Origin of the sequence: Bacillus cereus group sp. N24 (assembly GCF_016483345.1) — a bacterium.
In the GTDB taxonomy this organism is placed as follows: Bacteria; Bacillota; Bacilli; order Bacillales; family Bacillaceae_G; genus Bacillus_A; species Bacillus_A toyonensis.
On the sequence record NZ_JAEHCA010000002.1, the window covers coordinates 57672 to 115342 of the forward strand.

Sequence of the window (57671 nt, forward strand, 5' to 3'; positions counted from 1 at the left end):
CTTTCGTTCATTGCTGTATTTAGTTCCATTTCAATGTTTCCAAAATCGCTTTCTTCACTGATTAAATCAGAACAACTCTGCAGTAGCTTCGGAATATGTTCAGTAAGATCATTCGTAATTTCTGTTTTCATTGTACGATACGATTGTGTAATGATATGAATTTTTTCCCTCTCAAAAGCAGTAAGGTTATTAATACTACCATTTAATTTAACTAACATATCTTCATTCCAATTCATAGCATCCACTAGATTGTTTTCCTTCTCAACGCGTTTATCTAAAAGGTATGTAATTGTTTTTCGAATGAAAAACAATAGCTTTTTAGTACGATCTGCATCGATATTTTTATAGTTAAAGTTAAAACGAATAAACTCAGTTAAATCATTTAGTTGTTGATTACTTGTATATAACGAAGAGTAAGGGAAAAGTCTCGCTTGCGGGAAATACGCGTTTATTCTCGCTTGCGTATCATGTAAAACTCTTTTTACTTCTGCTTCACTGTAAATGTTATCGATTTTATTTAATAAGAAATGAATTTGTAGATTTGGTGTATGTTCTTGAATACTTAATAGAATGTCACGTTCTTTGTCAGTAAAAGGTGAATCCGCATTCAATACGAACAATAATTCGTCTACAGAATTCAGATATTCAAATATCTCATCTCTAGTATCGTTATTTCTATTAAAGCCAGGTGTAACTACAAATGTAAGTTTATTTTCACTTAAAAATTTGCATGGTAGTTTAAATTCAACACACGCTCTATCTCTATACGTTTGGTGGTGTAAAGACATCATATCATGGTAATCAGAGAAATTCTCAGTTGTTGTAATTGCTGAGTCTGTTATAGCGTTAATTTCTGTATGAGCATCATTTTTTAAAACCACTACATTTGAAATTGAGTTTTCTAATATATTTTCTCCTACTATAGAGTTAATAAATGCAGTTTTTCCATTTCCTGAAGTGCCCGTTACTAAAATACGATTTGTTCTTAAATCTGCAAGTTCGCTAACTAACCATCTAAATCGGTGACCCATTTCTATATCATGCTTTTGTGCCCACTGTGTAATAGATTCAAAAAGATGTAAACTATACTCTAAGCCATCCACATGATTAATAGAATACAACAGTAGGTTTTCTGCATTTTTTATATTTGCTGCATCTATTTTGGAAGGGAAAATCTCATCCCATGCCAATACAGCTGCTGATGGAAATACAGCATAAGAAGAATTGACTACCTTTAACCAATTTATTAACAGATTTGGAATGATATCATGTAATTGTCTAAGCGTATATTGGCCTTGAATTAATTCAAAATACGTTTCTTCGTAAAGAGAAGAAATTTTGTCCCATATATCGGACGAATGTATTTCGATATGTAAGAAAAACTCATTTATTGTGTTAAGCCATAATAAGTAATTTTGTTCATTTTTATAACTCTTCCAAAGTGATGATACAATTTGTGTAAATTGCACTTGATCTACATGATTTAATGTAACTAATACTTCATGAAAATAGTCTGGTGAAATATTTTTAGTAAATCCTTTATCGATATACCCTTTTAGCACCTCAAACCAAGGATAAGATTCTGTTCGAACCAGCTCATTCACAGCAAGCTCTACTGCACTATCAAAATCTTGCTGTTCTTCATAAAAAGAACGGGCAATTTTTGTGACATTCGGATAATCGGGATTTAAAGAAGCTGCTTCTTTAATAACAGCGAAAGCTGAGTCAAAATTATTTTGCTCGATGTAAAGAGAAAGTAATTGCAGTCCAATTTCAGTCATCAATATTTTGTTATCAGTAGTAATGGAAGTATAAACCTCTTCAGCAACTGATAGTCGGTTTAGTTCAAAGTAAGCATCCGCAATGTTTTTTTGTGCCCATGGTGCTAGTTCGTTGCCGACTTTCTCCCATTTGAAAATAGCTGATTCAAAATCTTGATGGTGATAATAAAATTCACCTTGTGCAAAACGAATATAAGACCCATCGGAAATTTCATGTTTTTCTTCGTTTACATAAACTTCCCCAAGTACGTCAAGAGGTGGTTTTGTTTCATTCTCCATTAGGAATGTTTCATAATACATCTTTTTTATTAATTGTTTTTCTATTCTCATCTTTTCCCCCACTATATCTTGAAAACACACTTTTAAGATATGTCAATACTTTTTTTATGTATGCTTTTTATCTTAACAAAGAATTTCTTTTGGAAAATTTCATTTTCCTTTCATTTTTCAAGTAAGATTGAATTTTTATGAGAAAAGTTTCAGTTCTTTTTCAATTCGCTTTCAGTTGTGAAACAACATTAAGTGTTCCTAATAACCTAATAACACTATAATATTCCGCATTATATTATCAGGAAAACTATATATATATTACATTATAAAAACAATCTATAACGAATATATATGCATTGTTTGTTTCACCGATAAATAAAAAAACTCACCACATAATGGTTATTAGATAGACCAATATGCTACGTCCTTTCAGAATTTCAAACACACCACGATAACTTAAACAACAATAATAGTGAACGGCTATCATTACAATACCTCTCTCAAATTGTTTTCCTTTAAAATATTTCAGTAGTTATGTAATTAAATTGTTCTAACCTATATAAATAACTAGTCCAAAAAAACTCTATATGCATATCATGTTATAGTAAAGAATTCAGGAAATCCTAAAAAGGAGGCATTTTCATGTTTGAAGATAAATCTAAAATAAATTACCCATATGAATTTACTGAAACTACAACAGTCCCTCTAAAGAACCCCATTGATAAAAAATTCAAGAACGGCACAGGTACACATAACTTCCCAATTAAAAAGCATTATAAAGAGCAGGTTTTATATACTGAAAAAATTAATAATAATAATAAAAACAAATAATCCTATAGATCCATATAACAATTAACCAAATAAGAATCAATATTTGGCCATGCATAGTTATATGTTTAATAATGTAGAAATCTTTATTATACAATTTACGTACCTTTAAAAAGTGCTGATATACGGCGCTTTTTTATACATAGATAAATTAAAGCTTCCTTAGTCTAGAAATAAACTGTAAAATCAATCCACCTTATTTTCGTTTAACAATTAACTCTACATATTAAAAGGGAGCAACATTTACTGTTGCTCCCTTTTAATATCTAATTTTAGTATCCCTACATAACCCTCTTAAACATCTTCTCCAACTCATAAGTAGAATGATGTACAAGAATAGGTCTCCCGTGCGGGCATGTGTATGGATTTGTTGTTGTACGAAGCTCTTCAAGTAAAGCAAATATTTGATCGTTCGTTAAATATTGATTTGCCTTGATAGATGCTTTACAGCTCATCATAATAGCTGCTTCTTCACGCAACTTTTTAATATCAACTTTTTTTAGTTTAACAACTTGCTCCATCATCTCATCAATGATTTCTGTTTCTTGTCCTTTCGGGAACCACGTTGGATGCGAGCGAACAATAAAGGACTGATGGCCGAATTGTTCCAAAAATAGGCCGACTTTTTTAAGTTCTTCTAGTTGCTCTTCGACACGTAAAAATTCAGTAAGAGATAGGTCAATACGGTACGGTACAAGTAGTTCTTGTACTTCTTGCGCTACTCGTCCTACTTTATCACGGAAGTACTCATAATTAATACGTTCCTGCGCGGCATGTTGATCAATCATATATAACCCATTATCATTTTGAGCGAAAATATATGTTCCATGCATTTGTCCAATTGGATAAAGCGGTGGTAAATCATTACCGTTCATTTCAATCTCTTTTATTTCTCGAACTTCTTCTTCCAATTCCTCTAATTCAAAGTCCTCCTCGTTATTATTCCAAGATTTTTCTTCTCGAATCGGTTCTTCGATTATCGGCTTAGAGGATGGCTGCCAACTTTGCTCTTCTCTTATTAGCGACTGTGGTTGTTGCCATTCTTGCTTCGGCGGTTGCCACAGTTGTGCTGGCTGTTTCACAGTCGTTCGTTCTTCTTGTTTTTCATCCATGTCAGTCGGTAAAACGATGTTTGGCATCTGTGGTTCTTTCGGCTTTGTATGCTCAAACTGGAACTGTTCTTGCACACTTTCATCTTTTTCTTTTTTCTTCGTTGTTACACCTGCATCTGGAATGAGCTGTATTTTTTTAAATGCAGCTTGCAATGTTTCTTCGATAAGCTTTAGCAATTCTTGTTCTTTACTAAAACGAACTTCTAATTTCGCTGGATGTACGTTAACATCAACAAGCATTGGGTCCATTTCAATCGATAAGAAGCCGATTGGGTATCGTCCAACTGGCAGTAATGTATGGTATCCTTGCTGAACTGCTTTCATTAATACGAAATTTCGCACGTAACGGCCATTTACAATCGTTGACATATAGTTACGAGACGCTCGCGTTACTTCTGGTAATGTTACATACCCTTTAATTGTAAAATCTAAAGATTCAGCTTCAATTGGAATAAGCTTCTTCGCAACTTGAATGCTATAAATTGATGCAAGTACTTGCCTTACATCACCATTTCCGGATGTATGAAGCAATTTCTTTTCATTATGAAACAGTTTTAACGATACTTCTGGATGTGACATTGCAATACGATACACGATATCTGTAATATTCCCAAGCTCTGTATGAATTGTTTTCATATATTTAAGACGCGCTGGTGTATTAAAGAATAAGTTTTGTACTGTAATATCCGTTCCTTTTCGGCTCGCTGTTTTTTCTTGTTTTATAACGTCTCCACCTTTAATGATAAGGTGGGTACCCGGCGCATCACCTGTGCTAGTAATTAATTCCAATTCACTAACTGAGGCAATACTTGGCAATGCCTCTCCGCGGAATCCGAGCGTTCTTATACGGAACAGATCGTTTTCATCTTTAATTTTGCTCGTTGCGTGGCGTTCAAATGCAACGATACAATCTTCTTCGGCAATGCCATCTCCATTATCAATGATGCGAATTTTTGATAAACCAGCTTCTTCTAAGTGGATTTCAATAGATGTACTATTCGCATCGATAGAATTTTCCACAAGTTCTTTTACGACTGAGGCAGGGCGCTCTACTACTTCCCCTGCCGCAATTAAGTTAGAGAGTTGGTCATCGAGTTTGCGAATTTTCCCCATCTACTTACTCATCCTTTCTTTAACTTTTTCTGTAAGCGATACAGTTCGTTCATCGCTTCTAAAGGCGTCATATCTAGTAAATCAATTTTTTTAATTTGCGCAAGTACTGCGCTTTCTTTTTGATCAAGCACAGGCTTGTCTTGTTTTTTTGAAGATTGGTCTCCTCCAAAGAAAGATAGTTGTGACTCTTCTTCAGTCTCTTCTTTCTTTTCTTGTATTTCTGCCAGTTCTTCTTTTACAACTACAGGTTCTGGAACAACTTCTTGTACCTTTACTTCTACACGCTTTGGAATAATAATTTCTTCTTGTCCTTCTAGTTGTGCTAACACTTCTTTCGCACGAGCGATTAAGCTATCTGGAAGCTCAGCAAGTTGCGCAACGTGAATTCCGTAACTTTTATCGGCTGCTCCATCTTGAATTTTATGAAGGAAGACTACTTTTCCATTCTCTTCAATAGCTGAAACATGTACATTTTTCAGTTGGTCTAAACTTTCTTCTAGCACCGTTAATTCATGATAATGCGTAGAGAATAATGTTTTTGCACCAATTTGGTCATGAATATGTTCAATGATTGCTTGTGCAAGCGCCATACCATCATACGTTGATGTACCGCGTCCAATTTCATCAAATAAAATTAAACTTCTTTCTGACGCATTTGCAATCGCATTTTTCGCTTCTAACATTTCAACCATAAATGTACTTTGACCTGAAATTAAATCATCCGCTGCACCAATTCTCGTAAAGATTTGATCGAATACAGGTAATACCGCTTCTGTCGCTGGTACGAAACAACCAATTTGTGACATAACCGTTACAAGTGCTAATTGTCTCATATACGTACTTTTACCAGACATGTTCGGTCCTGTAATTAAAAAGACATCCATCTTCTCCGGCATAATACAATCATTCGGTACATACAATTTCCCGTTCAATACTTTTTCAACGACAGGATGACGACCATCTTTAATAAAGATTTCACGCTTCGTTGTTAGCACAGGTTTTACAAACTGCTCTTCTTCACTTACAGTCGCAAAGCTTTGTAGTACATCTAATTCACTAATTACTTTCGCTAAATGTTGTAATTTCGGAATGAATACTTTTACTTCTTCACGAAGTGCTGTAAATAAATCATATTCCAGTTGTACAATTTTCTCTTCTGCTTCTAAAATTAACGTTTCTTTTTCTTTCAGTTCATCTGTAATGAAACGCTCAGCATTAGCAAGCGTCTGTTTTCGCTCATAGCGCCCTTCTGGAAGCGCTGCAAGATTCGCCTTCGTCACTTCAATGTAGTAGCCGAAAATACGGTTGTATCCAATTTTTAATGATTTAACCCCTGTAATATCACGCTCTCGTTTTTCAAGCTCCGCAATCCACGTTTTCCCGTTTTTGCTCACGTAACGATATTGATCAAGCTTGTCATTATAACCGTCTTTAATAATATCTCCATCTTTAATAGAAAGTGGTGGGTTTTCCTGAATACTTCTTCCTAGTAATTCAGTTAAGCTCTCACATGGATCCGCACCTTGAATTAACCTTGCTGCATAAGCATTATCTAAAAGACTAATAGCTTCTAAAATAGCTGGTACTTGAAGTAAAGAACGTCTTAACTGTAATAAGTCCCGTGCATTTACATTACCAAATGCAACTTTCCCTGCTAAACGCTCTAAATCATATACTTCTTTTAGCTTTTCTTTTAAATCTTCACGTAAGAAGTAATCATTTACAAATGTTTCTACCATTTCTAAACGTTCTTCCACTTTCTCTTTCTGGATAAGCGGACGTTCCATCCACTGTTTTAACATACGGCCACCCATAGCTGTTTTCGTTTTATCTAATAGCCATAATAGTGAGCCTGTTTTTTCTTTCGTACGAAGAGTCTCAGTTAACTCTAAATTACGTTTTGAGTGCACATCAATTTTCATAAATTGATTTGTATAATAAATTTCTACTGGTTGCAAATGATCTAACGAACGTTTTTGTGTTCTTATCACATAGTTAAATAAGCGTCCAATTGCTTTAATTAACTTTGCTTGTGAAACATTTTTCACAAGATGTTCTAACCCTTCCGGAATCGTTGTTGCATCTTCATACGAAATCGTCATTTTTAATGTTTCAGTTAATTTATTTAATTCATCTTTTGAAAATGTAGAATCTACAACAATTTCTTTCGAACCAGTTGCATACACTTCTAATAAAATATCTTCTACTGAACCTGTTAACAACGTCACTGTATTTTGTCCAGTCGTTAAGTCATTACAAGCTAGCGCATAAGATCCATCTTCGAAATGTGTTAATGCTGCTAAGAAGTTATTCTCTTTCTCGTCTATTGTACGCCCTTCCATCATCGTTCCTGGCGTAATTAGTTGTACTACTTCACGACGTACTACACCTTTAGCTGTTTTTGGATCTTCCACTTGCTCACAAACAGCTACTTTATATCCTTTTTCAACAAGTTGTTCAATATAATTTTTAGCTGCATGATGCGGTACACCGCACATCGGTATACGATCACTACTACCACCATCTCGGCTCGTTAATGTAATTTCAAGTTCATGAGCTGCTTTAACCGCATCTTCAAAGAACATTTCATAAAAATCACCTAATCGGAAAAATAAAAAGGCATCTTGATAGTCTGCCTTAACCTTTAAGTATTGCTGTATCATAGGCGTATATTGCGTCATGTCTTTCCTCCATAATTTTTACATAATAATCTATATTCATCCCGCATTAACGGGCAGTAAGATTCCCACCTCAAAAATCGGCTGGAACAAAGAAGTTAGGTGGGAGATCAACTGCCCGTAAAATCCCGATTGGTTCAACTAATAATCAGTGGGGATGCCCCCCACTGATTAAAGTTTCACTTTATATATGTCACACTTCACGGACATCCATCTCTCCTATTTCAGGAGTCTTTCTTCATTATAACATATTTCATAAAGATTCATGTTCATTCAGCACCACTTATGTAAAGTAAAAAGCTAGGAAGAACTTCTCCCTAGCTTTCTATTACTCTTCTTCTGCGTCAACGATAAAGTTCGGATCTAATTCTTCAAACTCATCATCATCGACTTGGAAATCCTCATCTGATTCTACACAACCTTCAGGATTTACACTTACACAAATTTTTGTTTCTCCAACTACTTCTGTTACAAATTCACGTTCTACAGTTACAACAATTTTATTCCCATTTGGCGATACAAGAGCTTCTAAACAATTTGGCGGTTGAATGACACGAGCAATAATTTCTAAATCGTCACCAGAGAAGTTCTTATCACGATAACCAATGCTTACTTCGTCAGTGTAGTTCACACGTTCTGTTACAACTTCAGTCTTTGTATTGCCATCAAACGAATACCAAGTGTTCACATCATAGAAACCTTCAATTTCTACATGTTTTCCATTCTTTCTCGCTTCGTACGAGTGGTTAATTACCCAGCACCCTAAAATACTTGTTGGCTCATTATTCGATTCACATGTATGCGTTGACTTTGTATACTTACGTCCTTTTCCAACCACTGCTTTTGTAATAATCTCTCTAAATTCGGACATTCGTAACCCTCCTCAATCACTATTCACTTAATCATATGCGTGACAATAGCGGAATGTGTCATTCTTTTTTTGGGAAGAACTTACGTTTAATCCACTAAAAAAAAGAGATGTCAATATGACATCTCTTTAACAACCACAATTTCCTTTTTTACTTTCTACCGCCGCACCAGTTTCCCCCTTAAGTACATCGCCGCCAGTTGAAACTAATATTTCATCTGTAACATTATTAGAAATGGTACTCGCAACTAACTGTAGTAAGTCATTTACATATGTTTGTGAAGATTTAAACTCCTGCACAACTGGAATATTGTCTAACTTATCTTGAAGTGCGTCAATTTCAGCTTCTACTTTTTTCAAAGCTTCCCACTTCCCGTAATGTTGCAAGTTAACTGCTTGTTTTTGCAATGCTTTAATTTCATCAATTGCGTGCTTTACATTTTCATTTTTATGAATTTGCGCCTCTGCTTTCTTAAAAAAATCAACTTCTTCTGTTTCAGAAATCATTTTCGCTAATTCTTTCGCTTGCTCTACAATTTCGTCTTTCGTATATACTTTCATCTATTATTTCACCTCAATCGGTTCCTCAACTAATTCCCCGTTAAGAGACCAAGTTTTTGCTTCCGTTATTTTTACTTTCACAAGCTGACCAATTAAAGATTTTGAAGCGACGAAGTTTACAAGTTTATTCGTACGAGTATAACCTGCAAGTACTTCCGGATTATTTTTACTTTCCCCATCAACTAACACTTCTACAACTTGACCTTTATAACGATTATTTTTTTCAACTGCCAACCCATTTACGAGTGTGTTTAATCGTTGTAGTCGTTCTTTCTTTACTTCCATAGGCACATTATCTTTCATTTTTGCAGCTGGTGTACCTTCTCGCGGGGAATAAATAAATGTAAATGCAGTATCAAATCCTACTTCACGATATAACGACATCGTTTCTTCAAATTGCTCATCTGTTTCATTTGGGAAACCGACGATAATATCAGTTGTTAATACTGCGCTCGGAATTGTTTCTTTAATTTTTCTTACAAGTTCTAAATAATGTTCACGTGAATATTTACGTGCCATAATTTTCAACATATCTGTGCTTCCAGATTGAACTGGTAAGTGAATATGTTCCACTAGATTTCCACCTTTTCCAAGCACTTCAATTAAGTGGTCATCGAAATCACGTGGATGACTCGTTGTAAAACGAATACGGGCAATATCAACTTTACGAAGTTCGTCCATTAAATCGCCAAGACCGTATTCTAAATCTTCAAAGTCTTTACCATATGCATTTACGTTCTGTCCAAGTAGCGTAATTTCTTTATAACCATTCGCAGCTAAATGACGAATCTCTTGAATAATATCTTCTGGACGCCTGCTTCGCTCTTTTCCGCGTGTATACGGTACAATACAATATGTACAGAATTTATCACAGCCATACATAATATTTACCCAAGCTTTAATATCGCCACGACGTACTTTCGGAAGGTTTTCAATTACGTCTCCTTCTTTTGACCAAACTTCAACTACCGTCTCCTTCGAGAACATTGCATCTTTTAGAATGTACGGTAATCTATGAATATTATGCGTGCCAAATACCATATCTACATGCTGATTTTTTTGCATGATTTTATTTACAACAGATTCCTCTTGAGACATACAACCACATACACCAATTAAAAGGTCCGGATTTCTACGTTTTAATGATTTTAAATGGCCAAGTTCACCAAACACTTTATTTTCAGCGTTTTCACGAATTGCACAAGTGTTTAATAAAACTACATCTGCATCTTCAGTTGAAAATGTCGGTTCATATCCAAGTGTTGTGAAAATACCTGCCATTACTTCCGTATCATGCTCATTCATTTGACACCCATATGTACGAATATAAAACTTTCTTCCTGCACCAAAATTACGAAACTCTTCAGGTAAGCCAAAATCCCGTTCAATTTTAACTTCTTCTTTTCCGCGCTTTTTGGCATCTTTTAAGGAAGGTGGTTGATATACGCTTTCAAAGTATTTGCTATAATCTTTCTCTTCTTTTTTCGTAGAGGAATTTGCTTGTTGACTTGCTAATCGTTGTTGCTCGTTCATCGGTAATCTCCTTTCACCCTTAACTATACACACTCTGTAGTCTATTTTAATGCGCTTAGACCCACCTTAAAAATGGTTAGATAGCTTGATTGAGAGATAACTTGTCCTTTGAAACTTGAGTAATCGATCTAATCATCCGTAAGAATGAAGTCTTCCCCACACAAATAGACATTCCCTTTTTATTATTTCATCTTGTCCTACCCAAAAGCATATTGCTTTATCCCTATACACATTACCATAGTATGAAGCGTTTAGCCAATTTTAACAAGGAAGAGGCCCTGCCTTATCTTACATTTCATAAGCAATGAACTTGCCATTTCCATACAACGATTCTTATATTATTTTACCATTCTGAATTTTCTAAGTAAACAAAGCTATCCTATATTTTTCATTCAGTAAAAAAAGGTTGCCAAATGGCAACCTTCTAATCGTTACATAAATTCAGCAACAAGCTCATCAAACATTTTCTGATCCATATTTAAATCAGCTTGTACTAATGGCTTTTCACTATAGCCTTTTACAAGTTCTTGATATGATGGTTGCGCAGTATTTTGATAAATTAAACCTGTTACTAATCCGTTATTTTCCATTAATGTTTGCATAGCCATCATGCGATTAGATGGATCATATCCCTCTACTGTACTTAGTTTCGTTAAGTTCTCTTTGAACCAATCGTACGTATTTACTTTATTATAAGTAACACATGGACTAAATACATTAATTAATGAGAATCCTTTATGGTTAATACCAGCTTCAATAATTTGCGTTAATTCTTTTAAATCACTTGAAAAGCTTTGCGCCACAAATGTTGCACCAGCTGTTAATGCCATTTCCATAACATTTAGTGATGGTTCAATCGAACCTTGTGGTGTACTTTTCGTTTTAAATCCAGCTTCACTACGTGGTGAAGTTTGGCCTTTGGTTAATCCGTAAATTTGGTTATCCATTACGATATACGTAATGTCAATGTTTCTACGAATAGAATGGATTGTATGTCCCATACCAATCGCAAATCCATCACCGTCACCACCTGATGCGATAACTGTTAAATCACGATTTGCCATTTTCACACCTTGTGCAATCGGAAGGGCACGTCCATGAATACTATGCACACCATATGAATTAATATAGCCTGATATACGACCTGAACAACCAATACCAGAAACAACAGCAAGTTCATCTGGATTTAAGCCCACGTTAGCTGCCGCACGCTGAATTGCAGCTTGCACCGAAAAGTCTCCGCAACCTGGGCACCAGTTTGGTTTTACACTGTTACGAAAGTCCTTAAATGTTGCCATTTAATACAACCCCTTTTTTGCATTCGTTGTAAATCTCTTTTGGCAAGAATGGGTTTCCATCATATTTTAAAAGACTAGAAATTTTCTCACCACTACCAAGATTCATTTTCATAATGTTAGCAAGCTGACCAGTCGCGTTGTTTTCTACAACTACAACACGTTTTGCATTTTTCACAAGTGGATCGATTTCAGCTTTCGGGAACGGGTGAATTAAACGGATTTGAGCATGGTTTACTTTCATACCCTCTTGTTCTAAACGCTCCATTGCCTCTTCGATCGCACCACGAGTTGAGTTAAATCCAACAAGCAATACATCTGCTTCCTCATGCTTAACATTTTTATAAACAGGGGTATTAAACTTCAAGTTCTCCATTTTACGGAAACGTTTGTCCATTTGATCTTTACGGTTTATTGCCGATTCAGATGGTTTACCAGTTTCATCATGTTCTACACCTGTAACATGGTGAATACCATTTTTCATACCAGGTAAAACACGTGGTGAAACGCCATCTTCTGTTACTTCATAACGCTTGAAGTATGCTTTATTTTCACGTTCTGGTAATTCTGCTTCTAAATCCAGCTTACCGCGACGAATTTCCACTTTATCTAACGTAAGCGGTTCTACAGTTTGTTTACCTAAAGAAAGCTGTAAATCTGTTAAGAAAATAACAGGCACTTGATATTCTTCAGCTAAGTTAAACGCTTCTACAATATCATAGAAAGCTTCTTCCACTGTACTTGGCGCCATTACGATTTTTGGAATTTCACCATGCGTACCGTAAATCATCGCCATTAAATCAGACTGCTCTTGTTTCGTTGGTAACCCCGTACTTGGACCACCACGTTGCGTATCAACAATTACTAGCGGTGTTTCTGTAATACCTGCTAACCCAATCGCTTCCATCATTAAAGAAAGACCAGGCCCTGCAGATGCTGTTAATGTACGAACACCAGCATAGTTTGCTCCAATTGCCATTGTACAAGCTGCGATTTCATCCTCAGTTTGAATTACTGTTCCGCCGACTTTAGGCAATTTTTTAATTAAGTATTCCATAATTTCAGATGCAGGTGTGATTGGATATGCTGACATAAAACGAGCGCCACCAGCTACCGCACCAAATGCGATTGCATCGTTTCCAATCATAAACATGCGCTTCTTACCATCAGCTTTTTCAAGCTGCATCATGTTTACTTTCTCACCTAGCAATTCTTTCATATATTGAGAGCCACGTTTAATTGCGTCCATATTCTTTTGAACGACTTGCTCTCCTTTACGACCAAAGATTTCTTCAACAACATCCAAATAAGCTGTTTCGTCTAAACCTAATACCGCACTTGATGCTCCAACAGCAACCATGTTTTTCATTAATGATGTGCCTAATTCTGAAGCAATATCTGTAAACGGTATCACATATAAATTTACATCTGTATTGTCAGGTATTGTTGGATTAAATTTCGCATCCGCAACGACAATTCCGCCTGGACGTAGTTCGTGGAAGTTAAAATCAATTGTTTCTTGATCAAAAGCAATTAAAATATCTAAGTCATCTGAGATCGCACGTACTTCTGTTGTACTTACGCGAATTTTATTATTTGTATGGCCGCCTTTTATACGTGATGAGAAGTGGCGGTAACCGTATAGGTAATATCCTAATCGGTTTAATGCTATACAGAAGATTTCCCCTGTACTTTCAATTCCTTCACCTTGTTGGCCTCCAACTTTCCATGAAAGTTGACTAATCATCTCCTACACCCCTTTTGGCTGCATTCATTGTAGTGTATTTTTTTACAGTATTAGTTTAGCATTTTTTATGCAAATAAACTACAACGGACGCAAATTATGCCTCTTCTGATTTCCCTGAATCTTAAGTATAAAGCTATTTCGTTTTTCATTCTAGTATTAGGTCCTAAAAAAAGCAATAATATCAATTGAATTTATTTTAATTTTTCTGAATCTTTAAAACAAAACACTTAAAAACTTATATGTTCAACAAAGTTATCATACAAAAATCGTTCTACAGTTGATGCAGCATAGTGTTTATATAGTTCATTAATTACATTTTCATAATCTTCATACACCGATACATTTACAACTGTTTCTAAAATCCCATCAAAATCTGAACCAAACCCTATGTTGTTTTCTCCACCTAGCGAACAAATATAATCGATATGTTTTATTATATCTGTAATATTCGCTTGTTTTTCATTTGTAAGAAACTGAGGTACAAAAGTGACACCAATCATGCCATTTCGCTTTATAAGGAATTGAATTTGTTCCTCATTTAAATTACGTGGATGCTCACACAGTTTATAGCAATTTGAGTGAGATGCAATAGGATTATTTGCAATTTCTATCACATCCCAAAAACTTCTCTCATTTAAATGGGACAGATCGGTCCATAAATGTAACGTATTAAGTTCTTGTACAACTTGTCTACCGAAAGTAGTTAAGCCTGCTCCACGTGTCTCTAGCGCCCCATCAGCTAACAAATTCGCATAGTTCCATGTTAATCCAAAGGAACGTAAACCTAATTGATAAAACAAACGTAATTTCATCGCTTCTTTTCCAATTGCTTCGCATCCTTCTAATGTTAAAAGAGCTCCAATCTCGTCCTGTTTTAACATACTTATATCAGCTTTCGTTCGGATCAACTTCACACCTGGTAGCGATAAAATTTCATTATAAAAAATATCTATCATTTGTAATGCCGCTTCAAAACGTTTTTCATATGCTACTGTTTCTGGCACATATATAGCAAAACATTGTATACTTCCTTTTCTTTTCTTTAATTGTTCAAATGTAATATGTAATTGTGAATCATTTTTAAAATTCTTTTTCCCCTTTGCAATCCATAACTGTAAGAGTACATCACAATGAGCATCAAAAATTTTCATTTTCATTCCTCCACTATAAAAATAACCTGTTTGCATACTGCAAACAGGTTGTTTAAACTTAACGAGGTTCTACAATTAATTTTATTGCTGTACGCTCTTCCCCATCAATCATAATATCTGTAAACGCTGGGATACAAATCAGGTCCAAACCACTAGGCGCTACAAACCCTCTTGCAATTGCTACTGCCTTTACCGCTTGGTTCAATGCACCTGCACCAATAGCTTGAATTTCTGCTGTTCCGCGTTCGCGAATAACACCTGCAAGTGCACCAGCTACAGAATTAGGGACCGACGTTGCTTTAACTTTTAATATTTCCATTCCGCGTTTCCTCCTCGTTTCTTTAAAAAGTATTAGCAATTATATCACTTTAACTTATATTCACGAGGAATGGCGCGTATTCCTGCTAAATTTTCGTAATTTTTCTAAAAAATTAAAATATAATAACTTATCTAAATCTTTACGGGGATTTACTCAAAAAATGGTTGATCGTCATTAATTAAAATGCGCTCAATTTTCTTTGCTTTTCCTGTATTCGGATCCACATCAATTAGCACTGCACTTAATTGTGTTCTACCATTCGTCACTTCAAATCTTACCGGTAAGTTTGTTAAAAACTTCTTCAAGACCGCTTCTCTATCCATACCTAAAATTCCGTCATACGGGCCTGTCATACCAACATCTGTAATGTATGCTGTTCCGCTTGGTAAAATACGATTATCTGCTGTAGGTACATGAGTATGTGTACCTACTACCGCTGTAGCACGACCATCTACATACCAACCGAGCGCTTGTTTTTCACTTGTAGTTTCCGCATGAAAATCAACAAAGATAATATTCGTACGTTTTTTCGCAATGTTAATTAATTCATCCACTTTTCGAAATGGACAATCAATCGGAGGAAGGAACGTACGCCCTTGTAAGTTAATAACTGCAACTTCTGTTCCATTACAATTCACAAATATAAGACCTTTTCCCGGTGTTCCTTCTGGGAAGTTAGCTGGTCTTGCAAGATATTTTGCATCATCAATAAATTCAAATACCTCACGATTATCCCAAGCATGGTTTCCAAGTGTAACCGCTTGTGCGCCGCACTCTAAAAAGTTTCGATAAATTTTTTCTGTAATACCACGCCCACCTGCTGCATTTTCTCCATTAATGATTGTTACTGTAGGTGTATATTTTTTCTTTAACGCCGGTACGTATTGTTGAATCATACTTCTACCAGGAGATCCTACTACATCCCCAACAAATAATATTCTCATATGTCTTACCCTTTCTATGTACTACATTTTTTATTACTATAACTTCAAGCAATTTCCTTACAACAAATTTATTATAAGTTTGTTTCACTTGATTTTCTTTATTTTATCCAATTCCAACACAAAAAAATAAAGTGGTGTTTCACCACTTTATTTTGCGTATTCCACTGCACGTGTTTCACGAATAACAGTTACTTTAATATGTCCTGGGTAATCCAGTTCATTTTCAATACGTTTTCGAATATCACGAGCTAAACGATGAGCTTCTAAGTCATCGATTGTATCTGGTTTTACCAGAATACGAACTTCACGTCCTGCTTGAATTGCGAATGATTTTTCAACGCCTTCATAAGACTCTGAAATCTCTTCTAACTTTTCAAGACGACGAATGTAGTTTTCAAGCGTTTCACTACGAGCTCCCGGTCTTGCAGCTGATAATGCATCTGCTGCTGCAACTAAAACTGCAATGATAGAAGTTGGTTCTGTGTCACCATGGTGAGATGCAATACTGTTTATAACTACAGGATGCTCTTTATATTTCGTCGCGAGTTCAACACCAATTTCAACGTGGCTACCTTCTACTTCATGATCAATCGCTTTTCCGATATCATGTAATAGACCTGCACGTCTTGCTAGTTTTTCATCCTCACCAAGCTCTGCTGCCATAAGTCCAGTTAAATATGCAACTTCCATAGAGTGTTTTAAGACGTTTTGTCCGTAACTTGTACGGTATTTCAAACGACCTAAAATCTTAATTAAATCTGGATGTAATCCGTGAACACCCACTTCAAACGTTGTTTGCTCTCCGACTTCGCGAATATACTCGTCCACTTCACGTCTTGATTTTTCGACCATCTCTTCAATACGCGCTGGGTGAATACGTCCGTCCTGTACTAGTTTATCAAGAGCGATACGAGCTGTTTCACGACGAATTGGGTCGAATCCAGAAAGGATTACCGCCTCTGGTGTATCATCGATAATTAAGTCAATACCCGTTAACGTTTCTAACGTACGAATATTACGACCTTCACGCCCGATAATACGTCCCTTCATTTCGTCATTTGGAAGATTTACAACCGAAACGGTTGTTTCAGCAACATGATCAGCTGCACATCTTTGCATTGCAAGAGATAAAATCTCTTTTGCTTTCTTATCCGCTTCTTCTTTCGCGCGAATTTCACTTTCTTTTACCATAACGGCAATTTCATGAGAAACTTCACTTTCCACTTTACCAAGAATAATTGCTTTCGCTTGTTCGCGTGTCAGATTGGAAATGCGCTCTAATTCTGTTTGTTGCTTTTGAACTAACTCTCCCACTTTGCTTTCCAACTCTTCAATCTGTTGTTGTTTCGCTACAAGAGAATCCTCTTTCTTCTCTAACTGTTGCTCGCGCTTATCGAGCGTTTCGTCTTTACGATCAAGGTTCTCTTCTTTTTGCATTAAACGATTTTCTTGTTTTTGTAATTCGCTTCTACGGTCACGAATTTCTAATTCAGCTTCTGTACGAAGTGTATGAATTTCATCCTTTGCTTCTAAAAGCGCTTCTTTCTTAAGTGCTTCAGCATCACGATTTGCTTCGTCTAAAATACGTCTCGCTTCATTAGCTGCACCATTAATCTTCGCTTCAGCAATAGACTTTCGAACAAAAAAGCCAACAACTGCACCGACTGCTGTTGCAAGCAAAATGGAGATGAGTATCCAAAATGTACTCGTCATGATTTCACCTCCCCTTGCTATGAATGAAAAAAGACTGTCGGCATGTACATTGAATTACAACATACAGCAAAGACCGTCGTCCCGCTTTTTTAAGGGACTTTCTTCATTTCACAATTAAAATGTCATATTATTATTTCGGCAAGATTTAAACCTTACTCCGAATATTACTTCTCTTCTTGAGAAGAGTATATCGTATATAAGAAAAAATATACATTCTCATTGTATCTATCGGAATTTTCATTGTCAAGCGTTGTCTACTTTTACTTTCTTTACCTTCAGTCCTGAATGTTATCTGAATTTGAAAAATTGATAGCATATTATCCTGGAAAACCTTAGTAAATACCATTTTATTCCCTTAAAACATATGAATATCCCTCTTTACACATCCCGTTTGAGTCAAAAAAAAATTTTTAACTACTGCGATATACACGATTTTAATAGAAGGTAAAAAAATAAAAGACACGGGACCGTGTCTTTTATTTTTTAATCTTGAAGAGTTGAATCTTCCGTGTCTTCCACACCTGAGTCTTCACCAATTCCGTGATGATCACGAACAAAGAAGGCAATTTCCTCTCTTAAATCCGTATTCTCTTTTAAGAATTGTTTTGAATTTTCACGACCTTGTCCTAAACGTTCTTCATTATACGAGTACCAAGCACCACTCTTTTGAACGATATCAAGTTCAGAAGCCATATCTAAGATTTCACCTTCTCTTGAAATACCTTCTCCGTACATAATATCAACTTCAGCAACACGGAATGGTGGTGCTACTTTATTTTTCACTACTTTTACTTTCGTTTTATTACCAACGATGTCGTTCCCTTGTTTTAATTGCTCAGCACGACGTACTTCAAGACGAACTGTTGAATAGAATTTCAACGCACGACCACCTGGAGTTGTTTCTGGGTTCCCGAACATAACCCCAACTTTTTCACGAATTTGGTTGATAAAGATTGCGATTGTTTTTGATTTATTGATTGCACCTGAAAGCTTACGAAGTGCTTGTGACATTAAACGTGCTTGTAAACCTACGTGTGAGTCACCCATGTCTCCTTCGATCTCTGCTTTCGGTACAAGAGCTGCTACAGAGTCAATTACGATAATGTCAACCGCGCCACTTCGTACAAGTGCTTCTGCGATTTCTAGTCCTTGCTCCCCTGTATCAGGCTGTGATAATAGTAATTCATCTATGTTAACGCCTAATTTTTGTGCATATACAGGATCCATTGCATGCTCCGCATCAATAAACGCTGCTTGTCCACCTTGACGCTGTACTTCAGCGATTGCATGTAATGAAACTGTTGTTTTACCTGAACTTTCAGGTCCGTAAATTTCAATAATACGGCCACGTGGGTATCCGCCTACCCCTAGTGCCACATCAAGTGCTAAAGAACCACTTGAAATTGTAGAAATTCTACGCTCCGCTTGTTCTCCTAATTTCATAATTGATCCTTTACCGAATTGCTTCTCTATTTGTTTTAACGCCATATCTAATGCCGCTTGACGATCACTCATTCAAAATTCCTCCTTAACTGAATTGCTAATCTTATTATACCTATTTTCAATTCAATTTGCCAACAAAAATCGAACATTTATTCGATTTTTTTATTTTCCATTACATAAAACTGCATTTAACCATTAAAAAAAGCTAGAAGAGACTTATATCTCTTCTAGCTTTTTATACAAATGATAAAACCCATATTTTGCTGAGCGTTCCCTAATTTGTTGACGACTTCCGCTTAAATTTAGAGGAAAGACTACAGTTGGTTCGTCTTTAATCGCCAATCCAACAAATACTGTTCCCGGCTCTTTATGTTCTGAAGCATCTGGTCCTGCTACCCCAGTGAAACTAATTCCGATATCCGCTTTTAATAATTCTTTAACATTTTCAGCAAGATAACGAGCACATTCTTTACTAACTGCACCGTCAGTAGACAACACTTCCTCAGGTACATGTAAAACATGTTGCTTCACATCATTATGATAACAAATGACACCGCCTTTAAATACTGAAGACACACCAGCACTTTCTGTTACTTGATTACCGAAGAGACCACCTGTTAAACTTTCTGCACACGCTAAAGTTAATCCTTTTTTCTTCAATAACTTTATCGCCTTATAGTGCAGAAACTCTTGGTCATACCCGTAGAAAAATTCTCCTACTCTTTCTAAAATCAAATCTTCCATATGCTGAATGAGTTTCTCCGCTTCATGAGCATTTTGATGCTTCGCAGTTAAACGTAATGTTACTTCTCCATCATTCGCAAGCGGGGCGATTGTCGGGTTCGTTTGTCCATCAATTAAATCTTGAACTTTCACCTCTAATTGAGATTCCCCAATTCCGAAGAAGCGAAGCACGCGAGAATAAATGTTTTCTCCTGTTGTAAAGTTACGTAAAAAAGGCTCTACATAACTTACATACATTGGCCTCATTTCTTTCGGTGGTCCTGGTAATAAAATATAAACTTTTCCGTTCTTATTTAAACCCATACCAGGTGCCATACCGTGATCATTTGCAAATACAGTTGCTCCATTCAAAACGAGTGCCTGCTTTTTATTATTTTCAGTGAACTCACGACCTGTACGCTTAAAATAATCGCTTATTAATGCTAATGCATTTTCGTCATATACAAGCTCTTCCCCTAAGCTAGACGCAATTGTTTCCTTCGTCAAATCATCTTTTGTCGGGCCTAATCCACCTGTAAAAATAAGCATATCCGCACGTTCTTCTGCAACTTCAATCGCCTGCTGTAATCGTTTGTTATTATCTCCAACTACAGTATGGTAGTACACATTAATGCCAATTGAAGCTAACTTTTCAGATAAAAACTGGGCGTTTGTATTTGCAATTTGTCCAAGTAATAATTCCGTTCCAACCGCAATAATTTCAGCATTCATCCCAATTCCCCCATAAACTTCTATTTTGAGTTTACAAAAGCAGCTCTATTTTTCCAGAAATAATCCCATCCTGAAATAACAGTAAAAATTAATGCAATCCATATAAAGATATCAGCAACTGGAATATGGATTAAATTTAAAGGTACATCGTGTAATAAGTATGCCGCAATCGCGATAATTTGTGTCCATGTTTTAATTTTCCCTAATTGATTCGCTGCAACGACTTCCCCTGTTCCAGCAAGTACAAGTCGTAAACCTGTCACAGCAAACTCACGGCTTATAATTACTATAACGATCCAAGCTGGTACAGATCCCATCTCGACTAATGTGATAAGTGCTGCCGAAACAAGTAATTTATCTGCTAACGGGTCAAGGAATTTCCCTAAGTTTGTTACAAGATTATACTTTCTTGCGTAATGTCCATCAATCCAATCTGTAGCTGAGGCAATAATAAAGATAAGCGCCCCTACTAAGTGTTGAATTGGTAGATCTACATCACCAATTGTGTATGAACCCCAATCAAAGGGTGCTAACATAATTACCATAAAAACTGGGATTAAGAAGATTCTAGATATTGTAATTTTATTTGGTAAATTCACAGCTATTCCTCCATCATATCAAAAACATTTGTTCATTGAAAAAAGTCATCGAAGCGATGACTGTTATTGTGCAGGTTGCTCTACCCCTTGGTTTTTTATCACCAATCTTTGGTGAAGTTCTTTTTCTGGATCCAATGGGTAAGCGACCACTTGGCCATTCAGTTTAACTTCAACATTCGTTGCATTTCCAATATTAAGTCGCACTTCTTTTGCTGTTGATAAATCTCGTTTTTCTGTTTGACCACTTTGTACTGTAGTGTTTAGAATTTCATTACCCGCATCGTCCTTAACATCTACATAACTTGTACCCTTCGCTGAAATTTCCAGTTCTAATGTTTTATTATTATGAATTTCCAAAGTAGATACCTTACCACTTGTTCCAACTACTTTTACTTCTTGTTGTCCAGTTGGCTCTTCTTTCTTTGGCTCTTCTTTCTTTGGCTCTTCTTTCTTTGGCTCTTCTTTCTTTGGCTCTTCTTTCTTTGGTTCTTCCGCTTTCGCTTCATCTTTCTTCGTATCTAGCGGAGAATTTTCTGCTTTTTTAACTTCAATTTTCTCACTTTGAGTAGCCGGAACTCGTCCGTCATCTTTACCAGTCAGTGCTTGAATAACAAACCAAACTACGACTCCAAATGCGATTACTAACAATGCAATTAAGATTTTCGGCATATGATCTGCCATTGGCAATGATGAAGATTTTTGCATTGTTTCTTGTGTTTTTTGTCCAGTTGATACTTGTGGAACATCACGATTTTCAGATTGTGGTATCGTACTCTGATATTCTACAAGCAGTTCCTCTCCATTTAATCCAGCCGCATCTGCGTATTGTTTAATGAATGCACGTGCATAAAAAGCTCCTGGCAATACGTCATAATTGCCTTCTTCAATCGCTACTAAATGGCGTTTTTGAATTTTTGTAATCTCATGCAGCTGATCAATAGACAAGCCTTTTGCTTCTCTTGCTTCTTTCAGCTTTTGTCCTAATTCTGTCACTACTAACACCTCAATATTTCTTTAAAAGTCGAACATAGAGAAATTATTTTGCGTACCTTGCTCAATTTCATCTACTAAATTATATTGAATTTCTTCATCATAATCGTTACGTAACTCGATAATATAATCAAAATCATCCAATGTGTATTCTGACTGACTCACAAATACATCAGGATGTTCCACAACTTTCGTTGCAGGCAATCTCATAATTTCACGAACGAGTTGCCAATGCCTTTCATTGGCACGCTTTGTTGACACAATTCCATCTAGGATGAAAATATTGTCATCGCTATACTCATCTTCAATCAATTGACTACGAACAGTTTGCTTAATGAGAGTAGATGATACAAATAACCATCGTTTATTTGCACAAACACTTGCGGCAACAATGGATTCTGTTTTTCCGACACGAGGCATTCCTCGTATCCCAATTAGTTTATGGCCTTCTTTTTTCATGATTTCCGCCATAAAGTCTACAAGTAATCCTAATTCATCACGCACAAAACGAAATGTTTTCTTGTCATCTGCATCTCGTTGTATGTACCTACCATGTCTAACCGCTAGTTTATCCCTTAGCTTTGGCGGACGATATTTCGTTACCGTTATGTTATCCATCGTATTTAAAATTGATTCAAGTCTAGAGATCTGCTCTTGATTATCACACATAAGGAGTAACCCACGTCGTGCATTATCAACACCATTAATTGTGACAATATTAATGCCGAGCATACCGATTAACGAAGAAACGTCACCAAGCAAGCCAGGTCGGTTTTTATGTATTTCATATTCAAAATACCATTCAATCATCCAAGATCACTCCCCTTGCTTACTTTACACCTACGTACTATATTATATGATTTCACCTTAATAGGGAAGCTAAATGTATAATCTCTCCCGTGTAATTATTATACAAAAAAAGTAGAGAGGAGATTCTCCTCTCTACTTTTACTTATGTTGTACAAACTTAACCATTAAATTTGCGATTGTATGCTGCTCTTGTTCATCAGCAACTTTCCAAAGCTCAGACAATAATTTTTCTTGATCGTTACGCGCTTCTACTTCATTTGCTAAATAATCGCCAACACGAAATGCCATATCTGATACGGCACCATTATTAAGCCCTTTTCCTTCCGCTTGTTCTAAACGTTCTCCTAAAAAGCTCTTCCACTGATCAAAATTATCTAACACTGACATAATTAAGCACCTCACTATTGAGTAATAAAATCATGCTTAATTTGTGCAACTTTTCATTTTTTATGTAAGAATTTTTTAACAATGCCAGCCACCATTCACACCGATAATTTGTCCAGTTATGTAAGATGCTCCTGGTGATACGAGAAATGAAACTGTCTTTGCTACCTCTTCTGGTAAACCTATTCTGCCTAATGGTATCTCTTCAGCAATGCCAATCTTATCTTCTTCAGAAAAGACACTTAACATTTCCGTTTCGATTGCACCTGGTGCTACTGCATTCACACGCAATCCACTTAAAGAAACCTCTTTTGCTAAAGCTTTCACATATGAATTTTGTGCTCCCTTTACCATTGAATATAACACTTCACAAGAAGCCCCTATTTGCCCCCATATAGATGAAACAACTACAATATTTCCACTTCTCCGCCCAATCATAGGTGGAAGTGCCATTGATAGTAATTTATATACACTCTTAACTTGAAGTTCTACCATATAATTCAACTCATCATTTGTTACATCTGTCACTAATCCAAAGATACTCTTCCCAGCTGCGTATACGATAACATCAATAGGATGTTCAATTTGTCCCCACAACTGCTCTGCCCCATCATTAGAAGCTAAATCCGCTTGAACAGGAATCACTTCACCCCATTCCTTCTGTAACTCATTTACCTTGTCTTCACTGTTATTGTAATGAACATATACAGTATATCCATCTTGAATTAATTGTTTTGAAATAGCAGAGCCAATCCCTCCGCTCCCTCCAGTTACTAATGCATACTTTTTCATAATTACCCTCTCTTATCTCTACAAGCTCATTTTTCATATAACTAAATAATACCCTCATCTTACAATTTATCAATGATAAGATGAGGGTATCTTTTAAATTTTATTTTTTCGGTAAAACTTGACAAACGCTCATTTTTTCTTCTGATAATAATAATTTCGCTACTTCTTGTAAATCTTGAACAGTTAGACTTTCTAATTCAGTCAATGCATCAAACAAGCTAGATTCATTAAACGCATATCGCGTAAATTGATTTGCAATATATTCCGGTGAATTCAACGAGCGTAAAAAGCCACCAATTTTCTTTTTCTTTACTCGTTCTAATGCTGCCTCATCTAATTGATCATAATTTGTGTTTAATAAAATATCTTTCAAACGCTTTTCCAATTCATCCGGTTGCTTCGTATCACCGCCAACCATTGCAAAACCGAAGTTATTCTCTTCCGTATAATCATACGAGAACGAATCATCAATAAGCCCTTCATTATATAACGATTCGTAATGAACCGAGCTTTTTCCAAATAAATAATCTAAAAGTAACGTAAGCGCGATTTCTTGTTTTAAAAGAGCTTTCCCTTTTTCTTTTAAATTTGTCGCTTTAATACCGACTAAACATTTCGGTGTTTGTACAGGCATTGAAATGATTTTCTTCTTTTCATTTACCTCATTTGGTTCATCTTCAAATGAACGTACAATTTCCGGCTGATTTTTATAATCTTTTTTCGCTTGATTTTCACGCACTAAGTCCATTGTTTCCTCTGGATCAATTGCACCAACAACAAATAGTAACATATTGCTCGGATGATAAAATGTTTCGTAGCATTCATATAATAGGTCTTTCGTAATTTTACTAATAGACTCGATTGTCCCTGCAATATCAATTTTAATGGGGTGCTTTACAAACAAGCTATCAATTAATCCAAAGTATAAGCGCCAATCTGGATTATCTTGATACATTTGAATTTCCTGTCCGATAATCCCCTTTTCTTTTTCAACAGTTTTTTCAGAGAAGTAAGGCTCTTGTACGAAATTTAACAACGTATTTAAATTTTGTTCTACATTTGATGTGCATGAAAAAAGATAAGCTGTTCTTGTAAAGGATGTGAAAGCATTTGCCGATGCTCCTTGTTTACTAAACAATTGAAAAGCATCGTGATCTTCTTTTTCAAATAATTTATGCTCAAGAAAATGCGCAATTCCGTCAGGTACACGAATCATTTCTTCTTTACCTAATGGTACGAATGTATTATCCATAGAACCATACTTTGTCGTAAACGTTGCAAATGTTTTATTAAATCCTTGCTTCGGTAAAACATATACATCTAATCCATTCGGAAGTTTTTCATAATAGAGCGTCTCTTTTAATTGCTCATAAACAATCTTCTCCATTTATTCTCCCTCCGTTCCTTGTAAAAAGTAAATTGTATCTAGTTCAATATTTTTAGCAACTTTCACAATCTCTTCTTTCGTCACACTTTCTATACCTGTTAGCCATTCTTCAACTGGACGTGTACGATCTGAAATAATACCATGATATAGCATTTCCACAAATCCACGTGGCGTATCAATTGCTTCTAATATTTGATTTTGAATGACACTTTTCGTTTGATGCATCTCTTCTTCAGAAAAATCACCATTTTGCATCGCAAGCATTTGTTCTTTAATAATTTCAACTGCTTTTTCATAATTTTTTGCTTCAATCCCTGACATAACAAACAACAAGCCTTTATGACTTTCAAATCTTGATGCTGCATAGTACGCTAAACTATTCTTTTCACGGACATTTACGAATAACTTCGAATGAGAAAAACCTCCAAATAGCCCATTGAACAATTGCAGTGCAAAATAATCTTCATCTTTATATGTGACAAACGTACGATAACCAATGTGTAATTTACTTTGTTTTAATTCTTGTTTTTCAACAACTTCTTTTTCTTCATTATTTCGCTTATGAAGGAGTACGTTTCTTTCTCTCACAGGACGCGCTGTAATAGAAAAATACTTACTTACAAGATCAACTGCGTTTTCTGAAATATCACCAATAATATATAGATCCATTTCATCTTCCGCTAACACCTTTTGATAATATTGATACAAACTTTCATTTGTAATAGAAGTAACACTCTCTTTTTTTCCATTTGCACTTAATCGATACGGTTCTACTTTGCACATTTCTTCGATTAAACGCTCATTTGCATGGCGCATTTTATCATCATAAGTAGCTTCAATTCTCTGCAAAAGCGCTCTTTTTTCACTTTCTACAATAGAAGGTAGGAAACTATTCCCCTCTGTTGCTGGATGTAAAACAATATCCGATAACATAGAAAGCGCTTTTTCAAATAACGGTGGTGCATCGTGTAAATATACTTCATTTGCAATGTCTACATAAATGGAGATGATATGGTCTTCCCCTTTTTTACTTACATCTACTCCCAAAGAAGATCCGTATAATTCTTCTAAATATTGACGAAGACGAATTACAGAAGGAAGTTTTTCTGTCGCACTTTGCAATACGTATGGCAATAGGGCACGCTCTGTCACCGTCTCCTCATTTAAAGGTGCTTTAAAACGAAATACAAAGGTATTTGTTTTATATTTATCAGTCGGAATAATATGTACTCGCAAACCACCTAACTCATGTAATTGTTGTTCCATTAGTTTCATTTATAGCCCTCCTTTACGTATATAGGAATATTCCTCTTCAATATACAGTTTTTAGAAATAAAAAACCAATTTTTCTTCCTTATTATGCTTACAAATGACTTTTTCTAAAAACTATAATATGTAAGGAACATAGTAAAATTTCGTATTACATATATTCTATGTAAAAAAGCTCACACTAATGTGCGAGCTTTTTTCTACTTACAAATTACTTATCGTTTTCCTTTTTCATAAGGAGTTCCTAATGCTTTTGGAGCTTCAGAACGACCTACAAAACCGACAAGTGCTAATATTGTGAATACATACGGTAATATCGTTAATAAAACACTTGGAATCTGGTCTAATACAGGAATTGTTCCACCCGTTACACTAAGAGACTGAGCAAAACCAAAGAATAGAGCTGCACCCAGTGCGCCTAGCGGATTCCACTTCCCAAAGATCATAGCAGCTAAAGCTAAGAAACCTTGTCCTGTAATAGTTGCCCCTGAGAAGTTATTAGAAATGGACATTGCAAAAATCGCCCCACCAATTCCGGCAAACACCCCTGATATACAAACGCCGATATAGCGCATTTTATATACGTTAATCCCCATCGTATCCGCTGCCATTGGGTGTTCACCAACAGCACGCAATCGAAGACCAAACGGTGTTTTATAAATAACATACCAAACAACAAATGCTAAAATAATCGCAATATACGACGTTATTGGTACATTTGAAAAGAATATTTTTCCTATAACCGGAATATCCGAAAGACCTGGAATATCAATCTTTTCAATACGGTACTGAATAAAGTCAGTCTGCCCTTTATCAAAGATCTTCTTAATTGCAAATACTGTTAAACCAAGAGATAAGAAGTTAATTGCTACACCACTTACAACTTGATCCGCTCGGAATGTAATAGATGCTACTGCATGAAGTAATGCAAATAAACCACTACCAATTGCCGCAAACAATAACGCAATCCACGGAGTCATCGTTCCCCAAGTATCACCCATTAATAAGTTTGTAACAACTCCAATAAATGCACCAAATAGCATTAGTCCTTCTAATCCGATATTTACAACACCCGATCGTTCACTAAATACACCACCTAGTGCTGTGAAAATTATAGGTGCCGATGTATATAACGTACCCGTCACAAGAATGGCTAATATATCTAAAAAGCTCATTTATTTCCCCTCCTTGCTCATGCGTGTAAGCGCCCATCTTAACACATAACTACATGCAACAAAGAAGATGATACATGCAATAATTACGTTTATAAGCTCTGATGGCACATCTGCCTCAAAGTTCATTTGAGGGGAAGCACTTTTCAAACCACCAAATAATAAAGCTGAAAGGATAATACCAAACGGATTATTTCCTCCAAGTAAGGCTACGGCAATCCCGTCAAACCCTACCCCTGTAAAGGAGGACATCGCTGTCATGCTTTGGAATGTTCCTAATCCTTCCATCGCTCCACCAATCCCTGCGAACGCACCAGCAATTGTCATGGAAAATACTACATTACGAGAAACTTTCATCCCTGCATATTGAGAAGCATGTTGATTAAATCCTACTGACTTTAATTCATAACCTAAAGTTGTTCGATCTAATAAGAACCACATTAAAATAGCGATTAAAATTGCTACAATAATTCCCCAGTGAAGGCGTGAACCGTCAGTAATGGATGCAAGCCAGTCTGAAGATAATGACGCACTCTCTTTAATGTCGTACGTTTTATCATTACCCTCGTGTAAAAAGCGCTTAATAATATCATATGTTACATATAACGCGATATAGTTCATCATAATTGTTACAATAACTTCATTAACTTGAAACTTTCCCTTTAAATATCCAGGGATGAAACCCCAGATTCCGCCTACTAACGCTGCGAATAAAATAGATAATGGAATGTGAAGAACAGCTGGTAGCGAGACTGCATAACCGAACCAAACCGCTGCAAGCCAACCAACTAACAATTGACCCTCTACCCCGATATTAAATAAACCTGTACGAAATGCAAACGCCACCGATAAACCAGCAAGAATAAGCGGTATCATTGTACGAAGTGTTTCACCAATCGCACTTGGACTGCCGAACATGCCTGTCCAAAGCGCACTATAACCAACAATTGGGTCATAGCCACTAACTAGCATTACAATTGCTCCTACAAGTAAGCCAAAAATAACGGATAGTACTGGGACTAAAATATTTATCGTTCGTTCTGTTAAAAGTTTTTTAGCCATTTGTACCCACCTGCTCCTTCTTTGTTCCTCCAGCCATTAACAATCCAAGCTGTTGTTCATTCGTTTCTTTCGCATCAACTATCGCTACAATTGTTCCTTCATAAATAACAGCAATTCGATCGCTAACATTTAAAATTTCCTCTAACTCTAGTGATAAAAGTAATACACCTTTTCCTTTATCTCTTTGCTCTATTAATCTCTTATGAATAAATTCAATTGCCCCTACATCTAAACCACGTGTCGGCTGTGCTGCAATTAATAAATCTGGATCACGGTCTACTTCACGTGCAATAATTGCCTTTTGCTGATTTCCCCCAGATAGTGCACGAGCTAACGTTTGCTCACTAGGTGTACGTACATCAAACTGTTCAATAAGTGCCTTTGCTTTTTCTGTAATTTTGCTGAAATTTAAAATCCCTTTCTTTGAAAACGGATTTTTATAGTACGTTTGCAAAACTATATTATCTCTAACAGAAAAATCAAGAACGAGTCCGTGTTTATGACGATCTTCTGGAATATGCCCAATTCCTTCTTCTGTTATTTTTCTAACAGGCCAATTTGTTATTTCTTTCCCTTTAATTGCAATAGAACCTGACTCAACTTTTCGTAAACCAGTAATTGCTTCTATTAATTCACTTTGTCCGTTTCCATCAATTCCTGCAATACCAACAATTTCCCCCGCACGAACAGTTAAGTCAAGGCCTTTTACAGCAGGTAGTTGACGTGCATCGTGAACAACAAGGTTTGCAATTGAAAGTACCTCTTCTTTTGGCTTCGCGTCTATTTTTTCTGTTTTAAAATTCACTTGACGTCCGACCATTAATTCTGCAAGTTTATTTTCATCCGTATTTGCAACGTCAACCGTTCCAATCCCTTTTCCTTTACGAATAATCGTACAACGATCGCAAACTTCCATAATTTCTTTCAACTTATGTGTAATAAGAACAATAGATTTCCCTTCTTGCACAAGTTTTTTCATAATTTGAATTAGCTCATGAATTTCTTGTGGTGTTAACACAGCTGTCGGTTCATCAAATATTAAAATTTCTGCCCCGCGGTAAAGTGTTTTTAAAATCTCAACACGCTGTTGCATACCGACAGAAATATCTTGTATTTTCGCATATGGATCTACAGCTAAACCGTATTGTTCAGACAGTTTTTGAATTTCTTTAGCAGCTTCCTCAACAGCAATTTTCCCTTTTTTCTTCGGTTCGTTTCCGAGAATAATATTCTCTGTAACTGTAAAATTATGAACAAGCATAAAGTGCTGATGTACCATTCCAATACCAAGGTCATTTGCTATATTCGGATTTGTAATCTTTACAGTTTTTCCTTTAATTTTAATTTCACCTTGTTCTGGCTGGTACAAACCAAATAGTACATTCATCAATGTGGATTTCCCTGCACCATTTTCTCCAAGTAAAGCGTGTATTTCTCCCTGCTTTACTTGCAGCGTAATATCATCATTCGCTACAATGCCTGGGAATACTTTCGTAATGTTATTCATCTCAATTACGTATTCCATTGTGTTCCTCCTTTTAACAGGGAACATTCCCCTATTACACTATTAACTTATTAAGCAATTCGGAAGTTTTATACATACAAAGGTTAGTTCATAGAACTAACCTTTGCTATTTCTCTATTTATTTTTTTAGAGAAGCTTCATATTCTTTATACTCTTTATCTGTAGCTGGTACTTTAATTGCACCATCTGTAATTTTCTTTTCAAACTCTTCTACCTTTGTTAAAATTTCAGGGTTAACTTTTTTCACGTTGTCAGTTGTTTTTGCAATACCAACGCCGTCATCTTTTAAGCCAAACGCTTCTATTTTACCGCCTTTTAATTTACCGTCTTTCGCTTCTTGTGCAACTTTTTCAACAGCGATATCTACACGTTTTACCATTGAAGTTAATGTTACGTTTTCAGGCATACCTTCTTGGTTTTGGTCACGGTCAACACCGATTACCCAAACGTTTTCACCTTTTTTCTTACGGTTTTTCGCTTCAGTGAATACACCATTACCTGTACCACCAGCAGCATGATAAATTACATCTACACCTTGACCATACATTGCTGAAGCAAGAACTGTACCTTTTTCAGGTTTATCAAATGCTTCTGCATATTCAGATACGATTTCAATATTTGGATTTACTGCCTTTGCACCAGCTTTAAATCCATTTTCGAATTTACTAATTAAATCACTCTTCATTCCACCAACAAATCCTACTTTATTCGATTTCGTTGACATAGCTGCTACCGCACCTACAAGGAATGAGCCTTCATGATCTTTAAATGTAATGCTTGTTACGTTTGGTGCATCTACAACAGTATCAACGATTGCGAATTGTTGTTTTGGAGATTCTTTTGCTACTTCTTTAATTGCACCTTCTAATTTATAACCAATTCCGAAAGATAAATCATACTTATCTTTTGAAAATTTCTTTAAGTTCGGAATATAATCTGCTTCTTTTTCAGACTGTAGGTAACGATAATTTGTCTTTTCCTTTAAATCGTTATCTTTACCAAACTTTTTTAGCCCTTCCCAAGAAGATTGGTTGAATGATTTATCATCAACGCCTCCAACATCTGTTACCATACCGACTTTGAAATCTTTATTGTCTTTACTGTCTTTCTTGTCACTGCTCGCTTTATCCGAGTTACCACATGCACCTAAAACTGTACTTGCTGCTAATGTTAATGATAATAAAAGACCTGCTTTTTTCTTCATACTAGAAACCCCTCCTAAAATGATATATATATTTCTTCTTACGCTGCTGTCCCTTACTTCTTGCTGTCACCTCCCTAAAAAGGAACTTACTTACATACGTTTTCTTAATACGTGGAAGCTAAACTTATCAGCTCTAAAGTAATTAATAGAATATAAGATTGGCTCATCATTTTGATCATAGTGCATTTGTTTTAATACAAGCAGTGCTGTTTCAGGCTCACATTCTAAAATCGGTGAGATTTTCGGATGGTAACCAATCGGCTCAATATGAGCAACCGCATACGTTATGCGCTTATGCGTGTTATTATGTATCACTGTAAGTAATGATTCTTCATTGTAGCCCGATAAATCCGGCAATATTTCTTTTGCAAGTTTATCAATGCAATATACAACAGGTTCCCCATCCGCTGTACGCACACGCTCAATCATCACTGCATTAAAACCATCTTCACTATTAAACTTCTCTTTTTCTTCTTCGGTTAAAGTTGTTGTAGATGATGATAAAAAGATTGTTCCTGGTGTTTTCCCCACACTAGAAATCATATCTGTAATACTAGAAAGTTGTTCTATTCCAGAAGAAAATAATGGCTTTGCATTTACAAACGTCCCTACACCATGTCTACGAATGACAACATTTTCTTCTTCTAAAATACGCAATGCTTCCCTTAAAGTAGCTCTACTTACGCCAAGTTCTTTCGCTAAATCAAACTCTGATGGCAGCTTTTGTCTTTCTTTGTAAGCCCCATCTTTAATTTTTTCTTTGATGTGATCAATCACCCGTAAATATAGGTGACGACTATCGGATTTTACTGACATAAGACTCCCCCGCATTTCAATTATTCGACCTCTGATGTAAGACTTCTTTTCTCTTTTTTCAACTTACAACATAGTAAACATGACTAATTACTAAAAATAAACACAATTGTCGAATAAATATTAATAATTTTTTTAGATAAAATTTTCACTCTTTACTGCATAAAAAAAACTTTGCACCATAAACATTCCTCTTTTCGAGAAAAAGTTCGGCACAAAGATCCCTTACATCCTTTGTTACACACTTTTCCCCTCATAGTCTAGCAATTCATGGTTGCCAGGTAGAAACTTATGGACCTTATCTCCAAGATTATATGAGGCAGTGATTCTTTTCGAAGTAATCTTACCACTTGCTCTCATACGTGTCAACAAAATTTAACATTTTTCTACAATGAATATCGAACATTTATAAAAAGACACACTCATAGCATTCGTATTCTAAAGAATCGACTTGAATGTAAGCCCTTTCTTTCTTGTTGAATATAGTATATAACAAAAACAGTATATAAAAAAGCCTAATTGCAAAAACAATTAGGCTTTTTTTAAGAACTTTTTTCTTGTACATCATTAATGAGCACTTCTCTCGGTTTACTACCCTCATATGGACCTACTACACCGTTCATTTCCATTGCATCAATTAGACGAGCAGCTCGCGTATAACCTACTCTAAACCTACGTTGCAACATAGAAACAGACGCTGTTTGCATTTCCACTACGAGCTGAACTGCTTCATCGTATAATTCATCTTCAACTTGCTGCTTTGTCTCAGGGACATCTTGTGGAATCATATCCTCTTGATATTGTGCTTTTTGCTGTCCAATAACATATTCTACAACTCTCTCAACTTCATCATCTGATAAAAATGCACCTTGTACACGAACGGGCTTTGATGCACCAATTGGTATAAATAGCATATCTCCACGACCTAGCAGCTTCTCTGCGCCACCACCATCAAGAATTGTACGAGAATCCGTTTGAGAAGATACAGCGAATGCAATACGTGATGGAATATTCGCTTTAATAACACCTGTAATAACGTCAACCGATGGGCGCTGCGTTGCAATAATTAAATGAATACCAGCCGCACGAGCCATTTGTGCCAAGCGCATTATCGCATCCTCTACATCCGACGAAGCAACCATCATTAAATCTGCTAACTCATCCACAATTACTACAATATACGGTAATTCAGGTTGTTTCGCTTCCGATTGATTATTATGCGCTTTAATATAATCGTTATACCCTTCAATATTCCGCGTACCACTATGAGCAAACAACTCATAACGGCGTTCCATCTCACTTACAACCTTTTTCAAAGCTTGCGATGCTTTTTTCGGATCAGTTACAACTGGCGTTAACAAATGGGGCACACCATTATATACATTTAACTCTACCATTTTCGGATCGATCATCATTAATTTTACTTCATGCGGTTTTGCACGCATTAAAATACTAACTATAATCCCGTTAATACATACACTTTTCCCACTACCTGTCGCACCAGCTACTAGTAAATGGGGCATTTTATTTAAACGGGCCAATACAGCTTCACCTGTAATATCTCGTCCAAGTCCAATTAACAACTTCTCTTCTGGATGATTATTAGCCTTAGAGTCCAGCACTTCCCTAAGTGTTACCATAGAAACTTCTGAGTTCGGAACTTCAATCCCTACAGCTGATTTCCCGGGAATAGGCGCTTCAATACGAATGTCTTTCGCAGCTAAAGCAAGCGCTAAATCATCACTTAAACTAACAATTTTACTTACCTTCACTCCCATATCAGGATACACTTCATACTTCGTAACTGCAGGACCTCTGTGTACTTTTGTCACTTTCGCTTTCACACCAAAACTTTGGAATGTACGTTCCAATTTACGAGCATTTTCATAAATTTCCGCATTTTCATTTGTAACTTGCTTATTTTTTGGGAACTTTAATATATCAAGCGAAGGAAGCTTATAATCTTTATTTTCAACATTTGAAAATTGCATCGGTGGGGCACTTGTTTCCGCCTCTAAAGATTCCACAATTTTTTCTCCACGCTTTTTCTTAGGCTCTTCAATAGGTGGAGCTTCTTCAATAAACGGTGAAGTAATTGGATCTGTTACATGTTCTTCTTCCATCCGTTTACCCTCTTCTTCATTTACAGGATAATTCTCAGTGAAATTTGAAATAATGGGGGGATCAATTTGCATCTCTTCCATCGGCTCAATCACTTCTTCTTGCTCCACAGCACGTGCGTGTCTTGAACTTCTTGTTGTTTTTTTCTTTTCTGTTTGTTCAGCAATCCTTTTTGATCGCCAATCTTTATAATCCCCTTGTATAACTTGAAATTGACTTCTAAGAATTCTACCCACCGGGGCAAGAACTTCTCCAATATGCTTATTTGTTATACAAAGTATTCCAAGAATAACTAAAATAATTCCAATGATATAGGCTCCTACTTCATCAAATAAGAAGTAACATGTTGCGAACATGAGCGCACCAAACATCCCACCGCCTAAGTGAACGCTATCTGGCCCTTTTTTCATTTCAAGAAAGAAGTTATCTTTCGTACTCACAATAACAGAAGTATTTTGCACTGCTCCATCTTTCGTAAGAAGGTTAAATAATGTAATATGACTGAACATTAATATCGCCAATACAATTAAATAAAAACCGATTAACCGTTTATTTAAAAGGTTCGGCCATCCACGTTTTATAACAAACGAAACCGATAAAGCTATTACACCTAACACACCAATTATGTACCACTCACCAAAGAAGAAGCGAAAAAATAACACAAACGATTTCCCTACAACGCCTAGCTGTAAAATCGTAATGATTGAAAGTGCAAAAAGAGCCAAACCGACGATTTCATAATATAGAGTTGGCTTTATCGTACGTCTTGCCTTTGCCTTCGTCCCTCTTTGCTTTTGTTTTGCCATTTCTTCACCTCGTGTTCTACATATAAATAAGGACAACCTCTAAAAAACTCTACTTATATGTCTGTTTTCTCTATTCTTTCAGGTCTTTATATCTTCTATTTTTACACTTCTTGTAAAATGTTAAATAAACAGAAGAAAGCAGCCCCCTACTCATGGCTGCTCAACCGTCTTGTTTTTTATATTATACCATAGCTTCTGAACAAAATCCTTCTTTTTGCTAAAAGGTTATTTTCTGACCAGGCTCATACTCTAAGTAGTGCAATGGATTCGTACTTAACACACGCACAATAGAATAACACCCATGTTCCTCTTCAGAAACCATCAATTCAACACCATGTATATTTACAACTTTTTGACTTTCACATTGCGAATAATCGGCAGGGTATACAAGTTGCTCTGGCATAATTGTATATAGAATCATTGTAGCATCGTTCCTTCTGCATTATCATCTGCGCGAGTCTCTATTAATTCGTTTAGTTTTTGAAGTGCACTCCCAATGCCACCCACATCATCAATAAGACCATACTTCACTGCATCTCCACCAATTACATTCGTCCCAATATCTCGGGTCAAATTCCCTTTCGCAAACATAAGTTCTTTAAAACGATCTTCCGTTACTTTCGAATGTTTCGTCACAAATCGAATGACTCTTTCTTGCATTTTATCCAAATACTCAAATGTTTGTGGCACTCCTATAACAAGACCGGTTAAACGAATTGGGTGAATCGTCATCGTCGCTGTTTCTGCAATAAATGAATAATCAGTCGAAACTGCAATTGGTACACCAATCGAATGCCCTCCGCCTAAAACAAGAGATACCGTCGGTTTCGAAAGCGAAGCTACCATCTCAGAGATCGCTAGCCCTGCTTCAACGTCTCCTCCAACTGTGTTTAATATTAAAAGCAAACCTTCAATTTTCGGATTTTGCTCAATCGCGACAATTTGCGGGATAATGTGCTCATATTTTGTTGTTTTATTTTGCGGTGGCAACTGAACATGACCTTCCACCTGTCCAATGATTGTTAAGCAATGAATACGTGATTCATTCATTTGCGGCACATTCGTTTGTCCAAGCTGTTGAATTTTCTCCACTATTGAAGCTTCTTTCGGAACTTCTTTCGGCCCAGCTTCTTTTTCTTCATTTGTATAACAATCACGTTCTGTCATATCGCATCCCCTTTCACTCGTATATAACTATTATTTCTTAAGTTATAAATTTCATTCGATAGGGTTTAAAAAGAAAAAAGATCACCCGCAAAGGTGATCTTTTTTACACTTCCATAATAATCGGTAAAATCATAGGTTTTCTCTTTGTCTCTTCGTACAAGAACTGCCCTAATAATTCACGAATATTTTGTTTTAACATAGACCATTCAATTGAATATTCTTTAATTGATTGCTCAACAATCATGCGTACAATCTCTGTAGATCGCTCAATTAATGCTTCTGATTCACGAACATATACAAAACCACGTGAAATGATTTCTGGACCAGAGATAATTTTCTTTTCATCTTTACCAAGTGTTACAACAACTACTAATATTCCATCTTGAGATAACATCTTTCTATCTCGAAGAACGATATTACCAACGTCACCTACACCTAATCCATCAATTAAGACATTACCAGCTTGCACTTTACCAACTAAGTTTGCTTCATTATCACCAAAAGCAATTACATCGCCTTTTTCTACGATAAAGATATTTTCTCTTGTGATACCTACATCTTCAGCTAAATATGCATGTGCTTTTTGCATACGAAACTCACCATGTACGGGTACAAAATACTTCGGTTTCATTAAATTTAACATTAGTTTTAATTCTTCTTGACTACCATGACCTGAAACGTGAACTTTTCTTTCACCGTAATAAATAACTTCAGCTCCAGCTCTAAATAACAAATCAATAATTTTCGATACAGATATTTCATTCCCCGGAATTGGAGAAGCTGCAATAATAACAGTATCACCTTTACGAATTGAAATTTGTTTATGAGCTTGCTTCGCCATTCTAGAAAGTGCTGCCATCGGTTCCCCTTGACTACCTGTCGTTAAAATAGCTACCTTTTTCTCTGGGAAGTTGTCTACTTCTTGTAATGAAATAACCATACCTTCTGGAACATCTAAATAACCAAGACGTCTTGCAATGTCTACTACTTTCACCATACTACGTCCTACTACCGCTACTTTTCTTCCTGTTTCGGCAGCCGCGTCAAATACTTGTTGAATACGATGTACGTTCGATGCAAATGAAGCAACGATAATACGACCTTCTGCACCGTAGAACACTTTAGAAATTTCTACACCAACTTCTTTTTCCGAACCTGTATAGCCTGGACGCTCAGCGTTTGTACTATCAGATAATAAGCAAAGTACGCCTTCATTTCCGATTTGTGCCATTTTCCCAAGATCTGCTCCATTATTTCCAATTGGAGTTTGATCAAATTTAAAGTCTCCTGTATACACTACAGCACCTTTTGATGTATGGAAACAAACACCAACAGAATCCGGAATACTATGTGTCGTTCCAAAGAATGACACTGTTGTAGTATTAAACTCTACTGTTGAATTTGAATCGATTGTTTTTAAGTCCACACGGCCTAACATGCCCGCTTCACCAAGTTTTTCTTGTATAAGTCCTACCGTTAATTTCGTTGCATACACTGGAATAGATAATTTACGAAGTACATAAACAATTCCACCAATATGATCTTCATGACCGTGAGTAATAAATAAACCTTTTACTCGCTCTTGATTTTCCACTAAGTATGTAATATCAGGAATAACGATATCAATCCCAAACATTTCATCTCCTGGGAACATTAATCCTGCATCTACAATAAAGATTTCAGAATCAATTTCAACACAGTACATGTTTTTCCCGATTTCACCTACTCCACCAAGAGCAAATACTTTAACAGACTCATTCTCTTTTCTCTTCATGTTGTTGCCTGGTTTAAAAATCTTGCAAACACTGATTTCACTAAAATTGTAGAGACACCAGGGGAAACTCTACAACCACCATATATTCACCGTCCAAGACGAATGTCCTTACCGTTATGCGATATCATGTCCTTGTATATTTTTTAAACCAGGTTTCACCTCTCTTTCATTATATAAATCAAATATCTTATTCGATATGATATGAAAATTTAATTAAATTATAATTTCTTCCAATTTTGCTAAGCATACCCGTACTAAGCTACTTAGCCATATTATACCTGATACAAGAAATAGAACACAAGTTAAATTATATGAAAGACTAGATAAGAAGCTAAATTGAGGTTGTAATTTGCGAGGTTTTTTTCCACATACTACCTATTATTTTTTCTACTTATATAAGATATTAATGGAAAAATATACATGTGTGTTCTGTATATAAACATAAAGCACTATTCACTAAAAACACATGATCTCTATAATCAATTTCTAACCAATATTATGCCGTCCCCTTCTTATTACACCTCATTAACTATGCTGTTTTTACCACTCACGTATATTTAATCTAAATAAAAATGACCTAGTTTCACACTAGGTCATTTCTTATTAACGAGGAATAGATTGCATTACAGATTGTAACGTTACTCTTTCTTCTTCTGTTAATGGAAGAAGCGGTAAACGTACAGAACCTACATCTAATCCAACCATTTGTAACGCTGTTTTTACTGGCGTTGGGCTTGGCGCCATAAATAATGAATCCGTTACTCTTACAAGTAATTGATGTAATTTTTGCGCCTTCTTAAACTCTCCCGCTTGGAATGCTGTAATCATTTCTTGCATTTCATTTCCGATAACATGAGATGCTACTGAAACGATACCTTTCGCTCCAACCGCCATAGCCGGTAACGTTAAACCGTCATCACCGCTGTATACTGCAAAGTCGTCCGCTGTTTTTTCAATGATTGCTGTCATTGTTAGTACATCGCCGCCTGCATCTTTAATCGCAACAATGTTTTCTATTTCTGATAAACGAACAACTGTATCAACGGAGATTTGTACAATAGATCGTCCTGGAACGTTATATAGCATAACCGGAAGTGGCGTGCTTTCAGCAATCGTTTTAAAGTGCTGATACATTCCTTCTTGACTCGGTTTGTTATAATACGGCGCTACTAGCATAACTGCATCAACACCAACTTCTGTTGCCTTTTTAGTTAAGTCAACAGAGGCATGTGTATTATTGCTACCTGTTCCAGCGATTACGGGCACCCTTTTATCGACAACAGATACGACATGGCGATATAACGCTACTTTTTCTTCTGAAGTTAATGTAGGAGATTCACCTGTCGTTCCTCCTACCACGATTGCTGTTGTACCGTTATCAATTAAATAATTTACCAATTTCGTTGTCTTTGCAAAATCGATATTTCCGTTTATATCAAACGGTGTTACCATCGCAGTTGCAATTGTCCCAAAATCTATCATGGTCTCACTCCTTATTGTTCCAGTTGCTTTTCTTTTGAAAGCTCAAACGCACTATGTAATGCATTTACAGCCTCCACTAAATCAGTTTCTTTTACAAGAACCCAAATTGTCGTATGACTATCTGCCGATTGCAGAATTTGAATACCTTTTTCTGCTAAAGCTGTAACGATTTTCGCAGTAACCCCTGGGATTCCTGCCATTCCAGCTCCAACGATAGATACTTTGGCACAATGCTCTGTCACAATTGGCTCATATCCAAGTTGTTTCAACACTTCGACAGCACGAGCTGATACATTATCATTTACTGTGTAAGCTACACCAGTAGGAGAAATGTTAATTAAATCAACACTAATGCCTTCGTTTGCCATTTCTTTAAATACATGTTGTTGCAAATCATATGCCGTTTCTTTTGCAAGTACTTTAATTTGCGTTACGTTTGATACGTGGGCAATACCTGTAACAGGACGTTCTTCTACATCCTGCCCTTTTGTAGCACCATCGTATGCTGCAATAAGCGTACCTTCGCTATCAGAATACGTAGAACGTACACGAAGCGGTACTTTTGCATGCATCGCAATTTCAACCGCACGTGGATGAACGACTTTTGCACCTTGGTAAGCCATATTACAAATTTCGTTATACGTTACCGTTTGAAGATGACGTGCATCTTTTACAATACGAGGATCCGCAGTCATAACACCTTCTACATCTGTGAAGATATCAATAAATTCAGCATGAAGCGCAACACCTAATGCTGAAGCTGAAGTATCGCTACCTCCGCGTCCAAGTGTTGTCGTATCACCTTTTTTCGTTTGCCCTTGGAATCCTGTAACGACGATTACATCTAGATTTTCTAATTCTTCATGTATACGATCGCAATTCATTTCAACGATTTTCGCATTCGTAAAGTCATCATTTGTTACAAAACCAGCTTGTGCACCATTTAATGCAGCTGCTTTTATACCGTTCTCATTCAACATATTAGAGAAAACAATTGCAGAGATTAACTCTCCACATGATAATAATAAATCTTGCTCACGTTTAGAAATAGTAGATTCCTCTTGATTTACAAGACTTAATAACGTATCCGTTGCATACGGTTCACCTTTACGGCCCATAGCAGATACGACAGTAACTACTTTATATCCAGCAGCTAACGATTTTTTTATATGATGAAGCGCATGCTTACGTCCATTTTCATCACGTACTGATGTGCCACCAAATTTTTGAACAATTATTTTCATATTTTGCACCTTCTCTTAGCCGTTTACACTAATTGTAATTTTACTAAGCGCTCTGCAATTTGAACAGAATTCCATGCAGCGCCTTTTAATAAGTTATCAGATACGACCCAAAGATGGAATCCTTTATCGTTATTTAAATCTTTACGGATTCTTCCAACGAATACTTCGTTTTTACCTACTGCAGTAGCTGGCATTGGATATAACTGCTCTTCTGGATTATCTTGCAGAACAATACCTTCTGCATTTGCAAGTAAGCTCTTTAATTCTGCTACTGTTACGCCTTCTTTTTCTACTTCGATGTAAACAGACTCAGAATGCCCTGATACAACTGGTAAACGTACGCATGTTGCCGCTACTTCTAATTCAGGCATATGCATAATTTTTTTCGTTTCATTAATCATTTTCATTTCTTCAAATGTAAATCCATTATCTTGGAACTTATCAATCTGTGGAATCGCATTAAAAGCAATTTGGTAATGTTTTTTATCACCTGATACAGGTAAAACATTCGCCTTAGCTTCTTCGCCATTTAAGATTGCTTGTGATTGTTCATGAAGTTCTTCAATCGCTGCCGCACCAGCACCTGATACAGCTTGATATGTGGAAACGATTACTCGTTTTAAACCATATTGCTGACGAACTGGCTCAAGAGCTACTACCATTTGAATTGTAGAACAGTTTGGATTTGCAATAATACCATTATGTTCTTTTAAGTCGTTTTCATTTACTTCAGGTACAACAAGTGGCACGTTTTCTGTCATACGGAATGCACTTGTATTATCAACAACAATCGCACCGCGCTTTGCTGCTTCTGGCGCTAATTGTTTCGATACAGATCCACCAGCACTAAATAGTGCGATATCTACTCCTTCAAAACTTTCAGGAGTCGCCTCTTGAACTGTAAATTCTTCGCCTTTAAATACAAGTTTCTTACCTGCAGATCGTTTAGATGAAAGTAACGTTAATTTCCCGATTGGAAATTCTCGTTTCTCTAAAGTATTTAACATTTGTTCACCAACTGCGCCGGTTGCTCCAACTACAGCGACATGAAAAGTTTTTTGCTTTTCCATCACTATGCCCCTTTCTAGATACCAATCCTTCTATAACTTAGAATTAGAAGGAGTATACAATACCCCTTCTAATCTTAATAACGTTAATTTTATCATATTCTACAGTAAGAATGATGGTTTCATCAAAAATTGTCCGTTTTTTTTCGTTTTTTAATTCATATATCTGAATTTTTCTACGACAACCGGTTGCAATTGTTTTCCTTGTAGCGCTTCTAATACTGTATCTTCCAGTAGCTCCATACGAGCTACCATTGAGTTCGGTTTTTTCTCTGGTGCGTCTTGGCCGAATGGGACGAAGTAGATGTTTTTTGTGGCCATTAGGCGCATGAGATTTACCCCGTTTAATCCTAAAGCATCATTCGTCGAAACCGCCAATACGACAGGCTTACCATTTCTCAGCGTCGCTTTTGCTGCCATTAATACTGGAGAATCTGTCATTGCATTTGCAAATTTACTCATTGAATTTCCTGTTAGTGGTGCAATTACCATACAATCTAATGGAATTTTAGGTCCTAGCGGTTCTGCGCCAACGATTGAATTAATTGCTTTAAATCCTGTTGTTTCTTCAATCTTTTTAATCCACTCTGCTCCCTCACCAAATCTCGTATTTGTTGATTGAACAGTGTAAGAAACAACGGGACGTACTTCTGCTCCCTCAGCAATTAATTTCTCTAAATGAGGCATCACTTCTTCATACGTACAATGTGAACCTGTAAAACCAAATCCAATTCTTTTCCCTTTTAAATTCATTCCCCATTCTCCTTTCTTGCTATTACGTCTTCTGCTAATAACTGAGAAAGAACGTTCGCTAAAATTTGTCCTGCTGTTTTCGGAGCAACAATCCCTGGCAATCCAGGTGCTAATAGCGCTTTAACTCCTCTTTTTTCTGCGTATCTAAAGTCGGTACCACCTGGTTTAGAAGCTAAATCAATTACTAACGTATGAGCTGGCATTTTTGAAATAACATTCGCTGTCACAACGAGATGTGGAATTGTGTTAATCACAATATCCATATTTCCTACTTCTTTCTCAATGTTTTGCATATGAAAAGGAGAAAACATCATCTCTGTAATACGTGCAATATGTTCCGATCGTCTTGCTCCAACTTTGACGTGGGCTCCTAATGATTGAAATGCTCTGGCAACACTCATCCCTGTTCTACCAAATCCTAAAACCATTACATTGGACCCATGAATTGTATAGTCGGTATGTTGAATTACCATCATTAATGTGCCTTCTACAGTCGGAATAGAATTGTAGATTGCCACATCATCACGATCAAATAATTTAACAAGTTTTCGGTTTGTAGTAGATACGAGATTTTCCAAGTAAGGCGTACCAATACCTGAATATATAGTAAAGTGTTCTGGTGTATTTTCAATTTGTTCTTTCGTTATAGAAACTTTTTCATTTGAAAAAATAGTATCTACTTCTCCTTTGGCATTTGTACCTGCAACTGGCAAAATGATTGCATCTACAGAAGTAAAATCTAAATTTTGTATACTTTCTTTTGCTGCCCCTGTGAAGCCATGATCCAACTGATCAAACCCTATCAATGAAAGTTTCGCATCCAATTCAACTAGTTTACGAATTACTTCTAGCTGCCTTGCATCTCCTCCTATGACAGCAATATGCATCTCAGTCAACATTCCCTAATTCACCTTCTTTTTCTGTCATTTATAAGAAAAGTGCCTACTTTTTCTTTTTCCTCCACATCATATGTAATGTACGAGTTTGAGGTGATTGAAAAACAAAAAGTACATATGATTTATCAGCTTTATATATACAAAAAAAGACGGCCGAAATGGCCATCTTTCACTCCGAATTTGAATGGTCAGATATATCACAAAGTATCATGTCATGCCCCACTTTCTTAACATCTCTCCATTCCACCCTTACTTCTTGTTGTCCTTTTTTAAAACCTCCCCATTTTGTAACAGGTATGATAAGCGCTTGTATTTGTCCATCGCTCTCATTAATTTCTAAATCTAGATGCCCTAAAATCCCCATTTTTTCCGCTCTTTCTAAATCTACAATTTCTTTACCACTTAATTCACTTAATCGCATACACTCTCCCCCTACCGAATTTTCAATTTAAGTTATCCATTATTAGTACCTATTCTGTATGTCTAAAAAAAATAACCGTATCTCATTTAAAAGAGATACGGTTATTTTCGAGTACATCACAAAAATCAATTATAGTTTTATTCCTTTTGGAAGTTTTCCATCTGGACTAATAAGTGCAGCAGAGAATTCATCCGTAAACATATTGCGGATTAACTCATCTACATTTTGTTTTGTTACAGTGTTTACACTTTCAATAATCTCATCAAGTGAACGATGCTTACGAAGCAGCAATTCATTTTTACCGTTACGGCTCATACGACTATTCGTACTTTCTAAACTTAACATTAAGTTTCCTTTTAATTGCTCTTTACTATTCATAAGCTCTTTTTCTGTAATACCTGTATTTTTCAATGTTTCTAGCGTTTCTTGCATCGTTTCATACAGTGTATCTAATTGTTGGCTACCTGTTCCACCGTACAGTGTTAACATACCTGTATCTTCATAAGAAGAGTGGTAAGAAAATACCGAGTAAGCTAACCCACGTTGCTCACGTACTTCTTGGAATAAACGGCTACTCATACTACCGCCTAAAACGTTATTTAATACGATTAAGTTATAAATATCTTCGTGTCCCATTTGTAAGCCTTTATATCCTAAACATAAATGAGCTTGTTCTGTTTCTTTTTTACGTGCTACCTTATTAAAATGGAAAATTGGGCTATGTACTTGTTCACGGTTCGTTGTTCCTTCATAACTACCGAAATATTGCTCTACTGTTTGTAAAAATGCTTCATCAATATTTCCTGCAACTGAAACAACTACATTTTCAGGTGTATAATGATCTTTTATATATTGACGTAGTGTATCACCTGTAAACGTATCAAGCGTTTCTTCTGTTCCTAAAATAGGATATCCAAGCGGATGCGTTTCATATGTCGCTTTCGTTAACATATCATGCACAATATCATCTGGAGCGTCTTCGTACATTTTAATTTCTTCACATACGACATTCTTCTCTTTTTTCAGTTCTTCCTCATCAAATGTTGAATTAAAGAACATATCTGCTAAAACATCTAAAGCATATTTAGCATGCTCATCTAACACTTTTGCATAGTAACATGTATATTCTTTTGAAGTAAAAGCATTTACTTGCCCACCAATGCTATCAAATGATTCCGCAATTTCGCGCGCACTACGTGTTTCCGTCCCTTTAAAGAACATATGCTCTAAAAAGTGGGAAATCCCGTTATTTTTTTCATTTTCATTTCTTGATCCTGCATGGATCCAAATACCAATCGCAACCGATCTTACAGTTGGTATGTTCTCCATAACTATTCTTACACCATTTTTACAAGTATATTTTTTAATCAAAAACTTTCCTCCTACTACCAGTTTCTCTAAATTAACGCTATTATTTAATGATAACAAGTTTAAGGATGAATGTCATGCAAATGTATTTAATCCACACGTTTTTCATCCAGTAATTCTGTTATATTCCCCACTCTATATCCTTGTTCCTTCAATTTTGTAATCATTGTATCTAATGCTTCTGCTGTAGATGAAGTAGGGTGCATTAATACAATGGCACCTGAATGTATTTTTCTCATTACTCTCTGCAATAATACGTCTGGCTCTGGTCGCTTCCAATCAATTGTATCTACTGTCCACATAATCGTTCCCATTTGGAAATCATCTGCAATTTGTACGACTTCATCTCGAAAACTTCCACTAGGCGGGGCAAACCATCTTACTTTTTGATTCGTGGCTGCTTCTATCATTCGATTTGTTTTTTGTAACTGTTCTCGTATTTCATCAGACGATAATGTTTTCATATTAGGATGTGTATAAGAGTGATTTCCAACTTCTTGATTTGCATCGACAATCATTTTTGCAAATCGTAAATTTTCTTTCACCCAACGTCCTTCCAAAAAGAAAGTTGCCTTCACATCATGTTTTTTCAATATCTCTAATATACGAGGCAAATACTCATTTCCCCATGCCACATTTATTGTTAATCCAACCATCTTTTTATTTGGATGTCCCCTGTAAATTGGGGCTGGTGATAAATCTGCTAAGTGGACACTCGGTGATACTTCCTTGAATTCAAGATGTTTTTGATCAAATTTCCTTAGCTTCTTCATATTGTTATAAGATGCTTCAATATCGACTTGTCTTCCATTATATCCAGGTGTTGCTTTCCATATCTTATCAATCATCGCATTTTGAGGTGCAATCTCATATTGTTTTGCATGTTTTTGAATTTCTTCATACAAGTTATCCTGTGCAAAAACGGAATAAGAGCCTAAACTGACATATAAAAAAAATACACATATGTATGCCAATATACGAACTTTCATATAAACCCTCCCATTAACTAAATAAAAAATATTTTTCTTCTTATCTTTGTTAATTTGAGCGTTATAATGAAAACTATACCTATACTGACATAAAAATATGTGTACATCATGTTTTTTACATAACAAAAAAGCCAGTTGAACTGGCTTTTACTTATTGCTGCTCTTGTTTGTTTTCTTCTTTAGCAGCTTCTTTTTCTTGCTCTTCTTTTAGCAATACTTTTCTAGATAGATTTACGCGACCTTGCTTGTCAATCTCGATAACTTTAACTGTAATTACATCACCGATTTTCACAACGTCTTCTACTTTACCTACACGCTCAAGTGCAAGTTCAGAAATATGAACTAATCCATCTTTACCGCTGAATAATTCAACGAAAGCACCGAATTTCTCAACACGTTTCACTTTTCCTTCGTAGATTTCACCTACTTGTACTTCGCGAACGATATCTTCGATAATTTTCTTAGCTTTGTCATTCATTTCTTGATTTATTGAAGAAATAAATACTGTACCATCTTGCTCGATGTCAATTTTAACTCCAGTTTCTTCAATAATTTTATTAATTTGTTTACCGCTCGGTCCAATAACGTCACGGATTTTATCTGGGTTAATTGTCATTGTAATAATCTTTGGAGCGTAAGCTGATAATTCAATACGTGGCTCTGCAATAACAGATAGCATATGATTTAGAATGTGCACACGACCAACTTTCGCTTGTTGTAATGCCTCTTCTAAAATTTCACGAGATAAACCATCGATTTTAATGTCCATTTGCAGTGCAGTTACACCTTGTGCTGTACCTGCTACTTTAAAGTCCATATCACCTAAATGATCTTCCATACCTTGAATATCAGATAAAATTGTGTAATGCTCACCAGATTTAACTAGACCCATTGCAATACCAGCAACTGGAGCTTTAAGTGGAACACCAGCATCCATCATTGCTAAAGTACTACCACAAATACTTGCCTGTGAAGTAGAACCATTTGATTCTAACACTTCAGATACAAGACGTACTGTATATGGGAAATCTTTTTCAGATGGAATTACAGGCTCAAGAGCACGTTCTCCTAGTGCACCGTGACCAATTTCACGACGACCTGGTCCACGCATCGGTCTTGTTTCACCAACACTAAACGATGGGAAATTGTAATGGTGCATGAATCTTTTTGATTCTTCTACACCAAGACCATCTAAAATTTGCACATCGCCTAAAGCGCCTAATGTACAAATACTTAATGCTTGTGTTTGTCCACGTGTGAATAAACCAGAACCGTGTGTACGAGATAAAATACCAACCTCTGATGCTAAAGGACGAATTTCATCACCTTTACGGCCATCTGGGCGGATTTTTTCAACTGTAATAAGACGACGTACTTCTTCTTTTACAATTTTATATAAAATCTCATTTACTTGTCCTAATGTGTCAGCGTCAGCTTCCTCAGCTTCGTAATGCTCAATTACACGCTTTTTCACTACGTTGATTGCATCTTCACGTGCATGTTTCTCATGTACTTGAATTGCAGAATGCATATCCTTCTCAGCCATCTCACGTACAGCTTGGTTAAGATCAGCATCAACTTCATATAGTTTTATTTCTAATTTCGCTTTACCTACAGCTTGTACAATCTCTTCTTGGAATGCAATTAGACGTTTAATTTCGTCATGTCCAAACATAATTGCTTCTAACATTGTTTCCTCAGGTACTTGATCTGCTCCTGCTTCAACCATGTTAATTGCATCTTTTGTACCAGCTACAACAAGGTGAATATCACTTTGTTCTTGCTGTTCTACTGTTGGATTAATAACGAATTCGCCATTAATACGACCAACTGTTGCACCAGCGATTGGGCCTTCAAATGGAATATCTGAAATCGATAACGCTAATGAAGAACCAAGCATAGCTGCCATTTCAGAAGAACAATCTTGATCAACACTCATTACAATGCTGACAACTTGTACTTCGTTACGGAAACCATCTGCGAAAAGCGGACGAATTGGACGGTCGATTAAACGACTTGCCAAAATTGCTTTTTCACTTGGACGACCTTCACGTTTAATAAAACCGCCTGGAATTTTTCCGACTGCATATAAACGCTCTTCATAGTTTACTGTAAGTGGGAAGAAATCTACATTTTTAGCCTCTTTTGATGCAGTTGCTGTAGATAGAACCGCTGTATCGCCATATCTTACTAATACTGCCCCGTTCGCTTGTTTTGCAAGCTGACCAGTTTCAACTGTTAGCTGGCGACCAGCTAAATCTATCGAGAAGACTTGCTTTTCTTGACTCATTTAAGTACCCCTCTCAATTTAAAGTATTCAATTCTTCTATGTAAATGGATAGTATATCACAATATTCTACCTCTAGTATTGCCGAAAATTAAGTAAGCTATAAAGCGTAGAAGATATATTTTTACCTAACAAAAAAGCGGGAATATTCCCGCTTCTTTGACTATCGACGTAAGCCAAGCTTTGTGATTAATTCACGGTAACGTGTGATATCGCTATTACGAAGGTAAGTTAGTAAGTTACGACGTTTACCAACCATCTTTAATAGACCACGACGTGAATGATGATCTTTCTTGTGAGTACGTAAGTGCTCGTTTAGAGTGTTAATTTGCTCCGTTAGGACAGCAATTTGAACCTCTGGAGAACCAGTATCAGTCTCATGAGTTCTAAATTGTGCAATGATTTCATTTTTACGTTCTTGTGTTAAAGCCATCCTATTTCACCTCCTATTAATTAAACCCCCAATTACCGAGCAAGCGTCGGTGAGTCGCAATGCCAAGCAATGGTTGTCATAAAGTACATAACATAGAATACTACTTTTCATTTGAAAAAGCAAGTATATTCTTTTCACTCGCAAAATATTCTTGTGCTGTTTTCTTATCTTTTGCGATTTGTTCAACTAGCTCATCAATACCATTGAATTTCTTCTCTTCTCTTATACGCATATGCCACTCAACTGTAACACTTTGATCATATATGTCTTTGTTGAATTCAAATAAGTGTACTTCAATAGATAATTGACGCTCATTTTCTTTAAAAGTTGGTTTATATCCAATATTACATACACCATCGTACCATTCATCGTGAACTTTTAATCTCACTGCATAAACACCTACAGGTGGCAATAAATACTCATCACTTAAACCTACATTAGCGGTTGGAAAACCAATTTGTCGTCCACGTTTATCGCCATGTACAACCGTTCCTCCCACTGTATAGGCTCTACCTAAAATAGATGGAATTTGTTCCATTTCACCATTTCGAATTAACTTTCGTAATGCTGTAGAACTTACCTTCTCTTCTTGAAATTCAACTTTTTCAATCACAGTTTGTGTAAACTCCCCTCTTGCATGAAATGGTAAAGTCTCCATCTTCCCTTTTCCTAAACGTCCATATGAATAATCAAACCCTGCTACTACATGCTTTACATTTAAACCAATAATATAATCATCTACAAATTGCTGTGGCAATAAACCTGCAAACGATTCATCAAATTTAATAACATATAATATATCGATTCCTAAGTTTTCGACTATTTTTTCTTTATCACGCATCGGTGTAATATACTCCACATGCGCTTCCTTTTTCCCTAAAACAACAGATGGATGGGGATGAAATGTCATAACTGCACTTTTATATCCGCGTTCATCCGCTATTTGTTTCGCAGTTCGAATCACACACTGATGCCCTAAATGAATGCCATCAAAAAATCCTAATGCCATTACAGTAGGTGGTAATTCTAATTTATTTTGTTCATGTGGATGAGTTAAATGAATAAGTTTCACGCTTGAATTCACCTTTTTCTGTAATAATCCTTCCAATAATTCATTATAGCTTTAGTTCTTGATTATTCACAAGTACTTTCATTGGCTTTAGCATACCAGGGTGTTTTGGATGATGCTCATAAATTGCTAAGCAACGGTCATTTTTATCAAATACTGTAATGAATGGTGCTGTTATTTCTAATTCATTCTTTAAGAACATACCATTTTTTATTTTTTCTGCTTGCTTTTCATCTACAACCATTTTTGGGAATTTACTTAACGCTTCATCAATTGAAATGAAGATAGACTCTACTGTTCCATTTTGCACGTTTTCTTCAATTTCTTCAAATGATATGCAATCTTCTAGTAAAAATTCACCAGATGCCGTTCTTACAAGATGGGACATGTGTGATGGAAAACCTAGTTTTTCACCAATCATTACTGCTAGCGTTCTTACATATGTCCCTTTACTACACGTTACACGGAAACGGAATGAAATGTTTTCCCCTTCAAACATTTCACGGTCATCAAGTAATACGAATTCATGAATTGTAATGGTACGAACTGGACGTTCAACTTCTTGTCCCGCTCTTGCATATTCATATAATTTTTTTCCATTAACTTTTACAGCTGAAAACATTGGAGGCGTTTGTTCAATCGTACCTGTTAATGCTGCGAGAACTCCTTCTACTTCCTTACGAGTAATACTACGATCTACATTTGTCGTTTCCACAACTTCACCAGAAGCATCTTCAGTTGTTGTTGAAAATCCTAATGTTACTTCACCTTCATATGTTTTTGTTTCACTCGTTAAAAACTGTGCAATCTTCGTTGCTCGTCCAACACAAATCGGTAATACCCCTGTTACATCTGGATCTAATGTTCCCGTATGACCAATACGTTTCTCACGTAATATCTTTCTTAATTTAAATACACAATCATGTGATGTCATGCCTTTTGGCTTATGTAATAATACTACACCTTCCATATATGTTCACCTCATCATAATTCTTTCATAATAATTATCCAAACTTATTTTTCATTGAAAAAATGGATAGACAAATGTCTATCCATTATTCTTCACGTTTACCGTCTTTATTAATTTCATGTAAAAGTGTATCAATTCGATGACCATATCCAATAGACTCATCAAATTCGAAAGAAATTTCCGGTGTTTTACGAAGACGAATACGTTGGCCGATTTCTGAACGAATGAAGCCTTTTGCCTTCGCTAAACCTTTTAATGTACTTTCTTTCTGTTCATCATCACCTAAAACAGAAATATACACTTTAGCGATTTGTAAATCTCCACTCACTTGCACATCTGTTACTGTAACAAATCCGACACGTGGATCTTTAATTTTACGACTGATAATGTCGCCTAATTCTTTTTTCATTTGCTCGCCTACACGGTTTGCACGTAATTTCATAACTCTTCACCTCATTCAGTACCATTCCAATTGTGTTATCGTACGTTCAATTTCAGGAAATGAATCGATGTACTCAAGTACACGATTCATTTCTTTTTCACAGATAACACGATTTGAGGATACGGAAACAATTGCAATTTCTGTACGTTGCCATACATCTTGATGCCCTACTTCTGAAACAGCTACGTTATAACGCTGCTTCACACGAGTGAGCACCCTTTGCAAAATTGCTCGTTTCTCTTTTAAAGAATGCACATCGTAAATCATACACTCGAATGAGAGTGAAGCGATAATCATCGCTTCACTTCTTCCATAATGTATGCTTCAATGATGTCCCCTTCTTTAAGATCATTATATCTCTCAATTGTAATACCACACTCATAGTTTTGTGCAACTTCTTTTACGTCGTCTTTGAAACGTTTTAACGTATCAAGTTGTCCTTCGAAGATTACTACGCCATCACGGATAATACGAACGCCACTATCACGTGTGATTTTACCATCTATTACGTAACAACCTGCGATTGTTCCAACTTTTGTTACTTTGAACGTTTGGCGTACTTCCGCTTGACCGATTACTTTTTCTTCGAATTCTGGATCCAGCATCCCTTGCATTGCTGATTCGATTTCTTCGATTACTTTATAGATAATACGGTGTAAACGAACATCAACGTTCTCTAATTCAGCTGTACGCTTCGCATTCACATCAGGGCGTACGTTAAATCCAATTACAATTGCATTAGATGCAGAAGCTAAAATAATATCAGATTCTGTAATCGCACCTACACCAGTGTGAATGATTTTTACTTTTACGCCTTCAACATCGATCTTACGAAGTGATGCAGCCATTGCTTCAACAGAACCTTGTACATCTGCTTTCACAATTAAGTTAATTTCTTTTACATCGCCCTCTTGGATTTGTTGGAATAAATCTTCAAGGCTTAATTTAGATTTTTCACCACGTTGAGCAACTAACGCTTCTTGTGCACGTGATTCACCGATTTGACGAGCTTTCTTCTCATCAGCGAATGCCATGAAACGATCTCCCGCTTGTGGTACTTCATTTAAACCTGTAATTTCAACAGGAGTTGATGGACCAGCAACTTTTACTCGACGACCAATATCACTTACCATTGCACGAACACGACCGAATGATGTTCCAACAACAATTGGATCTCCAACTCGAAGTGTACCGTTTTGAACAAGTAATGTCGCGATAGTTCCTTTACCTTTATCAAGCTGCGCTTCAATTACAGTACCAGTTGCATAGCGATTTGGATTTGCTTTATATTCTTCTACTTCACTCACAAGAAGAATCATTTCTAGCAAGTTGTCAATTCCCTCGCCTTGAATTGCAGAGATTGGTACGAAAATTGTGTCTCCGCCCCATGCTTCTGGAACCAATTCATATTCTGTTAATTCTTGCATTACGCGATCAGGATTTGCCGCTGGTTTATCCATTTTATTCACAGCAACAATAATTGGTACTCCAGCTGCTTTCGCATGGCTAATTGCTTCCACTGTTTGTGGCATAACACCGTCATCAGCTGCAACAACAAGAATTGTAATATCCGTTACTTGTGCCCCACGAGCACGCATCGTTGTAAATGCTGCGTGACCAGGCGTATCTAAGAATGTAATTTTCTTATCGTTTACTTCAACTTGGTATGCACCAATATGCTGAGTAATCCCACCAGCTTCGCCAGCAGTTACTTTTGAATTACGAATAGAGTCAAGTAAAGTTGTTTTACCATGGTCAACGTGTCCCATAATTGTAACAACAGCTGGACGCTCTTTTAAGTTTTCTTCATCATCTTGCTCATCGATGAATGTTTCGAATTCAGTTTCACTTACAACTACTTCTTCTTCTACTTCAATACCGTAATCAGTAGCAATTAACTCAATTGTATCTTTATCTAAGTCTTGGTTAATTGTTGCCATAATTCCTAGCATGAAGAGCTTCTTAATAATTTCAGACGGCTCTTTGCTTAATTTTTTAGCAAGCTCACCTACTGTAAGGCTTCCAGAGAAAGTAATTTTATCTGGTGTTTCTACAATTTGCGTTTGTTGTCTTCCAGCAAAGTTATCTTGACGCTTGTCTTCGTTATCTTTGCCTTTTTTCTTCTTCTTATTACTGTTCTTTTTACTGCGAACAACTTTCTCTTCTACTTCAAACTCATCTGCAACAGAAGGTTTTTCTTCTTGGTACTCATTATCTAATTTGTTTACTACTTCATCGTCTAACATTGTCATATGATTCGAAACCTCGATATTCATTTCTTTTAGTTTTGTCATAAGATCTTTACTTGAGATATTATGTTGTTTTGCATATTCATGCACTCGAATTTTACTCATACCTTCACCCCCGGTAATTTGTATCGAGCATGCTACGCAGCTTTTTCGCAAAGCCTTCATCTAACACAGCTACAACGACTCGCTCATCTCTCCCAATCGCATGCCCTAATTGTTGTCGATTTTCGACCTTTCTCATTGGTACGTTGTAATACGTCGTTTTATCCGTCATGCGTTTTGTTGTATTCACTGACGCATCTTCAGATAGCAACACAAGCTTTGCTTTGCCACTTCGTACTTCTTTTAAAACAAGTTCTTCACCCGAAATAATTTTCCGAGCCCGGTTTGCTAGTCCTAAAAACGATTTCCAATCGGACACTTATTTCGACTCCTTCTCAACAAGCTCAAGAAGCTCTTCGTATAGAGAACCGTCGATTTTCGCTTTTAGATGATGTTCCAAAACATTTTTCTTTTGAGCTTGAAGAATACTTTCTTTATCTTTTGATAAATAAGCACCTCGTCCTGATTTCTTTCCAGTTAAATCAATGGACACTTCTCCCTCTTTGGAACGAACAATGCGAACGAGCTCTCGTTTTGACTTCATTTCTTGCGTTGCAACACATTTTCGTAACGGAACTTTTCGATTGCTCATACTCATCACCTCTATTCGATTTCGTCTTCAACTGAATCGAATCCGAATGCGATTACGCTATCTTCTTCTGTTACAATACCTAGTTGTTTCGCATCAGACTCACTCTTAATATCAATTTTCCAACCTGTTAATTTAGCTGCAAGACGCGCGTTTTGTCCACGTTTACCGATAGCTAATGAAAGTTGGTGGTCTGGAACAACAACAGTTGTTGCTTTTTCTTCTTCATCTACAAGTACTTTAACAACTTGTGATGGGCTTAAAGCATTTGCAACATATTCTACTGGATCATTTGACCAGCGAACGATGTCAATCTTTTCACCTTTTAATTCATCTACAATGCGTTGTACACGTTGTCCTTTCGGTCCTACACAAGAGCCTACTGGATCAACATCAATGTTCTCTGCATGTACAGAAATTTTAGAACGATCGCCTGCTTCACGTGCCACAGAACGAATTTCAACAGTTCCATCATAAATCTCAGGAACTTCCATTTCGAATAAACGTTTTAAAAGACCAGGATGTGTACGTGATACGTAAATTTGTGGTCCCTTCGTTGTTTTTTCTACTTTCGTAATGAATACGCGAATGCGATCATGTGGTTTGTATTGTTCGTTTGGCATTTGCTCACTTACAGGTAATAAAGCTTCTACTTTCCCTAAGCTTACATAGATGAAACGAGCATCTTGACGTTGTACAATACCAACCATGATGTCTTCTTCACGGTCACTAAACTCAGAGTAAATAACACCACGCTCTGCTTCACGCACTCGTTGTGTTACAACCTGTTTTGCAGTTTGTGCTGCAATGCGGCCGAAATCTTTTGGTGTTACTTCAATTTCTAGTACGTCACCATCTTGATAGTTTGGATTAATTTGTCTTGCTTCTTCAACAGAAATTTCAAGACGTGGATCAAACACATTATCAACAACGTCTTTACGTGCTAAAACTTGAATTGTTCCCACTTCTGGGTTAAAGCTCACACGAACGTTTTGTGCTTGGTTAAAATTGCGTTTATAAGCAGAGATTAATGCTGCTTCAATCGCATCAATAATAATATCTTTGCTAATTCCTTTTTCTGACTCTAATACGAGCAAGGCATCTAACAACTCAGTGCTCATGAAGATCCCCCTTCTAACTAAAACGTAACAGCAAGTCGCGCATTTGCAACTTTATCCATTGGAATTTGGATTTCTTTTTTACGTGTTTTAATTGTTAATAATAGTGTAATTGTAGTACCATCGTAGGAAAGTAGCTTTCCTTCAAACATTTTTTCACCATCAATGGGCTCATATGTTTTAATTGCCACTTGTTTTCCTACCGCTTGCTGGAAGTCTTTCTCTTTCTTTAATGGGCGTTCTGCTCCAGGAGATGATACATCCAAAAAGTAAAGATGAGGAATTGGATCCTCTTTATCTAAAGCTTCGCTTAAACGTTCACTTACCGCACCGCATTCTTCAATGTCGACTCCCTTTTCAGAATCGATGAATACGCGTAAGAACCAGTCCTGTCCTTCTTTCACATACTCTACATCTACAAGTTCAAGATTTAACTCTTCAACGATCGGCTGCGCAAATGCTTCTACAACTTCTGTGACTTTCTTATCCATAAACAGCCTCCTTCCTGCCGCCATGTACCATTTACAAGAAAAGATTCCGTCCATAAAAACGGTCTATCTTATTCTTTCTCGTTAGCTAACAAAAGCCCCTGCCGTTAAGCAGGGAATATCTGTCTTAGTATTACCAAATTTAAGAAGTAAAACTTGTAACAAAATATGTATATACGACAGAAATTTCTTACCTCTCTACATCAATAAAACGTAGATAGTAACACGAAAGAGTGGGTTTCCCCACTCTTTTTTTCACACAATATACATGACATGGTTATCTCGGTTAATAGTATACCATAGCAAATACTGATTTGCAAAGACTTTTCCTACCTGCTAGAACAGTGATAATTGGTTTTGATCAGGTAGATCACCTAAGCAACCTTGACTATCTAAATACTCAATAATCGTTTTAGAAACCTTACTGCGCTGCTGTAAATCTTCTTTTGATAAGAAATCTCCATTTTTACGAGCTTCTACGATACTTAAAGCTGCGTTTGTACCAAGACCAGGCACCGCATTAAATGGAGGAATTAATGAGTCTCCATCAATAATGAATTCTGTTGCATGCGAGCGATATAAATCAACCTTTTGGAATGAGTATCCACGCTCACACATTTCAAGTGTCATTTCTAGTACCGTTAATAAACTCTTCTCTTTCGGCGCTGCATCTAATCCTTTTTGCGCAATTTCATCAATCTTTACACGTATAGATGCTGAACCTTTTGCCATCGCCTCTACATCAAAGTCATCTGCACGAACCGTAAAGTATGCCGCATAGAATAAAAGTGCAAAATGTACTTTAAAATATGCGATACGTACAGCCATAAGTACGTAAGCAGCCGCATGGGCTTTAGGGAACATGTATTTAATCTTCTTACATGAATCAATATACCAACCTGGTACATTATTACTTTTCATGTCCTCTTCCCATTCTTCCGGTACACCTTTACCTTTACGAACCGACTCCATAATTTTGAAGGCTAATGATGGATCTAAACCTTGATAGATTAAATAT

The 57671-nt window shown here is 36.3% G+C and carries 51 protein-coding genes, 1 pseudogene and 1 riboswitch (2 of these 53 cut by a window edge); of the genes and pseudogenes, 1 reads left to right on the forward strand and 51 read right to left on the reverse strand.

Going from position 1 to position 57671, the window contains the following annotated elements:
• Positions 1–2111: the 5' portion of a dynamin family protein gene (locus JDS95_RS03290; RefSeq protein ID WP_199690285.1), read on the reverse strand. It extends 673 nt beyond the left edge of the window; only the first 2111 of its 2784 coding nucleotides appear in the window; it begins with the start codon at positions 2109–2111; the stop codon falls past the left edge of the window.
• 331 nt (positions 2112–2442) lie between these two features.
• Positions 2443–2580 (reverse strand): annotated as a pseudogene (locus JDS95_RS31030) (IS6 family transposase); the annotation flags it as partial.
• Positions 2581–2693: 113 nt separating this feature from the next.
• Here JDS95_RS31030 and JDS95_RS03295 point away from each other — a divergent pair.
• Positions 2694–2882, forward strand: coding sequence for a hypothetical protein (locus JDS95_RS03295; RefSeq protein WP_000461139.1), 189 nt, complete (start codon positions 2694–2696; stop codon positions 2880–2882).
• Between the two features lie 278 nt (positions 2883–3160).
• Here JDS95_RS03295 and mutL read toward each other — a convergent pair whose 3' ends face one another.
• The 49 genes from mutL to JDS95_RS03540 form a co-directional block, all read right to left on the reverse strand.
• On the reverse strand, positions 3161–5104 hold the full coding sequence (gene mutL, locus JDS95_RS03300; protein WP_000516488.1) for a DNA mismatch repair endonuclease MutL: 1944 nt from the start codon (positions 5102–5104) through the stop codon (positions 3161–3163).
• An 8-nt stretch (positions 5105–5112) separates the two neighbouring features.
• Complete coding sequence (mutS, locus tag JDS95_RS03305) at positions 5113–7785, reverse strand: DNA mismatch repair protein MutS (protein WP_000195999.1); 2673 nt, start codon at positions 7783–7785, stop codon at positions 5113–5115.
• 325 nt (positions 7786–8110) lie between these two features.
• Positions 8111–8653 carry an outer spore coat protein CotE gene (cotE, locus tag JDS95_RS03310; protein ID WP_001288802.1) on the reverse strand — a complete coding sequence of 181 codons (543 nt, stop codon included), beginning with the start codon at positions 8651–8653 and terminating at the stop codon, positions 8111–8113.
• A gap of 126 nt (positions 8654–8779) precedes the next feature.
• The gene (locus JDS95_RS03315; RefSeq protein WP_000870465.1) at positions 8780–9211 is read right to left on the reverse strand and encodes a YlbF/YmcA family competence regulator; all 432 of its coding nucleotides are present in this window, start codon (positions 9209–9211) and stop codon (positions 8780–8782) included.
• Between the two features lie 3 nt (positions 9212–9214).
• Positions 9215–10744: a tRNA (N6-isopentenyl adenosine(37)-C2)-methylthiotransferase MiaB gene (gene miaB / locus JDS95_RS03320; RefSeq protein ID WP_001005380.1), complete on the reverse strand. Its 1530-nt coding sequence runs from the start codon at positions 10742–10744 to the stop codon at positions 9215–9217.
• Between the two features lie 431 nt (positions 10745–11175).
• Positions 11176–12042 carry a 2-oxoacid:ferredoxin oxidoreductase subunit beta gene (locus tag JDS95_RS03325; protein ID WP_000190161.1) on the reverse strand — a complete coding sequence of 289 codons (867 nt, stop codon included), beginning with the start codon at positions 12040–12042 and terminating at the stop codon, positions 11176–11178.
• Positions 12029–13786 (reverse strand): 2-oxoacid:acceptor oxidoreductase subunit alpha, encoded by a 1758-nt coding sequence (locus tag JDS95_RS03330; RefSeq protein WP_000625412.1) that lies wholly within the window; start codon positions 13784–13786, stop codon positions 12029–12031. Before JDS95_RS03330 ends, JDS95_RS03325 begins: the two co-directional genes overlap by 14 nt.
• Positions 13787–14013: 227 nt before the next feature.
• A complete protein-coding gene (locus JDS95_RS03335; RefSeq protein ID WP_000688024.1) occupies positions 14014–14937 on the reverse strand; it encodes a dipeptidase in 924 nt (307 codons plus the stop codon).
• A 58-nt stretch (positions 14938–14995) separates the two neighbouring features.
• On the reverse strand, positions 14996–15256 hold the full coding sequence (spoVS, locus tag JDS95_RS03340; protein ID WP_000404341.1) for a stage V sporulation protein SpoVS: 261 nt from the start codon (positions 15254–15256) through the stop codon (positions 14996–14998).
• 149 nt (positions 15257–15405) lie between these two features.
• Complete coding sequence (locus JDS95_RS03345; protein WP_001221099.1) at positions 15406–16200, reverse strand: TIGR00282 family metallophosphoesterase; 795 nt, start codon at positions 16198–16200, stop codon at positions 15406–15408.
• Positions 16201–16347: 147 nt separating this feature from the next.
• Positions 16348–17913 (reverse strand): ribonuclease Y, encoded by a 1566-nt coding sequence (gene rny, locus JDS95_RS03350; RefSeq protein WP_000204713.1) that lies wholly within the window; start codon positions 17911–17913, stop codon positions 16348–16350.
• A gap of 483 nt (positions 17914–18396) precedes the next feature.
• Positions 18397–19428, reverse strand: a complete 1032-nt coding sequence (gene recA, locus JDS95_RS03355) for a recombinase RecA (RefSeq protein WP_001283854.1) — start codon at positions 19426–19428, stop codon at positions 18397–18399.
• 144 nt (positions 19429–19572) lie between these two features.
• A complete protein-coding gene (cinA, locus tag JDS95_RS03360) occupies positions 19573–20811 on the reverse strand; it encodes a competence/damage-inducible protein CinA (RefSeq protein WP_085450615.1) in 1239 nt (412 codons plus the stop codon).
• A 20-nt stretch (positions 20812–20831) separates the two neighbouring features.
• Positions 20832–21410, reverse strand: coding sequence for a CDP-diacylglycerol--glycerol-3-phosphate 3-phosphatidyltransferase (gene pgsA, locus JDS95_RS03365; RefSeq protein ID WP_001052980.1), 579 nt, complete (start codon positions 21408–21410; stop codon positions 20832–20834).
• 63 nt (positions 21411–21473) lie between these two features.
• Positions 21474–22403 carry a helix-turn-helix domain-containing protein gene (locus tag JDS95_RS03370; protein WP_000137454.1) on the reverse strand — a complete coding sequence of 310 codons (930 nt, stop codon included), beginning with the start codon at positions 22401–22403 and terminating at the stop codon, positions 21474–21476.
• A gap of 21 nt (positions 22404–22424) precedes the next feature.
• The gene (locus JDS95_RS03375; protein ID WP_000574107.1) at positions 22425–23210 is read right to left on the reverse strand and encodes a DUF3388 domain-containing protein; all 786 of its coding nucleotides are present in this window, start codon (positions 23208–23210) and stop codon (positions 22425–22427) included.
• Between the two features lie 138 nt (positions 23211–23348).
• Positions 23349–23597, reverse strand: coding sequence for a DUF3243 domain-containing protein (locus tag JDS95_RS03380; protein ID WP_000114447.1), 249 nt, complete (start codon positions 23595–23597; stop codon positions 23349–23351).
• A 75-nt stretch (positions 23598–23672) separates the two neighbouring features.
• Entirely contained in the window at positions 23673–24386 is a 714-nt protein-coding gene (gene ymfI, locus JDS95_RS03385; protein ID WP_000759600.1) for an elongation factor P 5-aminopentanone reductase, read from the reverse strand.
• Between the two features lie 100 nt (positions 24387–24486).
• The gene (gene yfmH / locus JDS95_RS03390; protein WP_000411962.1) at positions 24487–25773 is read right to left on the reverse strand and encodes an EF-P 5-aminopentanol modification-associated protein YfmH; all 1287 of its coding nucleotides are present in this window, start codon (positions 25771–25773) and stop codon (positions 24487–24489) included.
• Positions 25774–27048 (reverse strand): EF-P 5-aminopentanol modification-associated protein YfmF, encoded by a 1275-nt coding sequence (gene yfmF, locus JDS95_RS03395; RefSeq protein WP_199690287.1) that lies wholly within the window; start codon positions 27046–27048, stop codon positions 25774–25776.
• Between the two features lie 209 nt (positions 27049–27257).
• Positions 27258–28217, reverse strand: a complete 960-nt coding sequence (locus JDS95_RS03400; RefSeq protein WP_000008852.1) for an ABC transporter permease — start codon at positions 28215–28217, stop codon at positions 27258–27260.
• Positions 28218–29276 carry an ABC transporter permease gene (locus tag JDS95_RS03405; RefSeq protein ID WP_001085263.1) on the reverse strand — a complete coding sequence of 353 codons (1059 nt, stop codon included), beginning with the start codon at positions 29274–29276 and terminating at the stop codon, positions 28218–28220. It lies immediately after the preceding gene.
• Positions 29269–30801, reverse strand: a complete 1533-nt coding sequence (locus JDS95_RS03410; protein ID WP_000456934.1) for an ABC transporter ATP-binding protein — start codon at positions 30799–30801, stop codon at positions 29269–29271. Before JDS95_RS03410 ends, JDS95_RS03405 begins: the two co-directional genes overlap by 8 nt.
• Before the next feature lie 118 nt (positions 30802–30919).
• The gene (locus JDS95_RS03415) at positions 30920–32005 is read right to left on the reverse strand and encodes a BMP family lipoprotein (protein ID WP_000725766.1); all 1086 of its coding nucleotides are present in this window, start codon (positions 32003–32005) and stop codon (positions 30920–30922) included.
• Between the two features lie 90 nt (positions 32006–32095).
• Complete coding sequence (locus JDS95_RS03420) at positions 32096–32821, reverse strand: GntR family transcriptional regulator (protein WP_000114182.1); 726 nt, start codon at positions 32819–32821, stop codon at positions 32096–32098.
• 233 nt (positions 32822–33054) lie between these two features.
• Positions 33055–33156: riboswitch (purine riboswitch) on the reverse strand.
• A 204-nt stretch (positions 33157–33360) separates the two neighbouring features.
• A complete protein-coding gene (locus JDS95_RS03425) occupies positions 33361–35745 on the reverse strand; it encodes a DNA translocase FtsK (protein ID WP_085450617.1) in 2385 nt (794 codons plus the stop codon).
• Between the two features lie 217 nt (positions 35746–35962).
• On the reverse strand, positions 35963–36166 hold the full coding sequence (locus JDS95_RS03430; protein WP_000605019.1) for a YlzJ-like family protein: 204 nt from the start codon (positions 36164–36166) through the stop codon (positions 35963–35965).
• Positions 36163–36912 carry a translocation-enhancing protein TepA gene (gene tepA / locus JDS95_RS03435; protein ID WP_199690291.1) on the reverse strand — a complete coding sequence of 250 codons (750 nt, stop codon included), beginning with the start codon at positions 36910–36912 and terminating at the stop codon, positions 36163–36165. Before tepA ends, JDS95_RS03430 begins: the two co-directional genes overlap by 4 nt.
• Positions 36913–37015: 103 nt before the next feature.
• Positions 37016–38686: a ribonuclease J gene (locus JDS95_RS03440; protein ID WP_000823093.1), complete on the reverse strand. Its 1671-nt coding sequence runs from the start codon at positions 38684–38686 to the stop codon at positions 37016–37018.
• Between the two features lie 603 nt (positions 38687–39289).
• Entirely contained in the window at positions 39290–40168 is an 879-nt protein-coding gene (dapA, locus tag JDS95_RS03445) for a 4-hydroxy-tetrahydrodipicolinate synthase (RefSeq protein ID WP_000564770.1), read from the reverse strand.
• Between the two features lie 11 nt (positions 40169–40179).
• On the reverse strand, positions 40180–41412 hold the full coding sequence (gene dapG, locus JDS95_RS03450; RefSeq protein ID WP_000692465.1) for an aspartate kinase: 1233 nt from the start codon (positions 41410–41412) through the stop codon (positions 40180–40182).
• A 23-nt stretch (positions 41413–41435) separates the two neighbouring features.
• On the reverse strand, positions 41436–42482 hold the full coding sequence (asd, locus tag JDS95_RS03455) for an aspartate-semialdehyde dehydrogenase (protein WP_000414844.1): 1047 nt from the start codon (positions 42480–42482) through the stop codon (positions 41436–41438).
• 150 nt (positions 42483–42632) lie between these two features.
• Complete coding sequence (gene dpaB / locus JDS95_RS03460) at positions 42633–43232, reverse strand: dipicolinate synthase subunit B (protein ID WP_001049477.1); 600 nt, start codon at positions 43230–43232, stop codon at positions 42633–42635.
• On the reverse strand, positions 43229–44131 hold the full coding sequence (gene dpaA, locus JDS95_RS03465; protein ID WP_000954741.1) for a dipicolinic acid synthetase subunit A: 903 nt from the start codon (positions 44129–44131) through the stop codon (positions 43229–43231). Before dpaA ends, dpaB begins: the two co-directional genes overlap by 4 nt.
• Before the next feature lie 166 nt (positions 44132–44297).
• On the reverse strand, positions 44298–44549 hold the full coding sequence (locus tag JDS95_RS03470) for a YlmC/YmxH family sporulation protein (protein WP_001239739.1): 252 nt from the start codon (positions 44547–44549) through the stop codon (positions 44298–44300).
• Between the two features lie 129 nt (positions 44550–44678).
• Complete coding sequence (locus tag JDS95_RS03475; protein ID WP_000592990.1) at positions 44679–45920, reverse strand: M16 family metallopeptidase; 1242 nt, start codon at positions 45918–45920, stop codon at positions 44679–44681.
• Positions 45921–46006: 86 nt separating this feature from the next.
• Positions 46007–46906 (reverse strand): polysaccharide deacetylase family protein, encoded by a 900-nt coding sequence (locus JDS95_RS03480; protein WP_000868236.1) that lies wholly within the window; start codon positions 46904–46906, stop codon positions 46007–46009.
• A gap of 151 nt (positions 46907–47057) precedes the next feature.
• On the reverse strand, positions 47058–49196 hold the full coding sequence (gene pnp, locus JDS95_RS03485) for a polyribonucleotide nucleotidyltransferase (protein WP_085450618.1): 2139 nt from the start codon (positions 49194–49196) through the stop codon (positions 47058–47060).
• A 160-nt stretch (positions 49197–49356) separates the two neighbouring features.
• Positions 49357–49626 (reverse strand): 30S ribosomal protein S15, encoded by a 270-nt coding sequence (rpsO, locus tag JDS95_RS03490; RefSeq protein WP_001229392.1) that lies wholly within the window; start codon positions 49624–49626, stop codon positions 49357–49359.
• A gap of 100 nt (positions 49627–49726) precedes the next feature.
• A complete protein-coding gene (gene ribF, locus JDS95_RS03495; RefSeq protein ID WP_000766714.1) occupies positions 49727–50698 on the reverse strand; it encodes a bifunctional riboflavin kinase/FAD synthetase in 972 nt (323 codons plus the stop codon).
• A gap of 43 nt (positions 50699–50741) precedes the next feature.
• Entirely contained in the window at positions 50742–51665 is a 924-nt protein-coding gene (gene truB, locus JDS95_RS03500) for a tRNA pseudouridine(55) synthase TruB (RefSeq protein WP_000399360.1), read from the reverse strand.
• An 85-nt stretch (positions 51666–51750) separates the two neighbouring features.
• Positions 51751–52107, reverse strand: coding sequence for a 30S ribosome-binding factor RbfA (gene rbfA, locus JDS95_RS03505; RefSeq protein ID WP_000776439.1), 357 nt, complete (start codon positions 52105–52107; stop codon positions 51751–51753).
• Between the two features lie 15 nt (positions 52108–52122).
• Positions 52123–52404: a DUF503 domain-containing protein gene (locus JDS95_RS03510; protein WP_000582364.1), complete on the reverse strand. Its 282-nt coding sequence runs from the start codon at positions 52402–52404 to the stop codon at positions 52123–52125.
• On the reverse strand, positions 52401–54461 hold the full coding sequence (gene infB, locus JDS95_RS03515; RefSeq protein WP_000036352.1) for a translation initiation factor IF-2: 2061 nt from the start codon (positions 54459–54461) through the stop codon (positions 52401–52403). Before infB ends, JDS95_RS03510 begins: the two co-directional genes overlap by 4 nt.
• A 4-nt stretch (positions 54462–54465) precedes the next feature.
• Positions 54466–54777 carry a YlxQ family RNA-binding protein gene (locus JDS95_RS03520; protein ID WP_001286525.1) on the reverse strand — a complete coding sequence of 104 codons (312 nt, stop codon included), beginning with the start codon at positions 54775–54777 and terminating at the stop codon, positions 54466–54468.
• Complete coding sequence (gene rnpM / locus JDS95_RS03525; protein ID WP_000071127.1) at positions 54778–55050, reverse strand: RNase P modulator RnpM; 273 nt, start codon at positions 55048–55050, stop codon at positions 54778–54780.
• A gap of 11 nt (positions 55051–55061) precedes the next feature.
• Positions 55062–56168, reverse strand: coding sequence for a transcription termination factor NusA (gene nusA / locus JDS95_RS03530; RefSeq protein ID WP_000102596.1), 1107 nt, complete (start codon positions 56166–56168; stop codon positions 55062–55064).
• A gap of 17 nt (positions 56169–56185) precedes the next feature.
• Positions 56186–56656, reverse strand: coding sequence for a ribosome maturation factor RimP (rimP, locus tag JDS95_RS03535; protein WP_000359095.1), 471 nt, complete (start codon positions 56654–56656; stop codon positions 56186–56188).
• 333 nt (positions 56657–56989) lie between these two features.
• Positions 56990–57671 carry the end of a PolC-type DNA polymerase III gene (locus tag JDS95_RS03540; protein ID WP_000060014.1) on the reverse strand. The gene runs 3620 nt beyond the window's last position, so only the last 682 of its 4302 coding nucleotides appear in the window; the start codon falls outside the window, past its right edge; the stop codon is at positions 56990–56992.

Excerpts from the sequence above, each read along its gene's own strand:
- JDS95_RS03295 (WP_000461139.1), top strand. The coding sequence starts at position 2,694 with ATGTTTGAAGATAAATCTAAAATAAATTACCCATATGAATTTACTGAA.
- mutL (WP_000516488.1), bottom strand. The coding sequence starts at position 5,104 with ATGGGGAAAATTCGCAAACTCGATGACCAACTCTCTAACTTAATTGCG.
- mutS (WP_000195999.1), bottom strand. The coding sequence starts at position 7,785 with ATGACGCAATATACGCCTATGATACAGCAATACTTAAAGGTTAAGGCA.
- cotE (WP_001288802.1), bottom strand. The coding sequence starts at position 8,653 with ATGTCCGAATTTAGAGAGATTATTACAAAAGCAGTGGTTGGAAAAGGA.
- JDS95_RS03315 (WP_000870465.1), bottom strand. The coding sequence starts at position 9,211 with ATGAAAGTATATACGAAAGACGAAATTGTAGAGCAAGCGAAAGAATTA.
- miaB (WP_001005380.1), bottom strand. The coding sequence starts at position 10,744 with ATGAACGAGCAACAACGATTAGCAAGTCAACAAGCAAATTCCTCTACG.
- JDS95_RS03325 (WP_000190161.1), bottom strand. The coding sequence starts at position 12,042 with ATGGCAACATTTAAGGACTTTCGTAACAGTGTAAAACCAAACTGGTGC.
- JDS95_RS03330 (WP_000625412.1), bottom strand. The coding sequence starts at position 13,786 with ATGATTAGTCAACTTTCATGGAAAGTTGGAGGCCAACAAGGTGAAGGA.
- JDS95_RS03335 (WP_000688024.1), bottom strand. The coding sequence starts at position 14,937 with ATGAAAATTTTTGATGCTCATTGTGATGTACTCTTACAGTTATGGATT.
- spoVS (WP_000404341.1), bottom strand. The coding sequence starts at position 15,256 with ATGGAAATATTAAAAGTTAAAGCAACGTCGGTCCCTAATTCTGTAGCT.
- JDS95_RS03345 (WP_001221099.1), bottom strand. The coding sequence starts at position 16,200 with ATGAGAATATTATTTGTTGGGGATGTAGTAGGATCTCCTGGTAGAAGT.
- rny (WP_000204713.1), bottom strand. The coding sequence starts at position 17,913 with ATGACGAGTACATTTTGGATACTCATCTCCATTTTGCTTGCAACAGCA.
- recA (WP_001283854.1), bottom strand. The coding sequence starts at position 19,428 with ATGAGTGATCGTCAAGCGGCATTAGATATGGCGTTAAAACAAATAGAG.
- cinA (WP_085450615.1), bottom strand. The coding sequence starts at position 20,811 with ATGAATGCTGAAATTATTGCGGTTGGAACGGAATTATTACTTGGACAA.
- JDS95_RS03375 (WP_000574107.1), bottom strand. The coding sequence starts at position 23,210 with ATGATTGAATGGTATTTTGAATATGAAATACATAAAAACCGACCTGGC.
- JDS95_RS03380 (WP_000114447.1), bottom strand. The coding sequence starts at position 23,597 with ATGTCAGTGTTAGATAATTTTGATCAGTGGAAGAGCTTTTTAGGAGAA.
- ymfI (WP_000759600.1), bottom strand. The coding sequence starts at position 24,386 with ATGAAAAAGTATGCATTAGTAACTGGAGGGAGCGGAGGGATTGGCTCT.
- yfmH (WP_000411962.1), bottom strand. The coding sequence starts at position 25,773 with ATGGAGAAGATTGTTTATGAGCAATTAAAAGAGACGCTCTATTATGAA.
- yfmF (WP_199690287.1), bottom strand. The coding sequence starts at position 27,048 with ATGAAACTAATGGAACAACAATTACATGAGTTAGGTGGTTTGCGAGTA.
- JDS95_RS03400 (WP_000008852.1), bottom strand. The coding sequence starts at position 28,217 with ATGAGCTTTTTAGATATATTAGCCATTCTTGTGACGGGTACGTTATAT.
- JDS95_RS03405 (WP_001085263.1), bottom strand. The coding sequence starts at position 29,276 with ATGGCTAAAAAACTTTTAACAGAACGAACGATAAATATTTTAGTCCCA.
- JDS95_RS03410 (WP_000456934.1), bottom strand. The coding sequence starts at position 30,801 with ATGGAATACGTAATTGAGATGAATAACATTACGAAAGTATTCCCAGGC.
- JDS95_RS03415 (WP_000725766.1), bottom strand. The coding sequence starts at position 32,005 with ATGAAGAAAAAAGCAGGTCTTTTATTATCATTAACATTAGCAGCAAGT.
- JDS95_RS03420 (WP_000114182.1), bottom strand. The coding sequence starts at position 32,821 with ATGTCAGTAAAATCCGATAGTCGTCACCTATATTTACGGGTGATTGAT.
- JDS95_RS03425 (WP_085450617.1), bottom strand. The coding sequence starts at position 35,745 with ATGGCAAAACAAAAGCAAAGAGGGACGAAGGCAAAGGCAAGACGTACG.
- JDS95_RS03430 (WP_000605019.1), bottom strand. The coding sequence starts at position 36,166 with ATGATTCTATATACAATTATGCCAGAGCAACTTGTATACCCTGCCGAT.
- tepA (WP_199690291.1), bottom strand. The coding sequence starts at position 36,912 with ATGACAGAACGTGATTGTTATACAAATGAAGAAAAAGAAGCTGGGCCG.
- JDS95_RS03440 (WP_000823093.1), bottom strand. The coding sequence starts at position 38,686 with ATGAAGAGAAAAGAGAATGAGTCTGTTAAAGTATTTGCTCTTGGTGGA.
- dapA (WP_000564770.1), bottom strand. The coding sequence starts at position 40,168 with ATGATAGATTTTGGGACAATTGCAACTGCGATGGTAACACCGTTTGAT.
- dapG (WP_000692465.1), bottom strand. The coding sequence starts at position 41,412 with ATGAAAATAATTGTTCAAAAATTTGGTGGCACATCAGTACGTGATGAA.
- asd (WP_000414844.1), bottom strand. The coding sequence starts at position 42,482 with ATGGAAAAGCAAAAAACTTTTCATGTCGCTGTAGTTGGAGCAACCGGC.
- dpaB (WP_001049477.1), bottom strand. The coding sequence starts at position 43,232 with ATGAATTTAAAAGGGAAAAGAATTGGATTTGGTTTTACAGGTTCACAT.
- dpaA (WP_000954741.1), bottom strand. The coding sequence starts at position 44,131 with ATGTTGACTGAGATGCATATTGCTGTCATAGGAGGAGATGCAAGGCAG.
- JDS95_RS03470 (WP_001239739.1), bottom strand. The coding sequence starts at position 44,549 with ATGCGATTAAGTGAATTAAGTGGTAAAGAAATTGTAGATTTAGAAAGA.
- JDS95_RS03480 (WP_000868236.1), bottom strand. The coding sequence starts at position 46,906 with ATGAAAGTTCGTATATTGGCATACATATGTGTATTTTTTTTATATGTC.
- pnp (WP_085450618.1), bottom strand. The coding sequence starts at position 49,196 with ATGAGTCAAGAAAAGCAAGTCTTCTCGATAGATTTAGCTGGTCGCCAG.
- rpsO (WP_001229392.1), bottom strand. The coding sequence starts at position 49,626 with ATGGCTTTAACACAAGAACGTAAAAATGAAATCATTGCACAATTTAGA.
- truB (WP_000399360.1), bottom strand. The coding sequence starts at position 51,665 with ATGGAAGGTGTAGTATTATTACATAAGCCAAAAGGCATGACATCACAT.
- rbfA (WP_000776439.1), bottom strand. The coding sequence starts at position 52,107 with ATGAAATTACGTGCAAACCGTGTAGGCGAGCAAATGAAAAAAGAATTA.
- JDS95_RS03510 (WP_000582364.1), bottom strand. The coding sequence starts at position 52,404 with ATGATTATCGCTTCACTCTCATTCGAGTGTATGATTTACGATGTGCAT.
- infB (WP_000036352.1), bottom strand. The coding sequence starts at position 54,461 with ATGAGTAAAATTCGAGTGCATGAATATGCAAAACAACATAATATCTCA.
- rnpM (WP_000071127.1), bottom strand. The coding sequence starts at position 55,050 with ATGAGCAATCGAAAAGTTCCGTTACGAAAATGTGTTGCAACGCAAGAA.
- nusA (WP_000102596.1), bottom strand. The coding sequence starts at position 56,168 with ATGAGCACTGAGTTGTTAGATGCCTTGCTCGTATTAGAGTCAGAAAAA.
- rimP (WP_000359095.1), bottom strand. The coding sequence starts at position 56,656 with ATGGATAAGAAAGTCACAGAAGTTGTAGAAGCATTTGCGCAGCCGATC.